Annotated in this window: 52 protein-coding genes (2 of these 52 running past the window's edge); 22 read left to right on the forward strand and 30 right to left on the reverse strand. The window is 64.6% G+C overall.

The genetic code is table 11. The annotated features are described in order from the left end of the window. On the forward strand, nt 1-1,435 hold the 3' portion of the coding sequence (locus F3N42_RS02930; protein WP_150862881.1) for an ABC transporter permease. Its footprint begins 1,064 nt before the window's first position; the window shows 1,435 of its 2,499 coding nt (coding positions 1,065-2,499); its start codon lies off the left edge, out of view; it ends in the stop codon at nt 1,433-1,435. 13 nt (nt 1,436-1,448) lie between these two features. Here the strand turns inward: F3N42_RS02930 and F3N42_RS02935 are convergent, their stop codons facing one another. Beyond that, nucleotides 1,449-2,273 (reverse strand): cytochrome c, encoded by an 825-nt coding sequence (locus tag F3N42_RS02935; RefSeq protein WP_191621201.1) that lies wholly within the window; start codon nt 2,271-2,273, stop codon nt 1,449-1,451. Nucleotides 2,274-2,475: 202 nt separating this feature from the next. Continuing rightward, on the reverse strand, nt 2,476-3,504 hold the full coding sequence (gene add / locus F3N42_RS02940; protein ID WP_150862883.1) for an adenosine deaminase: 1,029 nt from the start codon (nt 3,502-3,504) through the stop codon (nt 2,476-2,478). Between the two features lie 190 nt (nt 3,505-3,694). Here add and F3N42_RS02945 point away from each other — a divergent pair, with 190 nt between their 5' ends. Then, complete coding sequence (locus F3N42_RS02945) at nt 3,695-4,222, forward strand: peroxiredoxin (protein WP_150862884.1); 528 nt, start codon at nt 3,695-3,697, stop codon at nt 4,220-4,222. Between the two features lie 54 nt (nt 4,223-4,276). Here F3N42_RS02945 and F3N42_RS02950 read toward each other — a convergent pair whose 3' ends face one another. Genes F3N42_RS02950 through F3N42_RS02980 form a run of 7 tightly spaced genes read right to left on the reverse strand, consistent with a single transcriptional unit; the run spans nt 4,277 to nt 9,376 of the window. Continuing rightward, a complete protein-coding gene (locus F3N42_RS02950; RefSeq protein ID WP_150862885.1) occupies nt 4,277-4,840 on the reverse strand; it encodes a hypothetical protein in 564 nt (187 codons plus the stop codon). A 33-nt stretch (nt 4,841-4,873) separates the two neighbouring features. Further along, entirely contained in the window at nt 4,874-5,998 is a 1,125-nt protein-coding gene (locus F3N42_RS02955) for a PrsW family glutamic-type intramembrane protease (protein WP_150862886.1), read from the reverse strand. A 44-nt stretch (nt 5,999-6,042) separates the two neighbouring features. Beyond that, nucleotides 6,043-6,798 (reverse strand): anti-sigma factor family protein, encoded by a 756-nt coding sequence (locus F3N42_RS02960; RefSeq protein ID WP_150862887.1) that lies wholly within the window; start codon nt 6,796-6,798, stop codon nt 6,043-6,045. Next, nucleotides 6,795-7,337 carry an RNA polymerase sigma factor gene (locus tag F3N42_RS02965; protein WP_150862888.1) on the reverse strand — a complete coding sequence of 181 codons (543 nt, stop codon included), beginning with the start codon at nt 7,335-7,337 and terminating at the stop codon, nt 6,795-6,797. The genes F3N42_RS02960 and F3N42_RS02965 overlap by 4 nt, the downstream gene beginning before the upstream one ends. A 39-nt stretch (nt 7,338-7,376) precedes the next feature. Continuing rightward, nucleotides 7,377-7,676, reverse strand: coding sequence for an STAS domain-containing protein (locus F3N42_RS02970; RefSeq protein WP_150862889.1), 300 nt, complete (start codon nt 7,674-7,676; stop codon nt 7,377-7,379). Next, nucleotides 7,676-8,086, reverse strand: a complete 411-nt coding sequence (locus tag F3N42_RS02975; protein WP_150862890.1) for an ATP-binding protein — start codon at nt 8,084-8,086, stop codon at nt 7,676-7,678. The genes F3N42_RS02970 and F3N42_RS02975 overlap by 1 nt, the downstream gene beginning before the upstream one ends. Further along, nucleotides 8,087-9,376, reverse strand: coding sequence for a PP2C family protein-serine/threonine phosphatase (locus tag F3N42_RS02980; protein ID WP_150862891.1), 1,290 nt, complete (start codon nt 9,374-9,376; stop codon nt 8,087-8,089). Between the two features lie 71 nt (nt 9,377-9,447). Between F3N42_RS02980 and F3N42_RS02985 the strand changes: the two genes are divergently transcribed. Genes F3N42_RS02985 through F3N42_RS02995 form a run of 3 tightly spaced genes read left to right on the forward strand, consistent with a single transcriptional unit; the run spans nt 9,448 to nt 12,943 of the window. Continuing rightward, nucleotides 9,448-10,899, forward strand: a complete 1,452-nt coding sequence (locus F3N42_RS02985; protein WP_150862892.1) for a pyridoxal phosphate-dependent decarboxylase family protein — start codon at nt 9,448-9,450, stop codon at nt 10,897-10,899. 20 nt (nt 10,900-10,919) lie between these two features. Beyond that, complete coding sequence (locus F3N42_RS02990; RefSeq protein ID WP_150862893.1) at nt 10,920-11,198, forward strand: DUF4212 domain-containing protein; 279 nt, start codon at nt 10,920-10,922, stop codon at nt 11,196-11,198. Beyond that, complete coding sequence (locus F3N42_RS02995) at nt 11,195-12,943, forward strand: sodium:solute symporter family protein (protein WP_150862894.1); 1,749 nt, start codon at nt 11,195-11,197, stop codon at nt 12,941-12,943. Before F3N42_RS02990 ends, F3N42_RS02995 begins: the two co-directional genes overlap by 4 nt. Nucleotides 12,944-13,008: 65 nt before the next feature. Here the strand turns inward: F3N42_RS02995 and F3N42_RS03000 are convergent, their stop codons facing one another. The 5 genes from F3N42_RS03000 to F3N42_RS03020 all read right to left on the reverse strand — a co-directional run bounded on the left by F3N42_RS03000 (nt 13,009) and on the right by F3N42_RS03020 (nt 16,617). Continuing rightward, complete coding sequence (locus F3N42_RS03000; RefSeq protein ID WP_150862895.1) at nt 13,009-13,392, reverse strand: hypothetical protein; 384 nt, start codon at nt 13,390-13,392, stop codon at nt 13,009-13,011. Nucleotides 13,393-13,516: 124 nt separating this feature from the next. Further along, nucleotides 13,517-13,708 carry an HIG1 domain-containing protein gene (locus F3N42_RS03005; RefSeq protein WP_150862896.1) on the reverse strand — a complete coding sequence of 64 codons (192 nt, stop codon included), beginning with the start codon at nt 13,706-13,708 and terminating at the stop codon, nt 13,517-13,519. 4 nt (nt 13,709-13,712) lie between these two features. Then, entirely contained in the window at nt 13,713-14,894 is a 1,182-nt protein-coding gene (locus F3N42_RS03010; RefSeq protein WP_150863151.1) for a phosphoglycerate dehydrogenase, read from the reverse strand. A 5-nt stretch (nt 14,895-14,899) separates the two neighbouring features. Next, on the reverse strand, nt 14,900-16,015 hold the full coding sequence (locus F3N42_RS03015; RefSeq protein WP_150862897.1) for a phosphoserine transaminase: 1,116 nt from the start codon (nt 16,013-16,015) through the stop codon (nt 14,900-14,902). Between the two features lie 131 nt (nt 16,016-16,146). Next, nucleotides 16,147-16,617, reverse strand: coding sequence for an Lrp/AsnC family transcriptional regulator (locus F3N42_RS03020; protein ID WP_191621202.1), 471 nt, complete (start codon nt 16,615-16,617; stop codon nt 16,147-16,149). Nucleotides 16,618-16,740: 123 nt separating this feature from the next. Between F3N42_RS03020 and phhA the strand changes: the two genes are divergently transcribed. Together phhA and F3N42_RS03030 are read left to right on the forward strand one after the other, a co-directional pair. Beyond that, on the forward strand, nt 16,741-17,535 hold the full coding sequence (phhA, locus tag F3N42_RS03025) for a phenylalanine 4-monooxygenase (RefSeq protein ID WP_150862899.1): 795 nt from the start codon (nt 16,741-16,743) through the stop codon (nt 17,533-17,535). Between the two features lie 17 nt (nt 17,536-17,552). Further along, nucleotides 17,553-17,897, forward strand: a complete 345-nt coding sequence (locus F3N42_RS03030; RefSeq protein WP_150862900.1) for a 4a-hydroxytetrahydrobiopterin dehydratase — start codon at nt 17,553-17,555, stop codon at nt 17,895-17,897. Between the two features lie 78 nt (nt 17,898-17,975). Here F3N42_RS03030 and F3N42_RS03035 read toward each other — a convergent pair whose 3' ends face one another. Beyond that, entirely contained in the window at nt 17,976-18,206 is a 231-nt protein-coding gene (locus tag F3N42_RS03035; protein WP_150862901.1) for a hypothetical protein, read from the reverse strand. 502 nt (nt 18,207-18,708) lie between these two features. Continuing rightward, complete coding sequence (locus F3N42_RS03040; RefSeq protein ID WP_224784654.1) at nt 18,709-19,587, reverse strand: OmpA family protein; 879 nt, start codon at nt 19,585-19,587, stop codon at nt 18,709-18,711. Nucleotides 19,588-19,889: 302 nt separating this feature from the next. Here F3N42_RS03040 and ppc point away from each other — a divergent pair, with 302 nt between their 5' ends. The 4 genes from ppc to F3N42_RS03060 all read left to right on the forward strand — a co-directional run bounded on the left by ppc (nt 19,890) and on the right by F3N42_RS03060 (nt 27,926). After that, on the forward strand, nt 19,890-22,607 hold the full coding sequence (gene ppc, locus F3N42_RS03045) for a phosphoenolpyruvate carboxylase (RefSeq protein ID WP_150862903.1): 2,718 nt from the start codon (nt 19,890-19,892) through the stop codon (nt 22,605-22,607). Between the two features lie 18 nt (nt 22,608-22,625). Beyond that, nucleotides 22,626-23,510, forward strand: coding sequence for a DMT family transporter (locus tag F3N42_RS03050; RefSeq protein WP_150862904.1), 885 nt, complete (start codon nt 22,626-22,628; stop codon nt 23,508-23,510). Nucleotide 23,511: 1 nt separating this feature from the next. Continuing rightward, nucleotides 23,512-24,849 carry an MATE family efflux transporter gene (locus tag F3N42_RS03055; RefSeq protein WP_191621203.1) on the forward strand — a complete coding sequence of 446 codons (1,338 nt, stop codon included), beginning with the start codon at nt 23,512-23,514 and terminating at the stop codon, nt 24,847-24,849. 92 nt (nt 24,850-24,941) lie between these two features. Beyond that, a complete protein-coding gene (locus F3N42_RS03060; RefSeq protein ID WP_150862906.1) occupies nt 24,942-27,926 on the forward strand; it encodes a DUF748 domain-containing protein in 2,985 nt (994 codons plus the stop codon). Nucleotides 27,927-27,963: 37 nt separating this feature from the next. Here F3N42_RS03060 and F3N42_RS03065 read toward each other — a convergent pair whose 3' ends face one another. The 6 genes from F3N42_RS03065 to F3N42_RS03090 form a co-directional block, all read right to left on the reverse strand. Continuing rightward, nucleotides 27,964-30,135, reverse strand: a complete 2,172-nt coding sequence (locus F3N42_RS03065) for a PQQ-dependent sugar dehydrogenase (RefSeq protein ID WP_224784655.1) — start codon at nt 30,133-30,135, stop codon at nt 27,964-27,966. 3 nt (nt 30,136-30,138) lie between these two features. After that, nucleotides 30,139-31,104: a protein-methionine-sulfoxide reductase catalytic subunit MsrP gene (gene msrP, locus F3N42_RS03070; RefSeq protein WP_150862907.1), complete on the reverse strand. Its 966-nt coding sequence runs from the start codon at nt 31,102-31,104 to the stop codon at nt 30,139-30,141. 333 nt (nt 31,105-31,437) lie between these two features. After that, nucleotides 31,438-32,493: a CNNM domain-containing protein gene (locus F3N42_RS03075; protein ID WP_150862908.1), complete on the reverse strand. Its 1,056-nt coding sequence runs from the start codon at nt 32,491-32,493 to the stop codon at nt 31,438-31,440. Next, nucleotides 32,490-33,548: a ferrochelatase gene (gene hemH, locus F3N42_RS03080; protein WP_150862909.1), complete on the reverse strand. Its 1,059-nt coding sequence runs from the start codon at nt 33,546-33,548 to the stop codon at nt 32,490-32,492. The genes F3N42_RS03075 and hemH overlap by 4 nt, the downstream gene beginning before the upstream one ends. Nucleotides 33,549-33,552: 4 nt before the next feature. After that, the gene (locus tag F3N42_RS03085; protein ID WP_224784656.1) at nt 33,553-34,941 is read right to left on the reverse strand and encodes a YfcC family protein; all 1,389 of its coding nucleotides are present in this window, start codon (nt 34,939-34,941) and stop codon (nt 33,553-33,555) included. Then, complete coding sequence (locus tag F3N42_RS03090; protein WP_150862910.1) at nt 34,938-36,902, reverse strand: OPT family oligopeptide transporter; 1,965 nt, start codon at nt 36,900-36,902, stop codon at nt 34,938-34,940. Before F3N42_RS03090 ends, F3N42_RS03085 begins: the two co-directional genes overlap by 4 nt. A gap of 383 nt (nt 36,903-37,285) precedes the next feature. Here F3N42_RS03090 and F3N42_RS03095 point away from each other — a divergent pair, with 383 nt between their 5' ends. After that, entirely contained in the window at nt 37,286-37,651 is a 366-nt protein-coding gene (locus tag F3N42_RS03095) for a zf-TFIIB domain-containing protein (RefSeq protein WP_150862911.1), read from the forward strand. 103 nt (nt 37,652-37,754) lie between these two features. On the opposite strand, the gene F3N42_RS03100 is transcribed toward F3N42_RS03095, so the two are convergent. The 3 genes from F3N42_RS03100 to F3N42_RS03110 form a co-directional block, all read right to left on the reverse strand. Beyond that, a complete protein-coding gene (locus F3N42_RS03100; protein WP_191621204.1) occupies nt 37,755-37,964 on the reverse strand; it encodes a cold-shock protein in 210 nt (69 codons plus the stop codon). Nucleotides 37,965-38,087: 123 nt separating this feature from the next. After that, nucleotides 38,088-38,720: a hypothetical protein gene (locus F3N42_RS03105; RefSeq protein WP_150862912.1), complete on the reverse strand. Its 633-nt coding sequence runs from the start codon at nt 38,718-38,720 to the stop codon at nt 38,088-38,090. Between the two features lie 73 nt (nt 38,721-38,793). Then, entirely contained in the window at nt 38,794-39,366 is a 573-nt protein-coding gene (locus tag F3N42_RS03110; protein ID WP_224784657.1) for a bactofilin family protein, read from the reverse strand. Between the two features lie 165 nt (nt 39,367-39,531). On the opposite strand from F3N42_RS03110, the gene F3N42_RS03115 reads away from it, so the two are divergent. Beyond that, a complete protein-coding gene (locus F3N42_RS03115) occupies nt 39,532-40,143 on the forward strand; it encodes a sigma-70 family RNA polymerase sigma factor (protein WP_224784659.1) in 612 nt (203 codons plus the stop codon). A 16-nt stretch (nt 40,144-40,159) separates the two neighbouring features. Further along, the gene (locus F3N42_RS03120) at nt 40,160-43,009 is read left to right on the forward strand and encodes a tetratricopeptide repeat protein (protein ID WP_150862913.1); all 2,850 of its coding nucleotides are present in this window, start codon (nt 40,160-40,162) and stop codon (nt 43,007-43,009) included. Nucleotides 43,010-43,191: 182 nt separating this feature from the next. Here the strand turns inward: F3N42_RS03120 and F3N42_RS03125 are convergent, their stop codons facing one another. Then, nucleotides 43,192-43,641: a DUF6524 family protein gene (locus tag F3N42_RS03125; protein WP_150862914.1), complete on the reverse strand. Its 450-nt coding sequence runs from the start codon at nt 43,639-43,641 to the stop codon at nt 43,192-43,194. A 171-nt stretch (nt 43,642-43,812) separates the two neighbouring features. Here F3N42_RS03125 and F3N42_RS03130 point away from each other — a divergent pair, with 171 nt between their 5' ends. The 7 genes from F3N42_RS03130 (at nt 43,813) to F3N42_RS03160 (ending at nt 53,802) form a co-directional block, all read left to right on the forward strand. Next, entirely contained in the window at nt 43,813-44,283 is a 471-nt protein-coding gene (locus F3N42_RS03130; protein ID WP_224784661.1) for a (2Fe-2S)-binding protein, read from the forward strand. Next, nucleotides 44,280-46,448 (forward strand): xanthine dehydrogenase family protein molybdopterin-binding subunit, encoded by a 2,169-nt coding sequence (locus tag F3N42_RS03135; RefSeq protein ID WP_150862915.1) that lies wholly within the window; start codon nt 44,280-44,282, stop codon nt 46,446-46,448. The genes F3N42_RS03130 and F3N42_RS03135 overlap by 4 nt, the downstream gene beginning before the upstream one ends. Nucleotides 46,449-46,517: 69 nt before the next feature. Continuing rightward, nucleotides 46,518-48,728, forward strand: coding sequence for a M3 family metallopeptidase (locus F3N42_RS03140; RefSeq protein WP_150862916.1), 2,211 nt, complete (start codon nt 46,518-46,520; stop codon nt 48,726-48,728). A 148-nt stretch (nt 48,729-48,876) separates the two neighbouring features. Beyond that, a complete protein-coding gene (locus tag F3N42_RS03145) occupies nt 48,877-49,755 on the forward strand; it encodes a hypothetical protein (RefSeq protein WP_191621205.1) in 879 nt (292 codons plus the stop codon). A 132-nt stretch (nt 49,756-49,887) separates the two neighbouring features. After that, complete coding sequence (locus F3N42_RS03150; protein ID WP_150862918.1) at nt 49,888-50,943, forward strand: glycosyltransferase family 2 protein; 1,056 nt, start codon at nt 49,888-49,890, stop codon at nt 50,941-50,943. A 10-nt stretch (nt 50,944-50,953) separates the two neighbouring features. Then, a complete protein-coding gene (locus F3N42_RS03155) occupies nt 50,954-52,498 on the forward strand; it encodes a beta-1,6-N-acetylglucosaminyltransferase (RefSeq protein ID WP_150862919.1) in 1,545 nt (514 codons plus the stop codon). Beyond that, nucleotides 52,495-53,802 (forward strand): hypothetical protein, encoded by a 1,308-nt coding sequence (locus F3N42_RS03160; protein ID WP_150862920.1) that lies wholly within the window; start codon nt 52,495-52,497, stop codon nt 53,800-53,802. The genes F3N42_RS03155 and F3N42_RS03160 overlap by 4 nt, the downstream gene beginning before the upstream one ends. Nucleotides 53,803-53,809: 7 nt before the next feature. Here the strand turns inward: F3N42_RS03160 and F3N42_RS03165 are convergent, their stop codons facing one another. The 3 genes from F3N42_RS03165 to F3N42_RS03175 are packed head-to-tail and all read right to left on the reverse strand — an operon-like array spanning nt 53,810 to nt 56,185. Continuing rightward, nucleotides 53,810-54,643 (reverse strand): glycosyltransferase family 2 protein, encoded by an 834-nt coding sequence (locus F3N42_RS03165; protein WP_150862921.1) that lies wholly within the window; start codon nt 54,641-54,643, stop codon nt 53,810-53,812. 13 nt (nt 54,644-54,656) lie between these two features. Continuing rightward, the gene (locus F3N42_RS03170) at nt 54,657-55,409 is read right to left on the reverse strand and encodes an ABC transporter ATP-binding protein (protein ID WP_150862922.1); all 753 of its coding nucleotides are present in this window, start codon (nt 55,407-55,409) and stop codon (nt 54,657-54,659) included. Next, the gene (locus F3N42_RS03175) at nt 55,406-56,185 is read right to left on the reverse strand and encodes an ABC transporter permease (RefSeq protein WP_150862923.1); all 780 of its coding nucleotides are present in this window, start codon (nt 56,183-56,185) and stop codon (nt 55,406-55,408) included. Before F3N42_RS03175 ends, F3N42_RS03170 begins: the two co-directional genes overlap by 4 nt. Nucleotides 56,186-56,330: 145 nt before the next feature. Here F3N42_RS03175 and F3N42_RS03180 point away from each other — a divergent pair, with 145 nt between their 5' ends. Continuing rightward, nucleotides 56,331-57,443, forward strand: a complete 1,113-nt coding sequence (locus F3N42_RS03180; RefSeq protein WP_150862924.1) for a glycosyltransferase — start codon at nt 56,331-56,333, stop codon at nt 57,441-57,443. On the opposite strand, the gene F3N42_RS03185 is transcribed toward F3N42_RS03180, so the two are convergent. Next, nucleotides 57,440-57,671: the 3' portion of a hypothetical protein gene (locus F3N42_RS03185; RefSeq protein ID WP_150862925.1), read on the reverse strand. 2,372 nt of this gene lie beyond the right edge of the window; the window shows 232 of its 2,604 coding nt (coding positions 2,373-2,604); its start codon lies off the right edge, out of view; it ends in the stop codon at nt 57,440-57,442. The two genes, F3N42_RS03180 and F3N42_RS03185, sit on opposite strands and share 4 nt — an antisense overlap.

Here is a 57,671-nt window from a genome sequence, read left to right on the forward strand (position 1 = left end):
GCTGGGGCTGGTGACATCGGCCTGCATCCTGGGCGGGTTCGCGTTGCCGGACCTGGCGCGCATGGGCCGCACGCCGCCGCTGCGGGTGCTGCGCGCCGATGTCGAACCGGCGCCGTGGCGCCATGGCCTGGCTTACGTGGCCGCCGTGGCCGCACTGGTGGCGTTGCTGACCTGGCTGGTGCGCGACCTGGCCCTGGCCGGCGCCGTGCTGGCTGGCTTGCTGGCAACCTTCGCGGTCCTGGGCCTGGCCGGCTGGGCGCTGGTGCGCGTCACCCATCGGTTCCGCGGCACCGGCGGCGCCGCCTGGCGCTTCGGCCTGGCCAACCTGGCGCGGCGCGGCCCGGAAAGTATCGCGCAGGTGGTGGCCTTTGGCCTGGGCATCATGGTGCTGCTGGTGCTGAGCCTGGTGCGCGACGACCTGATGGACAGCTGGCGCGCCAGCCTGCCGGAGGACGCGCCCAACCGCTTCATGATCAACATCCAGGCCTACGAGGTCGAGCCCATCCGCGAACTGCTTTCGGCCAGGGGCATCGAGGTACCGCGCTTCGTGCCGATGGTGCGCGCGCGCCTGACCGCGATCAACGGCACCGACATCGGAGATATCACCTTCGATCATCCCGAGGGTGAGCGCTGGGCCCAGCGCGAGGCCAACCTGACCTGGGCCGAAGCGGTCCAGGACGGCAACCGACTGCTTCAGGGTGAGTTCTGGGATGCCGGAACGACCGCGCCGGAAGTGTCCGTGGAGGCCGAATTTGCCAGTGAACTGGGGGTCGGTGTGGGCGATACGCTGGCCTTCGACATCGCCGGCGAGCCCCTGCAGGCGCCCATCACCAGCATCCGCGAAGTGGCCTGGGACTCGTTCCGGCCGAACTTCTTCATGGTGCTCAACGCATCGGCGCTGGAGGGCTACCCGGGCACCTGGATCAACAGCATTCACCTGCCGCCGGGCACCGAGGACGCGACGCTGGATGTCATGCGCGCCTTCCCCTCGGTGTCGGTGATTGACCTGGACGCCATCCTGGCGCAGGTGCGCTCGGTCATGGACCGGGCCGCCTTCGCGGTGCAGGCCGTGTTTGCCTTCACGCTTCTGGCTGGCCTGGCCGTGCTGTGGGCCGCGGTGCACTCGACCCGTGACGCGCGTGAATTCGAAAGCGCCCTGCTGCGGTCACTGGGGGCCTCAAGGCGACGCGTGCTGGCCGGTGTGGTCGCGGAGTTCCTGGCCATCGGCCTGCTGGCCGGGGTACTGGCCACGGCCGGTGCCACGCTGGCGGGTTACCTGCTGGCGACGCGGGTTTATGACCTGGAGTACCGTTTCAACCTGGGCCTGACCCTGGCGGGGCCGCTGCTGGGCATGTTGTTTGTCGGCCTGGCGGGCTGGCTGGCCACGCGGCGGGTGGTGGCGACGCCGCCCATCCGGGTCCTGCGCTCCGCCTGAGCGGCGGCCCCCGCTACAGCGACGAGAGATAGGCGTAGATGGCCTCGATTTCCTTCTCGGTCAACGAACCGAAGCGCGACTTCATCATCTCGGTCTTGCGGCCGAGTACCTTGTCGCCCAGCGCCATGCCCGAGCGCACGAAGCCGACGAACTCCCAGCGGTCGTAGTCCTGCGCGCGTACCAGCGCGGTGACATCGCCGCGGTCACGCAGCGGGTCCAGTCCATGGCACTCGACGCAGGCGTTGCGGACCAGGTACTCACCCAGCCGCCTCGGCTCCGACTGGTAGCCGTCATGCCAGGGCGCGTCGCGCACCTGGGTGGCCTGCGGCCGCAGGTCCCCGGTCAGCAACGCCAGGCGGCTGGACAGGCCGAACTTGCCGGCCGGTTGCCGGTCGACCTGCAACGGATAGGCACGGATAAAACTGGTGATGGCGGTGAAGTCCTCATCGGTCATGACCGCGTAACCCGCCGACGGCATATGGAACAGGCTGGTGCCGTCCGGGCGCACGCCCTGGCGGACCATGGCCTCGATGGTGGTCAGGGAATGGTTGCGGATGGACGCGGTCAGGTTGGGGGCAACGATGCGCCCGACCAGCATGCCCTCTTCAACGACCGAGCCCTGCATGGCGGGGCCGTGACAGCCCCGGTAGCAGCCGTAGAGCATGGCGAGTTCCTCGCCGCGAGCCAGCACCTCGGGATTGGTGGACACCGGTAGCGAGCGCTCCAGTGCCGGGTACTGCCTGGAGAGGACTTCGCTGCTGCGCAGGTAACTGATCGCCACGGCGAGGTAGGCCGCGCCCAGCGCGACCAGCACGATCCATTTGATTTTCCCCCTCACGCGCGATATTCCAATGGTTTTTCTGTTCTTAAGTCCCCAATATGCCTCATTTTTCCCCATGACAGGGCTGTCTTCAAGACATTCCGTTCAGGCCGCGCATAAAAAAGCCGCCCGCAGTGGCTGCGGGCGGCCAAGGCTCAGAGAAAGCCGTGTCGGATATGGCTACACCATGCCGGTGAACACCATGCGGGCATGATGGCGCTCAAATGTGACCACAGCGTGACGCCAGGGCCCGGCGTTGTTCGGGTGCCAGGAAGGCCATCGCCAGCGCATCGGCCTGTGAACGCCATACCTGCTCACGGCTCAGGCCGATGGCCGGCGCGGCCACCGCGTATTCGTGTCCAAGGGTGATCGCGCTGATTCCCGGGTCATCGGTATTCAGGCAGAAATGCACGCCCCGCCCGGCCAGTCGGCGGATGGGGTGATCGGCATAGCGGGCCACGGCCTGGATATGCAGGTTGGATGTCGGGCAGCACTCCAGGCCGATTCCCCGCTCAACCAGCTCATCAATCAGTTCATCATCCTCTATGGAGCGGAAGCCGTGGCCGATTCGCTGCGCGCCCAGGTCGTCGATGGCCGAGCGCACACTGTCCGCCCCGGCAGCCTCGCCGGCATGGATCGTCACACCCAGCCCGGCCTCGCGGACGCGGTCGAAATGCGCCCGGAACAGTGCCGGCGGGTAGCCCGCCTCGTCGCCGGCCAGGTCAACTGCAACGAGATGCTCGCGGCGGGCCAGCAAGGCGTCCAGTTCGCGCGCGCAGGCCTCGACGCCATAGGTCCGGCTCATGATGCCGATCAGCCCAACCGAGGTGCCGGTGGCCGCGGCGCCTTCGGCGACACCTTCGGCGACGGCTTCCACCACGGCCTCGGGGTCCAGTCCATGACGCTCGGCCATGAACGCGGGGCTGAACCGCAGTTCCACGTGGTCAATGCCCTCGGCGGCCGCGTCCTCGACATTTTCGCGCGCAACGCGGCGGCAGGCGTCCAGGTCCGCCAGCACGGCCACCAGGTACTCGAACCGCGCCAGGAAGGCCATCAGCCCGGGTTCGCTGTCATCGATATGCACAAAGGGCGCCAGGCCAGTGACATCGCTGGCCGGCAAATCGATCCGGTGCTGGCGTGCCAGGTCCAGGATCGTGGCCAGGCGGACGTTGCCGTCCAGGTGCCGGTGGAGTTCACAAAGCGGCAGCGAGGGGTCGATCCAGTCGTTGTTCAGGCGGGCGTTTACCATCGCGACATTCTAGCAACCGTTCAGTGGCGACGGGATTTGCTAAGCTTGTCAGGTAGGCCGGGTTGAAATAGCGAATTACTATCACAATCATAATAACAATCGATTTTAATTATTTCCCGGCTTCTGTAACATGGCCGCATCACATCGAAGCGACAATGCTTTTTACTAACCCATACGGAGACTGAACCCAATGAGCAAGCAAGTCCCACAAGTCGTATTCAAGACCCGAGTCCGCGACGAATCCATCGAGGGCCCGAACCCGTTCCGCTGGCAGGACGTGTCCACCGACGACGTCTTCGCCGGCAAGAAAGTCGTGCTGTTCGCCCTGCCGGGTGCGTTCACGCCGACCTGCTCTTCCACCCACCTGCCGGGTTACGAAGAGCACTACGAAGAATTCAAGGCCGCCGGCGTTGATGAAATCTACTGCCTGAGCGTCAACGATGCCTTCACCATGTACCAGTGGGGCAAGCACCAGGGCGTGGAGAAGGTCAAACTGCTGCCGGACGGCTCTTTCGAGTTCACCAAGGGCATGGACATGCTGGTCGCCAAGGACAACCTGGGCTTCGGTCCGCGTTCATGGCGCTACTCCATGCTGGTCGACGACGGCGAGATCGTGAAGGTCTTCAGCGAGGCCGGCAAGGAAGACAACTGCCCGACCGACCCGTTCGAAGTCAGCGATTACAAGACCATGCTGGACTACATCAAGAACGAAGCCTGAAGCGGGGCAACCTGTCGATAGCCGGGCCGGGTGACGCGAGTCACCCGGCCTTTTTTATGGCGCGCCGCTGGCCGGACCGGTGGCGCCCCGCCGTTCGATCCTGCGGAACGGGTTCAGGAAGTGCCGGTCCACGGCCACGAACAGCGCCTCCGGGTGGCGGGCATTGAGCATCTGCCTGACCTCCCCTTCCATCTCCTTGCGGGCGTAGACCAGCACCAGGTACTGGCCGTCATCCAGGGCGCCGCGGAAGCGCCTGATCTTGCGGTTCTGGCTGTCGATCCCGGTCAGGCCGCCCACCCAGGCGCCGAACATCGTGAACACCACGACGACAAAGAAGACGACAACGCTGGGCACGCCGGGCCCGAAAGGCTCAACCAGCACCACCAGCGTGGCCGCGATGACCGCCGCGGCCAGGCCCCAAAGGGCACCGATCAGCCCGTCACGAACCAGGTCAGTGGTCTCCAGCATGTTGCCGGAGTGAATGTGCTCGCGCCTGAGCCCGGCCTCGTCGCGCGCGACGACATGCAGGAACCAGTCCTCCAGGCCCAGGTCATGCAGGTCACGGGCGATGCGGCGGGTATGTTCCAGGTCGGGGACGAGATAGTAGAGACATTTCATGCGCACCTCCACGAGGGTTGCCGGCAGGCCGCTTCAGTCGACCCGTTGTCTACCAGAATAGGCCTCGATGTCCGGTTTTTCATCCCGCCCGGCGCGTTTCACACCCGCCGCCAGCACCTTCAGCTGCCACAGGTCCTTGCGTTCCATGTGCAGGAATGGCCGGATGGCCAGCAGGCCGGTACGGCCGATGCTGCGGCGCAGGTAGTCCAGTTCGATGAACTTGTCGCGGGTGCGCTCACCCACCGGCATATCGAGACCGTTTTCACGCATCATCAGCACGCCTTTCGCGCGCATCGCCAGTTCCGTGTACAGCCGCAGGTAGCACAGCAGGTCGACCACCACCGGGCCGGGAAACTTGTCCCGCAAGTCACCCAGGAAGCGGCCGATATTGGAACTGGAAAACTCCCCGGATCCAATTTGGCGCAACAACTTGGCGTCGGCGTCGAAATCCAGCTGCAGCCAGTGATGCAGGTGGTTGGCACTGCGCCGGAACACCACCACCATGATCGGCGGCAGCACCAGCACGAAGAAAAACGCCATCATCACCGGCGGCAACAGGAAGTGGTTGAAAAACGAGTGCAGCAGCACGGCCGCGGCCAGCCCGGGCAGGTAGCGCGCCGGGTTGACCTTCATGTTGCGCTCGGTCATCGATTGCGAAATCACTGCGAAGATCGAGCAGACGCCACCGTGCATCAGCGCGGTGCCGAAACCGCGCACGACCCACACCGCCATGTTGGCATCGTAGGCACGGTAGAGGTTGTACAGGTTTTCCGCCAACGCGAAACCGGCGCCGACGGCGAAACCGAAGATGGCCGCGTCGACGAGGAAACCAATGCGGTGGGCGCGGAACAGCCCGATGACTACCAGGGCTTTCAGGCACTCCTCCACGGGAGGAGACACGTACCGGGTGTAGAAGTATAAGTCGCCCGGCACGCGTGCCATCAGCCAGCCATTCACCCACCAGGCCACGATGGCCGTCATCACGCCGGCGAGAATGGTCAGCAGCACCGCGCGGACGGTCACGAGCTTATAGCTGTCCATCCAGACCAGGACGACCAGGAAGATAAGCACCGGCAGCAGGCCGACCGGCGCGCGCAGCAGGAAGTCTTGCGAATGGACGATGGGGGCGCTCCCGCAAAGGAAACGCCTATCTTGCACGAGTCACGCGCCGGTTCACAGGGACCGGCGCGGTTTTAGCCCGTTCAGTCGGCGGTCAGCCCCCCGCGATGCACGGTTGTCCCGTCGGCGCTGAGCACCCAGCCCACCCGGGCGATATTGACGGCATCTGCGGACGGGTCCGCCTGCAGCGCGGCCGACAGGCGAACGGTGGTGTCGTCTTCGCCCAGGATGCGCCCCTGGGGCCAGTCGACGCGCCCCGGCTGGCCTTGCAACGAGGTCAGCTCCGAGAGCACCAGGCCGCTGCCATCCAGGTCGATACGCCAGTCCAGTGACGAACTCGCGTCGACGGCGACATCCAGGCGGTAACCCCCGTCCTCCAGCCGGTACAGTTCCAGCGACCCGCGGCCGGCAGCCGCGTCAAAACGTTCCGCGCCCACCCGGGTCGCCGCGACCGGCGCAATGGTGCCGACCATGTCGCGGGTATCATCCGGCCCGAAAGGCGTGTCCACGACAGTCAGCGCCGCGAACGTGAAGATCGCACCGGCCACCGCGGCCAGGCCGTAGCCCAACGGGCCCGGCGCGCCGGCTTGGCCGAAGCTGAACCAGCGGCGCCGGGGTGCCGGCAGCTCAATGGAACCCATAATCCGGGCGTGCAGGTCCGCAGGCGGCTCCAGCGGCTCCGCCCGGCCGAGCACGGCCGCCACGCCGGCAAGCTGCGCGTGAAGTTCGCGCGCTTCGGCCGACGACTCCAGCAACTGCGCCAGTTCGTCCTGTTCGTCCGCAGCCAGTTCGCCGTCAATTCCGGCCTGCACCAGGTCGATCATCTGTTGTTCGTTCATGGATGGACCCCCTCGACTTCGAGCATGTCCTTGAGTCGCTGTCGCGCGGTGAACAGCCGCGACTTGACGGTCTTTTCCGGGATCTGCAGGATTTCCCCGATCTCCCGGTAACTGATTTCCACGAAGTGCCTCAACATGATCACGGCCCTCTGGTCCTCCGTCAGCCCCATCAGCGACGATTGCAACTGCCGGCTCAACTGCCGCTGCCCTTCGATGTCATCCGGCCCGGGGTCATTTGACGCCGGCGGCTCATCGAGTTCACGCAGCCTGGATCTGCCATTCAGGCGGTCAATCGATTCATTGACCGCGATCCGGTAAATCCAGCTGAAGAACCGGTACTTGGGGTTATAGCGGTCGAGGTGCTCAAAGGCCTTGAGAAAGGTCGTCTGCGCCACGTCAGCCGCTTCGTCCGCGTTGCCGAGCATTCGATAGGCCGCGTTGTACACGGGCCGCTCGTACCGGCGGACCAGTGAACCCAGCGCCTGTCGGTCTCCTTTCCGGCAATCCCGGATCAGCGCTTCGTCACCATCCCTGTTCATGAATACCGCCGTGGGGCAAAAAAGTTGATACGCGGTGAATTAACCATCCGTGGCCGCCTCGATGTCGAAGAGCCGGTCGAAACCGGAGTAGGTGAAAATATCCTGCAGGTGCGTGCCGACGCCGACCAGGCGAACCCCCTGGCCATCCACCAGCAAGCGCTTATGCGTGCGCAACAGCACCCCCAGGCCGGCGCTGGAAATGTACTCCAGCCCCTGCATGTCGATGACGCAGGGGCCGTCCACGCGGTCCAGGAACGTCTGTGCCTGCGGCGCTCGCGCCGCGTCCAGCCGCCCTGAAACCCTGACGTGACCCTTATCGTCGGTCTCTATTTCAAACATCAAGCCTGTTTCCCTTCGATGACGAAGGTGATTTTACTGGTGCGGGCGCGGTATTCGTAGTGCACGGAGTCCGCCATTTTGAAAACAAGGTAGAGACCCAGCCCACCGGGTTCGCGTTCCTCGATGGGCGCGTGGATGTCCACGGCGCTGATGCGCGCCGGATCGAAGCGCTCGACATCGTGGTCGGTCAGCGTGGCCGTGACGCCGCCATCGACCGCACGCAGCTCGATCTCGATGGGCCGGTCGGTCTCGGTGTTATACCTGACCATGTTCACGAACAGTTCCTCCAGGCACAGGTCCACGGCCTGGCGCAGTCCGGCCGGGATCGCATGGCGGCTGAAAAAATCGGCCGTCATGGCGACGATGCCGGCCAGTGACTCTACATCCCTTGCGAAAGCGGCCGTGGTCATTCAGCCATCCCTCCGTACCAGCACCAGGGTGATGTCATCGGCCTGCTCGACATCGCCACCAAACGCGAATGCGGCGTCGACCAGGGCCTGTCCCAGCTCCGCCACGGGCCGGCCCCGGTAGCGGCGTACGACGTCACCGACACCGGCTTCGCCGAATTGTTCGCCGTTGGCGTTGGCGAACTCGTAGATGCCGTCCGACACCAGCGCCAGGATATCGCCCGGCGCAAGTTGCAGCTGCTTCGCCCGCTGCGCGCCGGTTTCCAGCTCCATGACACCCAGGGGGAAACTCGTGGGCTTGTGCCACTCCAGCCGGTCTTCGGCGGCGTGATAATGAAGAATCGGCCCCTGGCCTGCAGAGTGGAACTGCACCTGGTGGCTGGCCGGGTCCAGGAAGCCCATGAAGGCGGTGATAAAGCGGTCGTCGGGCAGGTCCTCGGCCATCTGGTTGTTGACCTGCCGGTAGGCGTCATCCAGGCCCGCCCCCAGGCGGAACGCCACGCGCATCATGGCCTGCATCTGGGTGGCCGACAGCGCCGGCCCGAAACCGTGCCCGGTGGCGTCGCCAAGCAGCATGAACAGCTGGCCATCGAGCATCACCAGGTCGTACAGGTCACCACCGGTGTGGGAGGTGGGCAGGAAGTGCCCGTACAGCCCGTAGCCGTCCACTTCCGGTAATTCGCTTGGCAGGGTGCTGAGCTGGATCTCCCTGGCCACGGCCACCTCGCGCTCGAGGATCGCGTTGGCCAGCAGTTCATCGGTCATGTAGGCGTGCTGCACGGCCACTGCGGCCTGGGCCGCCAGCGCCGGCCCGACCCACTCGTCGTGATGGTCGAACTGGCCCGGCCGGGCGCCGAGCCACTGCATGACCCCCAGCAGTGAATCGTCCTGTCCGATGATGGGCACATTGAACAGCGAGCGGGTTTCGAATCCCGGCAGGTTCAGCGGGTCGGCCTGGAACCGGTCGTCGTCACGGCACTCATGGATGTTACTCATCTCGCGGACTTGCGCGCACACACCGACCCAGCCATCGCCGAGCCGACGGCGCAGCGGCGCATCACTGGATGGCGACACCATGACCAGCTCATCCGCATCGCGGTCCAGCAGCCAGAGCACGCCAGCCTCGGCGACGATGGCCAGCTTGCCGACCTCGATAATCTCGCGCAGCAGTTCCGGCATGGCCTCGGGCGCGGCCAGTCGGTGCATGATCTCGAGGATCTTCATCAGCGACTCGCGACTGATCTCCTCGCACCCCAGCTGTTCCGGTGCCAATCCATGTGTCAGCGTATTCATCTGCGAGAGAATATCACCCGCGCAGGCTCCGCGCGTGACATCGACCGGCGGATTCGGCAAGCTTGCCAGTCATGCCGAATCAAACTGCCCATCAAGCCGCGCCGCTGGCCGACCAGCTCAGGCGCGAGGCGTCCACGCTGGTCCATGACCTGGCCGACGCGCTGGCCGTGGCCATCGCCCAGGCCGATGAACGCCCTGCCTTGCCCCCGGGCGCCGACGCCGCGCTCGCGGTGCTGGACGAGCCCCTACCCGACCGCGGCGAAGGCGCGCGCCAGGCGCTGGAGCAACTCCTGGACCTGCAGGCCCGGGCCGGCACCAACACCGCCGGGCCACGCTGCTACCACTTCGTCATAGGCGGCAACACGCCCGCCGCGCACGGTGCGGACCTGGTGGCCGCCGCCTTCGATGTACTCACCTACACCTGGGTCACGTCACCGGTGGGCGTGCGCATGGAACTGCAGGCACTGGAGTGGCTGAAGCAACTGCTGGGCATTCCCGCCGGCATGCACGGCCTGATGGTGACCGGCGCGACCATGGCCAATTTTGTCGGCATGGCGGCCGCGCGGCAGTGGTGGGGCGAAGAACTGGGCTTCGATGTCTCCGAGACGGGCCTGGCGGGACAACCGCCGATGCCGGTAATCTCCACCGGGTTCCTGCACGCCGCCAGCCGCAAGGTCCTGTCGCTGCTGGGCGTGGGCCGTGCGAACATCACCCAGGTGCCCGATGGCCCGGATGGCGGCGTCGACCTGGACGCGTTCACGCGCGCCCTGGAACAACTGGGCGGCGCACCGGCGCTGGTGGTCGTCAACGCCGGCGAAGTGAACGCCGGCCACTTCGACCCTGTCGCGGCCATGATCGACATCGCCCGCAGGCATCGCTGCTGGGTGCACGTCGACGGCGCCTTCGGGCTGTTCGCGGCGCTGTCACCGCGCACCGCGCACCTGGTCGCGGGCTTTGAGGGCGCGGACTCCATCACCGTTGATGGCCACAAATGGCTGAATGTCCCCTATGACTCAGGATACGCGTTTGTCCGCGACCATGGCCTGATGGCCCGGGCGTTCCGCTACTCCGCCGATTACCTGCCCGACGAGGACGACCCGCGGCCGACGCTGGGCGCGATCGGCCCCGAGAGCTCGCGGCGGGGTCGCGGCTTTGCGGTCTGGGCGACCCTGAAGGCCTACGGCCGTGACGGCCACCGCCAGATCGTCGAGCATTGCCTGGACATCGCGCAGCATTTCGCCCGGGTCGTGGATCACACGCCCGGGCTTGAGCGCATGGCCGACGTGCCGCTGAACATCGTCGCCTTCCGCTACAACCCGGGCGGCCTGGACGAGGCCGAGCTCGACGCGCTGAACCAGCGCCTGGGCGAGGCCGTGATCGAGGCCGGCGAATTCCTGGTCGGCACATCGAAACTGGGCGAACGAACCATATTCAGGCCTGCATTCTCCAACTGGCGGACACGCCGGGAGGATGTCGAGGCGCTTGCCGGGCATATTGTCCGGCTTGGACAAGGGCTCAATTAAAAAAAGAGGGAGAACAACCCATGAAAGAAGATCTGTCCCGCCAGGCTTACTGGCGTGCCAACATCAGGCTGGTGCTGGGCTGCCTGGTGGCCTGGTTCGTGGTCTCGTTCGGCTTTGGCATCCTGCTGGCCGAGCCGCTTAATGCCATCCACCTGGGCGGGTTCAAGCTGGGGTTCTGGTTCGCCCAGCAAGGCTCGATCATGGCCTTCCTGCTGATCATCTTCTTCTACGCCTGGCGGATGAACCGCCTGGACCACCGGTTTGGTGTCGACGACGATGAGCCGGGGGTGGGTTCATGAGCCTGCAGGCGCTGACCTACCTGGCGGTAGGGCTGAGCTTTGTCGTCTATATCACCATTGCCTTCTGGTCGCGGGCGCGCAGCACCGGGGACTTCTACGTCGCCGGCGGGCACGTGCACCCGGTGGCCAACGGCATGGCCACGGCGGCCGACTGGATGTCGGCGGCGTCGTTCATCTCCATGGCCGGGCTGATCGCCTTCCTGGGCTACGGCGGCTCCGTCTACCTGATGGGCTGGACCGGCGGCTATGTGCTGCTGGCGCTGCTTCTGGCCCCGTACCTGCGCAAATACGGCCGTTTCACGGTGCCGGAATTTATCGGCGACCGTTACTACTCGAACGCGGCCCGCCTGGTGGCGGTCATCTGCCTGATCTTCATCTCCTTCACTTACGTGGCCGGGCAGATGCGCGGCGTCGGCATCGTCTTCTCGCGCTTCCTGGAGGTACCCATCCACGTGGGCCTGATGATCGGCATGGCCGTGGTGTTTATCTACGCGGTGCTGGGCGGCATGAAGGGCATCACCTATACCCAGGTGGCCCAGTACGTGGTGCTGATCTTTGCCTACACCGTGCCGGCCGTGTTCATTTCGCTGCAACTGACCGGGAACCCGTTGCCGCAGCTGGGCCTGGGCGGCACCGTGGCCGGCACCGACGTCCACCTGCTGGACCGGCTGGACGCCATTGTCACGGACCTGGGGTTCCGCGCCTTTACCGAGGGCAACAAGAGCACGATCGATGTCTTCGCGATCACCATGGCGCTGATGGTGGGCACCGCCGGGCTGCCACACGTGATCGTGCGCTTCTTCACCGTGCCGAAGGTCTCGGACGCGCGCAGGTCGGCCGGCTGGGCGCTGCTGTTCATTGCCATCCTCTACACCACCGCACCGGCCGTGGGGGCCATGGCGCGCTTCAACCTGACCAATACCATCCAGGCCGGCGAAGTGGGCGCCGCGGACGCCAACCTGGTGTATGCCGAGCGCCCACAGTGGTTCCGGACCTGGGAAGACACCGGCCTGCTCCGCTTCGAGGACCACAACGGCGATGGCCGCATCCAGTACTACGACGATGCCAACGAGGACTTCGCCCGGCAGGCCGAGTCCTTCGGCTGGAAAGGCAACGAGCTGACTGTCGACCGCGACATCATGGTGCTGGCCAACCCGGAGATCGCGCAGTTGCCCGACTGGGTGATCGCGCTGGTGGCCGCCGGCGGCATCGCCGCGGCGCTTTCAACGGCCGCCGGCCTGCTGCTGGTGATTTCGGCCGCGTTTTCCCACGACCTGCTGAAGAGCGTGATCGCGCCCAATATCAGCGAGAAGCAGGAACTGGCGGCAGGGAGGGTCGCGGCGGCTGTGGCCATTGTCGTCGCCGGTTACCTGGGCTGGAATCCGCCCGGCTTCGTCGCCCAGGTGGTTGCATTCGCCTTTGGCCTGGCCGCGGCGTCACTGTTCCCCGCCATCCTGATGGGGATTTTCAGCACCCGCGTGAACAAACAGGGCGCCATTGCAGGCATGGTGACGGGCCTGGTGTTTACCTTCGCCTACATCCTGGCCTTCAAGGGTGTGTTCTTCGAACCGCTGTTTGAAAACACCGTCGACAACTGGCTCTTCGGTATCTCGCCCGAGGGCATTGGCGTGGTCGGCATGGTGCTGAATTTCGCCGTGGCCTGGGCCGTCAGCCTGGCGGGTGAACCGCCACCGGAGAAGGTGCGGCAACTGGTCGAGGACATCCGCGTACCGCGCGCGGCCTGATCGGAGACTGGAAACGAAAACGGCGGCCCGCAGGCCGCCGTTTTCAGTTCAAACCAGCAAAAGGTTTACCCTTCGGCGGCCTTCCGCTCCTTGTAGGAACGCACGGCCTCGTTGAACTGTTCCGCGACGCGCTCTTCCATTTCTACCGAGTAGTTGTGCGCCTGGCCCAGGGCAATCTCGTTGCCATCGGTCAGGTCACCTGACTCTGCTGAGCTGTCCAGGCACTCACGGTAGCTGGTGAGCTCTGCCTGGAAGGTGCCGATATTACCCTTGGCCTTCTTCAGGTCGTCGTAGGTGGCCTCGTCGGGAATACGCGCCGGCGCGGCAGGCAGGCTGCAGGTCTGCGCTTCCAGCGGCAGGATAACTTCGGAACCGTCGTCCTGGGCCGTGGCGGCCGAGGTGATCGTTGCGCCAAGCGCGATGGTGAGCAGTGCACCCTTCAATTTCATGTGCTGTCCTTTTGTGTCGTCGTGGCGGTGATCACCGCCCTGTCATGCAAAGAGGAAACGAGAATACCACGCGGTGAACAACTGCCTCAAACCGGGCCGTTGCACCCGCCCAGGGCGCCCCAGACTAGGAACGAAGGGCCAGCGCCACGAGCAAAAGCAAAACTGCGCCGGCCTGGAAGCCGACCCGGGCCCACATGAACCCGGTGCCGTACTTTTTGTCGAACCGGCCGCCCTGCCCCATCGACACCAGCCCGAACAGCAGCGAGGCGACCACGGCCAGCAGGGCGAAGATAATGATGAAGGTCAGGACGTCCATGGGGTCAGGCCTTGGGTGGCAGCACGCGCAGGCGAATCACGCCTTCGGCGGCGGCAATGGCCTCGAGTGCGCCCGGACCCGGCTCGGATTCGACGTCGATGATGTTGTAGGCGATCTCGCCGCGGCTCTTGTTGACCATGTCGATGACGTTGATGTCACGGTCGGCGAGCACGGACAGCACGCTGCCCAGCACCTTCGGCACGTTGCGGTTGGCAAACGTGATGCGCCAGCCACCGTTGCGGCCCATGCGCGTCTGCGGGAAGTTCACCGAGTTGGTGATGTTGCCGTTTTCCAGGTAGTCCATCAGCTGGCGCGTGGCCATGACCGCGCAGTTCTGCTCGGCTTCCGCCGTGCTGGCGCCGATGTGCGGCATCAGGATGGCCTCCGGGCGACCCAGCAGTTCCGGGCGCGGGAAATCGGCCACGTAGCGATGCAACCGGCCCTCGTCCAGCGCCTTGACCAGCGCCTCGGGGTCGACGATTTCCTCGCGGGCGAAGTTGATCAGGCAGCCGCCGGGTTTCATGGCCGCGAAGGCCTCGTCGTCCACCAGGCCGCGGGTGTGCTCGTTGGCCGGGATATGCAGCGAGACGAAGTCACAGATTTTCAGCAACGCGTGCAGGTTATCGACCTTCTGCACCCGGCTGGACAGGCGCCAGGCCGCTTCCACCGACAGCGCCGGGTCGAAACCGGCCACCGACATACCCAGTTCCAGGCCCATGTTGGCGACCATGGAACCGATGGCGCCCAGGCCGACGATACCCAGGGTCTTGCCGGCGATTTCGCCACCGGCGAAGCGCTTCTTCTCCGCTTCCAGGCGCTTGGCCATTTCCCCGGCGTCGTCCATGTCGGTCAGCGACTGGACGAAGTTCATGCCGCCGTAGACATCACGCGAGGCCAGCAGCATGCCGGCCACGACCAGTTCCTTCACGGCGTTGGCGTTGGCGCCAGGCGTGTTGAATACGACCACGCCCTTCTCGGTGCAGTCCGGAATCGGGATGTTGTTGACGCCGGCACCGGCACGGGCAATCGCCAGCAGCGAGTCCGGAAAAGCCTCGTCATGCAGTTTCTGGCTGCGCAGGATAAACGCATCGGGCGACTCCAGGCCTTCGCCGATGTTGTAGCGCTCGCTGTCGAACAGGCCCAGGCCCTTCTCGGAAATCTTGTTGTAGGTACGGACTTTGTACATCGTCATCACTCTCTAATTTCGTTGTAGGCCCAGGTGAGCCATGGCATGAGGGTTTCCAGGTCCGCGGCCTCGACCGTGGCGCCACACCAGATTCGCAGGCCCGGGGGCGCGTCTCGATAGGCGCCGATATCGTAGGCCACGCCTTCATCCGCCAGCAACGCGACCATGGCCTTCACGCCTTCCGGCGGCAGGTCCACGGACAGGCAGACGCTGGTGTTGGACCGGGTGTCACCGGATTCTGCCAGGAACGAGACCCAGTCGTTGGCGGCCACGAAGCGATCGATGACGGCCAGGTTGGCGTCACAACGCGCGATGGTGGCGCTGACCCCGCCTTCGGCGCGGACCCAGTCCAGCGCGTCCAGGTAATCGGCCACGCAGAGCATGGACGGCGTGTTGATGGTCGCGCCGCTGAAGATGCCCTCGATCAGTGCGCCGCCCTTGGTCAGGCGGAAGATTTTCGGCATTGGCCACGGTGGCTCATAGCTTTCCAGCCGCTCAACCGCGCGCGGCGACAGGATCAGCATGCCATGCGCGGCCTCACCGCCCAGGACCTTCTGCCAGCTGTAGGTCACCACGTCAAGTTTGTCCCAGTCCATCGGCTGGGCGAACACGGCGGAAGTGGCGTCACACAGCGTCAGGCCCTCGCGATCGGCGGCGATCCAGTCGGCGTCGGGAACGCGCACACCGGAGGTCGTACCGTTCCAGGTAAAGACAATGTCATGTGCCGGGTTGGCCTGCGACAGGTCCGGCAGTTCGCCGTAGCCGGCCTCGAAGAAGCGCGCGCCATCGACCTTCAGTTGCTGCTCGATATCCGCCCGCCAGCCCTTGCCGAAGGACTCCCAGTAGAAGACGTCGACGGGCCGCTGACCCAGCAGCGACCACATGGCCATTTCCATGGCGCCGGTGTCGGACGCCGGCACCACGCCCACCCGGTAACCTTCCGGAAGGCCCAGCAGTTCCGCGGTGTCTTCGCAGGCGCGCTTGAGGGTCGCCTTGCCCAGCGCGGAGCGATGCGACCGGCCCAGGGTATCCAGGCTCAGTTGACTGACATTGTATCCGGGGCGCTTGCTGCAGGGCCCCGATGAAAAATTCGGGTTAACGGGCTTTTCTGAAGGCTTCAAGGCAGTGTACGAGGTGGCATGGACAAGCAATCATTGTATCGCCTTCATTCATGACAATGGGGTGAAATGGCAAGGCGTTTCGTCATGAATTCGTATCCATCCGTGGCATGGCCGATAGCGCCTGCCAGGCCTTAACCCGGGAGCGGCAATGCCGTGGTTTGCTTGGTACTGCGCAGCACGAAACTGGTGTTAACCTGGTGCACTGCCTTGCAGCGCATGATGTGTCCGCTGAGCAATCGGTCATAGGCCGCGATATCGGCGCAGATGACCTTCAGCATGTAATCGTACTCACCGCTGGTGGCAAAGCACTCCTGAATCTCGTCGCGGGCCTTGACCATGCGGTCGAAGTCCGCCACCGAGTCCGGGTGGTGGTCCTCCAGCGATACATTGGCGATAGCGATGACATCCAGACCCAGCGCCGCGGCGTTAAGCAGGGTGACATCGCGCCCCAGTACACCTGCCTTTTCGAGCTTGCGCACACGCCGCCAGCATGGCGAGGTGGACAGGCCAACCCGTTCGGCCAGCGCCTGGCTGGAAATCCGCCCCTCCCGCTGGAAAATGTCGAGAATACGGATGTCGATCGCATCGAGTGAACTGTTCATTTCTATAATATAGATCAAACAGTACATTTATTTCACTTCTTGCCTCTATGATGAAATCATTGATAAATATATGACCGTATCGAAGGCATAGAATAATTACACGCGTACACACCGGAGCAGGACATGGGTCACTCAAGCCGCTATACCTCGAAGCAGGCCGACGCCAACGGCGTGATTGACTACTCGGAAGAAGAAAACCGGGTGTGGGGTGATTTGATGTCCCGGCAGCTGCCGGTGCTCCCCGGCCGCGTCTGTGACGAATACCAGCACGCGCTCGAACTGATGAACTTTCCCCGCGACCGCGTGCCCCAACTGGCGGAAATTTCCGCGGTACTGCAGGAGCAGACCGGCTGGTCGGTCGCGCCGGTCCCCGCCCTGATCGACTTCACCGCGTTCTTCAAGCTGCTGGCCAACCGGCAGTTTCCGGCAGCCACGTTTATCCGCCGGCGCGAAGATATGGATTACCTGCAGGAACCGGACATCTTTCACGAACTGTTCGGCCATACCCCACTGTTGACCGACTACCGTTTCGCCGCGTTTACCGAGGCCTACGGCAATGCCGGGCTGGCCGCCGACCGCCGCGACCACGCGATGCTCGCCAGGCTGTTCTGGTTCACGGTGGAGTTTGGCCTGATCAATACCGCCGATGGCCTGCGCTCCTATGGCGCCGGCCTGGTCTCGTCTCCGGGCGAGTTGACCTACTCGCTCGATAGCGAGGTTCCACAGCGTCGCCCGTTCGACCCGATCGACGCGCTGCGCACGCCGTACCGCATCGATATCTACCAGACCGTTTACTTTGTCATCGACAGCTTCGATACACTCTACGAACTGGCCCAGGCCGACCTGGCGGCCCTGGTCGCCGAAGCGCGGCGCCTGGGCATGCACGCACCCACTTTTCCACAGCGCGAAAGCGCCTGAACCGCAAGGAACCCCCGATGTCCAGCACCGTATGCAACCTGGAAGACCGCCACTGCGCGCCCTGCGAGGGCGGCGTCGACGCCTTTGATGAAGCCACGGCCAGGCAGATGCTCGCCGACGTCCCGGGCTGGGACATTGCAGACAGTGGCAAGGCGCTGGTACGCCGGTTCGAATTCAAGGGTTTTTACCGCACCATGGCCTTCATCAACGCGATGGCGTGGATTGCCAACCGGGAAAACCATCACCCGGATTTCTCCGCGGGCTACAACTACTGCGACGTGACGTTCACGACCCACGCGATTGGCGGGCTCTCGGAAAATGACTTTATCTGTGCCGCGAAAGTGTCGGCACTGATCGACTAGGCGGGACAATCTTCGACCCGGCGACCGCCGGGTCTACAGCGCCACGAGGCCCGTGGCGCGACATTCAGAACAGGGTGCTCACCAACCCCAGGGCTTGCGCGAATCGTTCGACAGCGAGTTGCTGGTCGAATCCGCGAAACGCAACTGGACGTTTCCGCGCTCGCGGCCAACATTCAGTGAGGACTCCTGCCCCTTGAGCTTGACCGAACGGTACATGGAACCGTGCCATGATCGACCGATGCGGTAGGCCCAGACGCAGAACATGGCCAGCAGGAACGAACCTGACGCCAACAGAATAATTTCCAGCATTACGATCTCCTTACGTTCTTCCGACCCCCTGCGGGGCCCCCTGGCCGCGACGCTTTCCCCTTCGTCGGCAGACCTGTTTCCGGAGACTGTCATGAGCATCCTGCTCACGGTTCCCTGTCAGTTTCCGTTCGTCAGTAGGAATACGGACGACCGGACAAAAAGTTGGTACGTGGCGCCAATCCGTGCGCGTTTCGCTTCTGTCCTGGGACAGACCGAAGGCCTGGGACCTGTAGGCTGGAGTATTTGCGAACAGCGGAGCAACATGCTGTGCGATGCATGCCTGGACACTGTTTGAACATTAAACACCGGCGTTGCGAAGCCGATGTTCCCCCTGCTCAAGGCCTTGAACTCAGACCAGTTAAGAGAATTGTACCCTTGTTAACCGGCATTTTAGCCTGTTTTCACCGCTTCTGCATAGTCCCGTTCAGCAAATTCCACGGCGAACGGGCAAAAAAAACCCGGCGGACCATACCGCCGGGTCTTTTTCAATCAGGCGTTCGCCTTAGTGCCGGAACTCAACCCGGCGGTTTTCGGCGCGGCCTTCCTTGGTGCCGTTATCGGCCTTCGGAGCGGACTCGCCGTAACCCTTGTAGCTCAGGCTGGCTGCCTTCGCGCCGTTGGCGGTCAGGTAGTCATAGACGGACTTGGCGCGACGCTCGGACAGGCCCTGGTTGTACTCGGCAGAACCGACAGAGTCGGTGTGGCCTGCAATCTCAACCTTCAGGTCCGGATGACGCTTCAGGATCTTCAGCGCTTCATCCAGCACGTGGGTTGAGTTCGAGGTCAGCTTGGCCGAATCAAACTCGAAGTTCACACCGTGCAGCGTGTACTCCTTCTCCAGGTCGCAACCGCTGTTGTCGACCGGCGTGCCTTTGGCCGTACCCGGGCAACGGTCACGGCTGTCGACGACGCCGTCGCCATCGCTGTCGAGTTCACAGCCCTTGGCATCAACCTTGGCGCCAGCCGGCGTGCCGGGGCACTGGTCCTTGCTGTTGCCAACGCCATCGCCGTCACTGTCGAGTTCGCAACCACGCGAGTCGACTTCCACGCCAGCCGGCGTGTCCGGGCAGCGGTCTTCGCTGTTGACCACGCCGTCGCCGTCGTCGTCGAATTCACAGCCACGTTCGTCAACCGGAGAGCCAGGCGGGGTGCCGGGGCACTCATCCTTGCTGTCCTTGACGCCGTCGCCATCGGTATCCTTGCCACCACAGAACAGTGCGCCGATACCCGCGCCGATAAGGGCGCCGGTCACGGCGGCATCGCTGTCATCGATGGCGCCAAAACCACCACCTGCGGCACCCAGAACGGCCGCGCATTTCCAGCGACTGTCGGTGAATGAGCCTCCACCCGTGCTGCTACAGCCGGCAACGACGACAAGCATCGAAACCAGTACCAGAATATTCCTTACGTTTTTCATCGGACTCCCCATCGATGTGCGGGCTCTAAATGCCCGTGTGGCAAATGAGTGATAGAAATTACTACCCTTGAAGCCGCCTGACAAGGAATTTAAAGGAATAAACCGGGGCTAAAAGCCCTGTAAACCATGGCCCGGCGTCCGATTCAGGCCTGCCCGGGAAATGAATTGGAATTCATGGCCTTGTACCGTGATGCCACGGCGACAGCGGGTGTTAAGATTCAAAATTACGCCCAAACTCCGCCCGCAAAGGAAAAGTAACGCAGCCCATGAGTGAAATCCGCCAAGTAGAATTTCCGGAAAAAGACCTGCCCCTTCGACGCGATGTCAGCCTGTTAGGCCGGCTACTGGGCGAGGCCCTGGTCGACCTGCATGGGCCGGAACTGCTGGAGCAGGTGGAAGCCGTTCGCAAAGCTGCGATCCTGGTTCGCGAAGGCGATGAGACGGCGGCGGAGCGCCTGGAGGCGGCCCTGGATGACATCAGCATTGATGACGTCCTTAATATCGTCAAAGCCTTCTCCACATACCTGCGCCTGGCCAACCTGGCGGAGAAGACTCATCGCATTCGCCGGCGGCGGGAATACGTAAAACTGGGCGCGGCGCCGCAACGCGGCAGCCTGGACGAAGTGGTGGGCGAACTGGCCCGGGCCGGTTGCCCCGCGGCCGAAGTCACGGCCGCGCTCGATGACCTGATGATCCGCCCTGTGTTCACGGCCCACCCCACCGAGGCCACGCGCCGGAGCTTCCTGGAAAAGGAGTACTCCATCGTTCACCGCCTGGTCGAACGCCTGAACCCGGACCGCACGCCGCAGGAAGAAGCCCAGACCCTGGACCGCATCCGCGACGCCATTCACTCCGCCTGGCAGACCAGCAGCGTACCCAGCGCCCGGCCGACGGTCGCCGACGAACTGGATAACGTCCTGTTCTACCTGACCGATATCCTCTACCGCATCGTGCCGCCCTATCACGAGTCCCTGCAGGCCGCGCTCGACCAGCACTACGGTGAAGGCACGATACAGGCCGAAACGGACGAACTGCTGCGCTTCGGCTCGTGGGTGGGCGGCGACATGGACGGCAACCCAAACGTCAATGCCGACACGCTGATGGAGTCCCTGTCCACGCAGCGCGCGGCCATCATCCAGAAGTACCTGCCCGAGGTGTACCAACTGGGTCGCTACCTGAGCCAGACGCGCTCGGTGGCCACCTTTACCCGTGATCTGGAGAGCCGCCTCGAGGCCTACTGGGAGCAGATGCCTAAAGTGGCCGCCGATATCCCGGTCCGACACCGTGAAATGCCCTATCGCTGCTTTTTGCAGTTCGTTCACCAGCGCTTGCGCGCGACCCTGGCCGGCCGCGAGGGCGGCTATGGCGACCCCGGCGAGTTCCTCGATGACATTCGCGCGGTGGGCGACAGCCTGGAGGCCAATCACGGCGGCCATGCGGGCCTGTTCAGCGTGCGTCGCCTGGAGCGGCGCATCCGCGCCTTCGGCTTTCACCTGGCCACGCTGGACGCGCGCCAGGACGCCCTGCTGCACCGACAGGTGCTGGGTGAACTGTTCGGCAAGCCTGACTGGATGGAGCTGGGCCGCGCCGAGCGCAGCGAACAGCTGGGCGCGTGGCTGGCGGCACCCATGGAGGGCCGGCCATCCCCGCGCTCGGACCAGGCCCGCAGCACACTGGACGTGTTCCGCGCCATTCGCCGCGCACGCTCGGACTTCGGCGAGCAGGCCACCGGGCTGTACATCATCAGCATGACCCAGGGTGCCGACGACGTGCTGACGACGATGGCGCTGGCGCGCATGTCGGGGCTGGAAAGGGACGGCCATGTGCCGCTCGACATTGCCCCGCTGCTGGAGACTGTTGACGACCTGAATGCCGGGCCGGCGATCCTGGAAGAACTGCTGGCCCTGGACGTTTACCGCGACCACCTCGCCAAGCGCGGCAACCGCCAGGTCATCATGATCGGCTACTCCGACAGCAGCAAGGACAGCGGCATCGTGTCGTCACGCTGGAGCCTGTACGAGGCCCAACGCAAACTGATCGACATTGGCCAGCGCAACGGCGTGCGCGTGCACTTTTTCCATGGCCGTGGCGGCACCGTCAGCCGTGGCGGCGGCAACCTGGTCAACGGCATCGAGGGTGCGCCGCCGGACAGCATCGATGGCTGCCTGCGCGTGACCGAGCAGGGCGAGGTCATCAACCAGAAGTATGGTGTCCGCCCGATTGCCCTGCGCAACCTTGAACTGATGACCGGCGCGGTGCTGCGACACCGCTTCCTGGATACCGCCGCCGGCGGCACGCCCGAGGCGCTGGATCTGATGGCGGAACTGGCCGGCAACGCCCGCAAGCGCTACCGCGGCCTGGTCTTCGAGGACGAGCGTTTCGTGCCGTATTTCCGCGCCGCCACGCCCATTGACGTGATCGAGCGCCTGAACATCGGCTCGCGGCCAGCCTCGCGCCGCAGCGGCCTGGGCGTGGAGAACCTGCGCGCCATTCCCTGGGTGTTTTCCTGGGCGCAGGTGCGGGTGGGCTTCCCCGGCGTGTTTGGTATCGGCACCGCGCTGGAGGCGGCCGCCAACACCCATGGCATCGACCGCCTGCGCGCACTCCACGACCAGTGGCGTTTCTTCCGCGGCATGATCTCGGATGTGGAGATGGTACTGGCCAAGTCGACGCTGGAAACCGGCCGCCGCTACGCGCAGCTGGCCGACAAGGAGGCCCGCACGGTGTTTGGCCTGATCGAGGAAGAGTTCGCGCTGGCGCGCAAGCACATTCTCGCAATCAAGCGCCAGAACGACCTGCTCGAGGACCAGTACACGCTGGCCCGCAACATCCGCCTGCGTAACCCCTACACGGACCCGATGCATTTGCTGCAGATCGACCTGCTGCGGCGCTGGCGCGACGGTGGCCGCGAGGACGAGACCCTGCTGCGGGCGCTGAAATCCACCGTCAACGGCATCGCGCTGGCGATCCAGAACACGGGCTGATCCCGTGCGGCACAGGCGTTGAGCACCCGCGACCTGCTCCTGGTGCTGGGCGTCAGCCTGGTCTGGGGTTTCAATTTCGTCGCCGGGGCCAAGGGCATGCAGGCCTTTACCCCGCTACAGTTCGTGACCCTGCGGTTCGCCTGCGTGCTGCTGATCACCCTGCCCTTCCTGCGCCGCCCCGCGCCCGGCCACTGGCTGCAGCTGGCGGGCGCCGGGATCTTCCTGGGCGCGCTGCATTTCACCTTCCTGCAATGGGCCCTGCAGCTGTCCGCCGATGTCACCTCGGTGACCATCCTGCAAAACATGAGTATTCCGTTCGCGGTGCTGCTGGCCATGCTGTTCCTGGGTGAACGCGCCGGCTGGCGTACGCTGACGGCCACCGGCGTGGCCTTTACCGGCGTGCTCATCATCGGCCTGGACCCACTGGTGCTGCAACAGTCGAAGGCGCTGATGATCGTGCTGTGCTCGGCGCTGTTCCAGGCGCTCGGTTCAGTGCTGATGCGCGGCCTGCGGGGCATCAGCACGTTCAGCTTCCAGGCCTGGTCGTCAGTGTTTTCGCTGCCCATCCTGGTCGGCGCAATGTGGGTGCTGGAACCTGAAGCGATGACCTCACTGGGCCCGGTGGGACCCTGGCACTGGGCGGCGCTGGCGTACAGCATCTTCATGGCGTCGCTGGTCGGCCATGGCGTGTTTTTCATCCTGGTGCAACGCAACCCGCTGCCGACGGTCATGCCCTACCTGCTGACCATGCCGGTGTTCGGCACGATCTTCGGCGTCCTTGTCTGGGGCGACCGGCCCGGCTGGCGCCTGTTGCTGGGGGGCACGATGGTGCTTTCCGGCATCCTGGTGATCACGCTACGCGGCCGTCGCAAGGCGATTGTTCCGGCCGCCGTTGGCGACTGAAGTGAGCGGCCCGGCGACCTGGCTCCGTGACCGTGACGGCCACCGCCGCGTGCTGGCCATCGCCTTCCCCGCCATTCTTGCCAACTCGTCCGCGCCGCTGGTGGGCCTGGTCGACACCTGGGCCGTGGGCCACCTGCCGGGGGCCGTGCACCTGGCCGCAGTGGGCCTGGGCGGCGTCATCTTCAATTACATCCTCTGGGCGTTCGGCTTCCTGCGCATGGGCACCACCGGCATGGTCGCGCAGGCGCATGGCCGCGATGATGCCGATGCTGTCGCGCGTGTACTGGTGCGCTCCGCGGTGCTGGCGCTGCTGCTGGGGCTCGCCCTGTTGGTCTTCCAGGGGCCCATCCTGGCGCTGTCGCTGCAAGTGATGGCGCCACCCGGCGATGTCGCCGCCATCACGGCCGAGTACTTTGACATCCGCATCTGGGCCGCGCCCGCCGCCCTGCTGGTCTACGCCGTTACCGGCGCGCTGTTCGGCCAGGGCCGGACCGTGGCCGTGCTGGTGCTGCAACTGGCGCTGAACCTGGGCAACGGCGCGCTGAACCTGCTGTTCGTGGTGGTGCTGGACATGGGCGTACCGGGCGTGGCCTGGGGCACCCTGCTGGCACAATGGGGGTCGGTGGTGGTGGGCCTGTGGCTGTTGACCAGCAACCCGGGGCTTGGCCGCCTGGCCCGGGCCCTGTTCGAGCGCGCCACGTGGACACTGGACCGCTTCCGCTCGCTGGTCGCGCTGAACGGCTTTATCTTTATCCGCACCATCCTGTTGATGACGGCGCTGGCGATGATCATGCGCGAGTCCGCTGGCTTCGACGATGTCGGCATGGCCGCCAGCCACGTGGTCAACCAGTACATGATGCTGGTCGCCCTGGGCCTGGACGGTTTCGCCCACGCGGCCGAGGCCCTGGCCGGCGCGGCCTGGGGCGAACGCAGCCGCCAGGCGTTCCGGCGCTGGGTCTGGCTGGCCGGCCTCTGGGCGGTGGTGGCCAGCTTGGCCTATGCCGCCCTGTTCTGGCTATTCGGTGATGCCATTACCGCCACGCTGACGAACCTGGAGACCGTGCGCACGCTGGTAGCCCGCATCATGCCCATGGTGATCGCCCTACCCATCGTCGCGGTCGCATGCTTTCATTTCGATGGCGTCTTTATCGGCGCCACTGCCGGTGCCGCGATGATGGCGACCATGGCCGTCGCCTTCGCCATCTACCTGGCCGTACTGGGTCCGATGACCGCGGCCTGGGGGCTGGTCGGGCTCTGGGGCGCCGTGCTTGTGTTCATGGCCGCGCGTGGCCTGGCCCAGGCCGCCTGGTATCCGCGCCTGCTGGCCAGGCTGGACTGATCCACGTCATCGAGGCACAAAACGGCGACCACCCCGGCCAGTAATTTTCCTATACTGGAGACCACGCCCTGAAAACGTCCCTGGGGGGGAACGTGGCTGACACCGGAATCGAGACCGAGAACCGTTTCAACACGCTGGCCCGGCACTGGCTGCATTGGCGGCGCAAACGCACCTGGGCGCTGGCCGCGATCATCGTCTACACGCTGTTCGGGTTTTTTGGTGTGCCCTGGCTGGTTGAGCGGCAGCTCGTCAACACCCTGGCGGACACCGGCCGCGAGGCCAGCGTCGAGCGCATTCGCGCCAACCCCTATGTGCTCAGCATGGATGTCGAAGGCCTACGGATTAACGATACCGACGGGCTCGAGATCGTCTCCCTGGGGCGTCTGTTCGCCAACTTCCAGCTCAGTTCCCTGTTCCACTGGGCCGCGACCTTCAGGGATGTCCGGATCGAGTCCCCACACCTTACCGAGGAACGCTTTGGCCGGCTCGATACGCGCTTCACGCGGATGCTCGCGGACCTGGCGGGCGACGAGGTGGAAGAGCCCGGCGAGGAAAGTGCGCCGCCGCGGGTCATCGTCGGCCATTTCGTTCTCGCAGACGGGCGTGTTCACCTGGTTGACCGCAGCGCCGGCGATTTCGCCACCGACATCGGGCCGATCTCGGTTGACGTCTTCGACATCCGTACCCTGCCCGACAACGAAGGGCACCACGCCGTCACGGTCCGCTTTGGCGACCGAAACCGCGTAGAGTGGCAGGGCGACCTGAGCATCGTGCCGCTACGCTCAAGCGGCCGCCTGGCCCTGGTCGGCCATGGCATCGAGGACGCGCTGCGCTACACCGACCATTTCCTGCCGTTCAGCACCGAGGTCGGCGACATCGAAATCGGCCTCGACTATACCTTTGACCTTCAGTCCGAGGCCCTGCAGCTGGAAGTCAGCGCCCTGTCCGGCACGGTGGACGACATCCGGGTGACACCGGACGGCGGAAATGCCTCGGTGTTTGCGGCTTCACGCCTGGGGATCGTCAACGGCCACGCGCTGCTCCCGGACGCCACCATTGATGTCGAAAGAGTCGCCGTGGAGGGCATGGAGATCACCGCCGAGCTGCGCCCGGACGGCAGCATTAACCTGGTGGACCTGGTCCCCGGGTCGGACACCGCCACCGACACGCCGGACTGGGATGACGAGGACGATACGCCGTGGCAGATCACCGTCGCCGAGGTCCGGGTACCCGGTGCGCTGATCCATGCCACCGACCAGTCCATGTCGCCACCGGTATCAGTGGACCTGGTCGAACTCGACCTGCGACTGACCGGCCTCGACAGCCGGCCCGGCACCTCGATGCCGGTTGAACTGGCTACGTCGCTGTCATCTGGTGGGCGGGTCGCCTACAACGGTGAGCTCACGCTGCTGCCGGCGCTGCTGACCACGGGCCGGCTTGAGCTGCAGGCGGTCGCCCTGCCGGTCGTGCAGCCCTATATCGAGCCCATGCTCCGAATTGAAATGCAGTCGGGCACGGTCGATATGCAGGCCGACTTGACGCACAACCCGGACCAGTTGCTGGACCTGGCCGGCGCCTTGCGCGTCGAGCAGCTTGAAGTTGTCGACACGCACCAGGAAGAACGCCTGCTGGGCTGGTCGGCGATGACGCTTGACCGCTTCGAGCTGGATATGGCGGCGCAGCAGTTGCAGACGTCCGAGGTGCTGTTCGACCGTCTCTATGGCCGTGTTCATGTCGCCGAAGACCGCAGCACCAATATCAGCGACTTGCTGGTCGAGCCCATCGCGCCACCCGGTGAACCTGACACCGGGTCGGACGAAGCACCCGCCAGTGCCGCACCACTGGCGATCACTGTCGGCGGCATCCGGCTGGACGACGCCAGCCTGGACTTCTCCGATTTTTCACTGCCGTTGCCGTTCCAGGCCGCGATACGCAGCCTGGATGGCGATATTTCCACGCTGTCCACGGTCTCGGTCGAACCCGCCAATGTCGACCTTAAAGGCCAGGTCAACGAGTACGGCGAGGCGCGCATTGGCGGCACCATCGATGCCTGGGACCCGACCCGCAACACCGATATCGCCATGACCTTCCGCAACCTGGAGATGGCGCGCCTGACCCCCTACACAATCCAGTTCGCCGGTTATGCCATCGACGGTGGTCGCCTGGATATGGACCTGCAGTACCGCCTGGACCAGCGCCGCATGAACGGCGACAACAACATCGTGATCCGGGAAATCGAGCTGGGCGAGAAAGTCGAGACCGAGGATGGCGGCAGCCTGCCGCTGGGCCTGGCCATCGCGCTGTTGAAAGACACCGAGGGCGTGATCGACGTCGACGTGCCGGTTGAAGGCGACCTGGACGACCCGCAGTTTCGCATCGCGGGCGTTGTCTGGCGCGCCATCGGCAACCTGATCACGCGCGCGGTGACCGCGCCGTTCCGGCTGCTGGGCGCCCTGGTCGGCATCGAGGACGAAGATTTCGGCACCCTTCACTTCACGCCGGGGCAATCAGAGCTTTCGCCGCCCGACCGCGAAAAAATGGTCAAGCTGGGTGATGCCATGCTGCAACGCCCAGAGCTGGCCCTGTCCGTGGGCGGTGTACACGCCGACGCGGTGGACCGCCCGGCCCTGCAGCGCCAGTTCCTGGATGCCCGCATCGATGCCTGGCAGGCCGATCACCCGGGTGACGCCGATGAACTGTCCACCACCCGCCAGCGCCGGACACTCGAAGCCCTGTTCACGGAAACGTTTCCCGGCCAGCCGCTGGAAGCGGTCCAGGCCGAATTCACCGGCCCGCCACCCGCGGCAACGGGTGATGCCGCCGATGCCGGCGCGCCCGTCCTGGATGAACCGGCCTACGTCGCCGGCCTGGACAAACGCCTGGTGGACGCGCAAACGGTGACCCCGGCCGACCTGCAGTCGCTGGCCGAGGCGCGCGCCGCCGCCGTCATTACGGCCCTGCAGGATGCCCACCCCGAAGCCGGACTGACCGTTGCCACGGCCGCCGTCGAGGCGACCGAGGCCAGCGATGGTAACGAGGTTCCGCTGGAGCTGAGCGTGGAGGCCGGGGAAGACTGACCGACCCCGGCAAATGGACTACACGCGACCAACGCGCTCAGTCGGCGTCAACGGCGGAAAGGGTTTCGCACAACGGCACGTTTTCCCGGGTCACACGGCGCAGCGTGATCTGCCCGGAAAGCCCGGCTTCAGGGAGCGACCAGGTCAGCGATGCCGCGTCACAACCTGAAAAAACCAGCCGTCCTGTCCCCGCCGCCAGCCACTCCGGCACTGGGGTAGCCTGGTTCAGCCGCCCGCCGCGGGTCAGTGTGATCTCCAGCTCAGCTGCCGTGCCGTCAAATGACCCGAATGCCGTCAACCACCGGTGCCCCGCATCGCCAATCCCGTTCTCGGTCTGTTCAGGCGGTCGCTCGGCATCGAAGGTGAACCAGGCCAGGAAAACCTGCTCGACAGAGGGGTAAACGGCCACCAGGATGCCCTGCCCGGGCGTGGCCGGGTCGAACCATGCGTCGTTAAGCCCGGCATTGATCCTGAAGGGCGGCTCATCGACCGGTTCACCATCGCTGATCGCGAACACTCCCTCACCGACGGCGGCGAGCAGCAGGCGGCCATCCTCGGCCTGGCCGAAGGTGGTGATGTTCATGCCGGTCTGCGCCATGACGCGGTTGCGCCACGCGCCGTCCACGCGATCCAGCCCCCAGACGGTGCCGGAACAAAAGTCCGCGTAAAGGTAGACGCCCTGCAGCGCGGGATAGACGTTGCCCCTGTAGACTTCGCCGCCCGTTACCGAGCAGCCCAGGCCATGGTCATACTCCCAGTCCGGTAGCACCAGTCCGGTCGTGTCGCAGCTGTCGGCGTTGAAACAGGTCGACCCTTCCATGGTGTTCCAGCCGTAGTTCCTGCCTGCCGCCCCGGTCGCCGGCTGAACATTGATCTCCTCGCGCGCGCCCTGGCCAACATCGGCGATGTAGAGCTCGCCGGTCAACGTATCGAAGCTCATGCGCCACGGATTACGCAGCCCGGTCGCCCAGATTTCATCGGCGCCGGCCTGGCCGACAAACGGGTTGTCGCCTGGAATCGTGAATGACTCGCTGGCAGGGTCGACATCGATGCGAATGACGCTGCCCAGCAGGGTTCCGGAATTCTGGCCGTGCCCCATCGGGTCACCGCCACTGCCGCCATCACCAATGCTCAGGTACAGGTACCCATCGGGCCCAAACTGCAGGCGGCCGCCATTGTGATTCCTGAATGGCTGGGGAACCGACAGCAGGACGGTTTCGCTCGCCGGATCCAGCTGCCCCGGGTCACTGGCATCCCGGCGCAGGCGCGACAGGACCGCGGTGCCATCCACATCGGTGTACCAGGCATAGGCCAAGCCCGATACGCCGAAGTCCGGCGCAAACGCCAGGCTCAACAGGCCCTGTTCGTTGCCACCGCTGATCCGGTCGGACAGGTCGAGCAACCGGCCCAGGGGTTGCCCTTCGGCATCTAGCGTTTCCACCCGGCCGTTCTGCTGGACGATATACAGCCGGCCACTGCCATCACCGGCATGGCGGATATCGGTGACCCGGTCATGATCGCTGAAGGGCGTCAACACCAGGTCCTGCGCCAGCACGGCACCCGTTGGCAGCACCAGTGCCGCTGCCAGGATGGCGGCGCGCCGCTTCAGCCGCTGTGCCCGGCGCCACAGGCGCTCGCCCAGCAATACCGCCAGGATGGCGGCGTAAATCAGTGGCTCCAGCGTGTCCAGCTTCACCTGCCAGTAGAAATGCCAGACGGCCAGGACGGCCACCGCGTAGACCAGCCGGTGCAGTGACTGCCAGCGCCGGCCCAGCCGGCGCATCCACCCCCGGGTGCTGGTCACCGCCAGCGGCACCAGCAGCAACAGGGCCGTCAGGCCGATGGTGATGTAGGGTCGTTCAACCACGTCCTCGACGATACGGTGCACGGCCAGGCCCTGGTCCAGCACGGCATAGACCATGAAATGCGTCAGCGCGTAGGCGAAGGCGAACAGGCCAAGCATGCGCCGGTAACGAACCAGCCAGCGCCAGCCGGTGAACCGGGATGCCGGGGAGACGGCCAGGGTGATCAGCAAAAAGCGCAAGGCCCAGATGCCGCAGCTGTCGAGAATGGCTTCCACAGGGTTAGCGCCCAGGCGCACGCCCAGCAACGAAAACGCGCCCAATGCAAGGCGCACCAGGGGCCAGGCGCAGACCACGAAAAGCAGCGGTTTGGTCAGGTTGAACCAGCCTTGTGTGCCGGGTCGCATGCTTCAGTAGTTTCGTCGCAGGTCCAGGCCCGAGTACAGATCCGCGACCTGCTCGGCGTAACCGTTGAACATCAGCGTGGGTTGGCGCGAGGCGAACAGCCCCGCCCCAATGGGTCGCTCCGATGCCTGGCTCCAGCGTGGGTGATCGACCTCGGGGTTGACGTTGGCATAGAAGCCATACTCGCGCGGCGCCGATTGTGACCAACTGGTCTTCGGCTGCCGGCTCGTGAACTCGATGGCATTGATGGACTTGATGCTCTTGAAGCCATACTTCCAGGGCACGACCAGTCGCATGGGCGCGCCATTCTGGTTGGGCAGTTCGCGCCCATAGACACCGATGGCCATTAAGGTCAGCGGGTGCATGGCTTCTGCCATGGTCAGGCCTTCCTGGTAAGGCCAGTCGAGAATTGGACGGCGCAGGCCAGGCATCTGCTCGCGCCGCATGACCGTCTTGAAACGCACAAAGCGGGCATCGGCGTCGGGTTCGAAACGCTCCAGCAGGCGCGACAATGGCACACCCACCCAGGGAACCACCATCGACCACGCCTCGACGCAACGCAGTCGATAGATCCGCTCTTCCAGTTGCTGCGCGCCGAACAGGTCTTCGAAATGGTAATCACCCGGCTTGCCGCAGCGCCCGTCCACCCGAACCGTCCAGGGTCGGGGCTCGAAGTCACCGGATCGTTCGGCCGGATCTGCCTTTCCGGTGCCAAACTCGTAGAAGTTGTTGTAGGTGGTAATGTCCTGCCAGCTATTAGCCTGCAGGCCATCGCCCCAGGGCGTCGTCGCAATGCCCTCCAGTGGCGGGGTCTGCCCGCTTGGCGCCAGCATCTGCCCGACCGCCGCACCGGGCAACGCCAGGCCGGCCGTGGCCAGCCCGGCCCGCTTGAGCCAGCGGCGGCGGTCGTGCCAGACGGCTTCCGGGGTGATCTCGCTGGAGGGTATGTCGGCGGGCTTGCGAATCAGCATTGGGGCTCCTGGCCGGGTCGGCATCTGGGTTACGGATACACAGACCGGGTTTCACCCCATTATATTACGCCCGCTACCAGCCCCAGGGGCGGCGGACCTTCTCCAGGCGCCGCCAGCGACGCAGGCGGCGGGCCGGCAAGACCCGTGCAGGCCGGCGACGGCGGGCCGCCCGGTGCCTGCGAACATGTCGCCGGGTCCACCACACCGCCAGAGCTGCCCTGGTGTTCATACGCCCCCCATCGTCCGTCGTGCCAGTCGGGGGAGCGGCAGGATCAGCTTATATCGGGGCTACGAAGGATGAATTGGGAAAAAGACTGAAAAGGCCGTAAGAGATCAGCTCGTCTCGTCGATATCCAGGCCCATGTCACGTGCGCGGCGGCGCCACTTGCGGCGCGCCAGCGCCTGCATGTCGACGCTGTCGTCGGTCTCGTCAACGATTTCCAGGCCCAGCAGCGTCTCGATGATGTCTTCCAGCGTCAGCAGGCCCTGCATGTCGCCGTACTCATCCACCACCAGCAGCATATGCGCGCGCTCACGCTGGCAGACGTTAAACGCCCGGGCCAGGGTGATGTTCTCGGGGATGGACGGCATGTCTCGGCGATAACGGGCCAGCTTCTTGTGCGCGTTGCCGCGCGCCTGCGCGAGCAACAGGTCCGAACGCAGCACAAACCCGGTGACGTTGTCCTGGTCCTCGTTGAAGATGGGAATGCGCGAGAATGGCTCCTGCTCGTAGCGGTGGAAAAACTCCTCCACAGTGGTGGAATCCGGTAACAGGAACACCACGGTACGTGGCGTCATGGCCGCCTCGACCGGGGTCATGCGCAGCGCCAGCAGGTTCTTGACCACTTCGGATTCGCGCCGGCCCAGCTCGCCTTGCTCGGCGCTGAGCTCGACCATGGCGGCAAACTCCTGGCGGCTGAAGCCACTAAGCGTCGGCCCCTCGGTCATGCCGCCGGTCAGCCACTCGGACAGCTTCACGAACGGATACAGCACCCACACCAGCACGCGCAGAACATAGGCCGTGGCCGGCGCCAGCTGGCGCCAGTAATGAGCGCCGAGCGTCTTCGGGATGATCTCGGAGAACACCAGGATCAATAGCGTCAGCACCGCGGAAAAAATGCCCAGGTAGGCGCTGCCGAACACCTTGGTGGCCTGCGCACCGGCACCGGCAGCACCGGCGGTATGGGCGATAGTATTGAGCGTCAGGATGGCCGCCAGCGGCTGGCCGATTTTCTCGCTCATCCTGGCCAGTATGGCGCCGGCGGTACTGCCCTCTTCCAGCTTCAGCGCGACATAGGCCGGCGTAACGCTCAGCATCACCGCCTCGGCGATGGAGCACATGAAGGAAAAGCCCAGCGCAACCAGGACGTAAATAATCAGTAAGGTCATGATGAGAGTGTGTGCGAAGCGTCCGTGTGCGTCCAGCCGCAAAGCTCGCGGCGGACGATGGTCTCGATGACATCCATGCCCTCATCACTGGCGTTCAGGCACGGCACGTGGGCGAAGGCCCTGCCGCCCGCCGCGAAGAAGTCCTCGCGCAGGGCGATATCGATTTCTTCCAGCGTCTCGATGCAATCAGCGACGAAGCCCGGGTTGAAGATCGCGACCCTGTCAGTCCCATTGGCCGCCCAGCCCTTGACGGTCTCGTCCGTCGCAGGCGTCAGCCATTCTTCCGGGCCGAACGTTGACTGGAACGCGGTCACCAGCCGCCCCCCGGGCCAGCCCAGGCGCGCCTCCAGCAGGCGCGAAGTCTTCATGCAGTGACAGTAATAGGGGTCGCCGGCATCGAAGTAGCGTTTCGGAATGCCATGGTACGACGCCACCACCTTTTGCGGTTCGAAGTCCAGCGCCGCCAGGCCCGCCTCCAGCGAGCGCGCCAGCGCGTCGATATAGACCGGCGCATCGTGCCAGGGCGGCGCCACGCGCACGGCGGGCATCCAGCGCATCGCCGAAAGTACCCGGAACACCTCGTCACAGACGCTGGCCGTGGTCGTCGCGCTGTACTGCGGGTACAGGGGCACCACCACGACACGATCACAGCCCTTTTCGCGCAGGACCAGTAGCCGCGCCTCGATGGCCGGGTTGCCATAGCGCATGGCCCAGTCGACCTCGACCTCATCCAGGCCCGCCAGCCGTTCGCCCAGGCGCGCTGCCTGGTCACGGCTGTAGGTGCGCAGCGGTGATTCATCGCGCTCACGGTCCCAAACCTTGGCGTAGGCTTCGGCCGAGCGCTTCGGCCGGAACGTCAGGATGATGCCGTAGAGCACCGGGTACCAGAGCCAGCGCGGCCGTTCGACGACCCTGGGATCGCTGAGGAACTCGCGCAGGTAGCGGCGCACGCTGGCCGTGTCGCAACCGTCGGGCGTGCCCAGGTTGACCAGCAGCACACCGACCTTGCCATGACGAATGTCGGGATGCCCCGTGGGGCGTGGTTGATCGCTCATGCGCCTATGAATAGCCGAACTGGACCGCGATCACAATCGCCACGGCACCGGCAGCCACGTACATCGCCACCAACGGCCAGACAAAGCGGAACCAGCGCCCGTAGGGAATGCCACACAGGCCCAGCATGCCCATCAGCACCGCATTGGTGGGCACAATGATGTTCATGAAACCGTCGCCCATCTGGTAGGCCAGCACGGCCACCTGCCGGGTCACGCCCACCAGGTCGGCGATCGGCGCCATCAGCGGCATGGTTACGTAGGCCTGGCCGGAGCCCGACGGGATAAAGAAGTTCAGCGCGCTCTGGATCAGCAGCATACCCACGGCGGACAGCTCACCACCCACGGCCTCCAGCGGCACCGCCAGCGCGTTGACGATGGTGTACAGCACCTGGCCGTCGCTGAGCATCAGCTCGATGGCGCGGGCGAAGCCGATCAGCAGCGCGGTACCGGTCAACTCGGCGGCGCCGTCGACAAACCGGCGCGCCATGTCATCGAGACCCAGCCCACAGACCAGGCCCGCGACCAGCGCCAGGCCGATGAAGATCGCGCCCAGCTCCACCAGGTACCAGCCCTGCCACTTGATGCCCCAGACCAGGGCCACCAGCGTCGCCAGGATCAGGCCCAGCACAGCCCAGTGACGGCCGGTCAGCGCGGTCGATTCCGGTGACTCCGGCGGCTGCGCTTCGGGAATGTCGTACACCAGCGAAGCCGTCGGGTCGGCCTGGACCTTGCGCGCGTAGCGCAACACGTAGACAAAACCGATGGCCAGGAACGGGAAGAACAGCACCAGCCGGTAGCCCCAGCCGGAGGTCGGCGGCAGGCCGGCCACTTCCTGCGCCACCAGCACCGTGAACGGGTTGATGACGGCGGTACCGAAGCCGACCGCGTAGCCCGCGGTCATGATGCCCAGGGCCGCCACGGTATCCATGCGCATGGCCCGGCACAGCGTAATCAGGATGGCGATCAGGGCGATGTATTCCTCGGCCATGCCGATGGTTGACGAGCCGGCACCGAAGGCCAGCATGCCCATCGCGATCAGCAGTGCGGTCTGGCCACCGAATCGCTCCAGCAGCCGCGACATCGCCGCATCCAGCGCCCCGGTGGCCCGGATCACCCCCAGCGCACCGCCGATGATGAAGACGAAGAAAATGATGCCCTGCGCCGCGGCCAGGCCACGCGGAATCACCGTGAACAGCGACCAGAACGACGGCGCGCTGGCGTCCGCCAGTGTCGTGAACGTGCCGGGCACGACCACTTCGCGGCCATGATCGTTGGTCACCGTCTCGAACACACCGGCCGGCAACACAAGCGTCGCGAGCCACGCCAGCACGATCATCCCGTACAGCAGTACCAGCGTGTGCGGCACCTTCATGCCGATGGGCCGGGCGCTCAACCGCGCGCCCTCTTCACGAACCAGGCCGCGAAGACCATGAAGAAGATGAAGCCGGCCAGGTTGACCAGCCAGTCCGGCCCCAGCCAGCCTGTACCGATACCGGCCGGTCTTGCACCCTGCCAGAACGCCACGCCGGCAATCGCCACGCCCAACAAGCCTTCACCACCCACGAAACCCGAGCCCAGCAGCACGCCGCGGTCACGTCGCCCGGCGGCCTCTTCCTCGCTGGCGGCCTTCTTTTCCAGCCACAGCTTCAGCATGCCGCCCAGGAAGATCGGCGTCATCGTCGACACCGGCAGGTACACGCCCACCGCGAACGGCAGCGAGGGAATACGGCACAGCTCGGCGATGATGGCGATACCGGCGCCGATGGCCACCAGGCCCCACGGCAGGTTCTGTTCCAGCACGCCGTCGATGACCAGCTTCATCAGCGTTGCCTGCGGCGCGGGCAACTCCTCGCTGCCGAAACCGAAGGTTTCCGCCAGCAGTAACACGGACAGGCATACGAAAGTTGCGGAAGTCAGCACGCCCACCAGTTCACCGATCTGCTGGTTTCGCGGCGTGGCGCCCAGCAGGTAGCCGGTCTTCAGGTCCTGGGAGGTGTCGCCGGCGATACTCGCCGCAATCGCAACCACGCAGCCGACGGTCAGGGCCGCGGCCTTGCCGGTCATATCGGTCCAGCCCATCAGCAGGAAAATGCCCGACGTGCCCAGCAGAGCGGCGATGGTCATGCCGCTGGTGGGGTTGCTGGTCACACCCACCAGGCCGACGATGCGCGAGGCCACGGTGACAAAGAAGAAGGCGAAAACGATCACGCAGATCGCCGCGACCCCGCGCTCCAGGCCGCTGTCCAGCGCACCAAACGGCGCGGGCACGAAAGCCAGCACCGCGCCGATCAACACCACACCGATGCCCACCGCCTTCAGCGGCAGTTCCCTGGCCGTGCGCGGCAGGTCCTCGGCGCCGTCTTCGTCGCCGACACGGTTACGCAGCTCACCGGCGCCAATGCGGAATGACTCGATCATCACCGGCAGGCTGCGCACCAGCGTGATGATACCCGCCGCGGCCACCGCGCCGGCGCCGATATAGCGCACGTAACGGGTCCAGATCTGGCTCGCCGACATCTCACTGATGGTCATGACCAGTTCCGGGTACATGGGCGGCCGCCCCTCGCCCCAGATGGCGATGCCGGGAATCAGCACCAGCGAGGACAGCAGCCCGCCGCCCACCATGACGGTGGCGATGCGAGGCCCCAGGATGTAGCCGACGCCGAACAACGCCGGTGACAGGTCCATGCCCAGTTCGCCCTTCTTCAGGAACGGCAGTTTCAGGTGCGCCTCGGCCGGCAACACCTTGAGCCAGCTGGTCAGGGCCTTCCATGCCGCGCCGGCGCCCAGGCCGATAAACACGTTGCGCGCGTGATGTCCGCCGGATTCGTTGGCCACCAGCACATGGGCGCAGGCCGTGCCTTCCGGGTAGGGCAGCCGGCCATGCTCGCGCTGGATCAGGAAACGCCGCAACGGAATCATGAACAGGATGCCGAGCAGGCCACCGGCCATCGCCAGCAGCGTCATCTGCAGTAGCGACGGGGACAGCCCCCACAGGAACAGCGCCGGCAACGTGAAGATCACCCCGCTGGCCACCGAACTGGACGCCGAACCCACGGTCTGTGACAGGTTGGCCTCGAGTATGCTGGCCTGGCCGCCAAAACGGCGCAGGGCTTGAAAGGCCGCGACGGTCATGACCGCGACAGGGATCGAAGTACTGATGGTCAGGCCGGCGCGAAGGCCCAGGTAGGCATTCGCGGCGCCGAACAGCACGCCGAAAAGGATGCCGAACAGCAGCGCCTTGATCGTGAACTCACCCGGCGACTGGTTCGCCGGGACATACGGGGTGTAGGTTTCGCCCTCGCGCAACTCTCGATGCGCGCTCTCGGGCAACTTGCGGGGTTCCTGCGCCATGGCCGGTTATCCTGTTGTGATGATGGCGGCAGTACAAAGCCTAACCTACCCTCACCCCTTAACCCAACAGTCTACCCGGCACACGGGCAGAAATATCGCCTCGAACGCTTCCCTTTGGTGAACGGACTCCATGTCCGCCAGCGTCGGGCGCCAGTCGTTCAAACGCGTCGAGACGTGGCAGGAGCATATGACAGTTAGTTCCTGTTTACAAGAACTTATTGTTTAATATTAAAGTAAATAAACATATTCACCGCACCACAACCTGCCCACTTGCACAGGGCACCGGCCTTTGACGGCCATCGATCGCCAGCCTAGAATGCAGAACGGCAGGCGGCCGCGCGGTGCGGTGCGCCCAGGGGAGCCCCCAGAGGAGTCAAAAAATAATGATCTGTCCGAAATGTTCCGCCGAGATGGAAATCGCAATTTATGATGAGGTCCGGGTGGATCGCTGCACCAACTGCAAGGGCCTGTGGTTCGATACCGGCGAACTCGAGCGACTGCGCAAAGACACCTGGATGGCCGATTACATTCTTGACACCGGCAGCGCGTCGGAAGGCAAGAAGTACAACCGCATCGACAAGATCAATTGCCCGCACTGCGGTGTCGCGATGAAGGAAGAGTTCGACGCCGACCAGCCGCACATCATGTACGAGACCTGCCCGGACGGGCACGGCACCTTCCTGGATGCCGGCGAGTTCACCGACCTGGTCAAGAAAACCTTCTGGGACCGGTTCAAGCGCGCGCGCTAAAACTTAGCCAATCACCCGCCGGCGACCACGGGAGCCGGCCACTAAAAAACCCGGCCTCGATACCGAGCGCCGGGTTTTTTTATCGGACCGGTTGATGACCCGATTACAGCGGAACGACGTTCTCCGCCTGCGGGCCCTTGCGCCCTTCACCGATGGTGAACTGCACTTCCTGGCCCTCTTTCAGGGACTTGAAGCCTTCAGACTGGATGGAACGGAAATGGACGAACACATCGTCCTGGCCTTCACGCTCGATAAACCCAAAGCCCTTCTCGTCGTTAAACCACTTGACCTTACCGGTAATCACTTCAGACATCACATGACTCGCTAGCTGCTAAGTTGACGGTGCCCCAGCCGGGACAGGCGAATGATACACAGCCACCATGGGCCGTGCCATTACAAAATCGTGGCGCTGGAGGGGGCCCAAACTGACCCGTTCTCAATCGATATTGGCGTTCATGGCCACCTCGAGGCGGCCGTCCGGCAGCAGCATGCCGCGCTCGACGCTGAAGCAGGTCAGCAGGTTGATGAGGATGGCCTGGGCATGCGGGTACAGCTTCGGCTGGGGGTCGCGCGGCGGACGCACCGTGAACAGGTGTGGCTGGTCGATGCCGTACCAGCGGTTGCTCAGCCGGGTGCCGGACGCGCGCACCGCGAAACCATGGCCAAGCGTCTTTTCGTGCAGGTACGGCGACAGTGCATCGCTGAATGCCCGCAACGCGGTGTCAGGCAGGTAGTTGGGAAAGTCCCAGAACATGACCAGGTCAAACCTGCGGCCCGGGTCACTGATCGCCAGCGCGTCCGAGAACGACTTTACCGTCTCTTCGTGGCTCATTTCACCGGCGCCTTCGCGCACCAGTGACTCGCTGAACAGGCTGGCGAAATGCAGGTGGCAACGATAGGCCGAGTAGAAGCGCAGCGTCTCCGGCGTGGCTGGGCCGATGTCCAGCACGCTAAAACGATCGCCCTTGCGCAGCTTTTCAAATACCGCCGGAAACAACAGGCTCTGCTGCCTGGGCAGGGTTCCGCCGGCAGCGGCGACGCCGCCTGCTGGATTCAAGACTTCACTCACAGGTGGATTCCGTGAAAACACGCCGTGGCCCCGGGACCGGGGCCACGGTCAGTACGTCGTCCTGGAAACCGATTCAATCGGCTTTCAGGGAGAGGCCTTCCTGGGCCGACTTGTCTTTTCCAGGCACGGGTGCCTGGCCGTTGGCCGATTTCGCCGTGTCCGCCGGCCGGCTGCCATTCGCGGAAGCCGCTTCTGCCGCAGGCTTGGCGGGCTGGGCGGCGGGCTTGCCCGGGTCCATGTCGATGCTGCCCTTGAACTTGGCGCCATCTTCCAGGCTCATGCGCGGTGCAACGATGTTGCCGCGAACATTGCCGCTGCTGGAGATGATGACCTTCTCGGAGCCGCTGATATCGCCATTGACCTCGCCATCAACCTTGACGATGCGGGCCTCGATGTCGGCGTTGACCTTGCCGGTGGTGCCGATATCGAGACGGTGCTGGCCAAGGCTGACCTTGCCATCGACCTGCCCTTCCACCAGCAGGTTCTCTTCACCGCTGACGTCACCATTGATCCGGATTTTCGGGCCGATCACCGCGCTGCGTCCGCTTGAGGGGTTGGCCGCACGAGTCGCTGCGGCATCGTTCAGGCCGGCGTCGAAATGCGCCTTCGGGGCCTGCTCATTGCTGTCTTTTCGCTTGTCGAACATGAATGAGTTCCAGGTACTTGTTCATAGGGGACGTCCAAGTCTAGCAGCAAAATGTCACCAAACCGGCAAAATAAATTGCGGCTAAAACCCTGCCCTGCCAGGCCATGCCGCCCTGTGCCACTGCGCCAGGATGCGACAATCCCCGGTTCGTCCATTACAATCCGGGTGGATGAAACCGGCAAGCCCCAGTGGCGTTTCAATTTCCGCATGACGGACAGCGAGATCACGCTGCTACTTGATCGTTGGAGCAAAGGCGACGAAGCCGCGCTCGAACAATTGCTACCACTGATCTACGCCGAACTGCACCGAACCGCCGGCGCCTACATGGCCGCGCAGCGCGCCGGCCACACCCTGCAACCCACCGCGCTGGTCAACGAGGCGTTCATGCGCCTGAGCAACCCGGCGGACTCACCGTTCCGCAACCGTTCCCATTTCCTCGCCGCCGCGGCCCAGGCCATGCGTCACCTGCTGATTGACCATGCCCGCCGCAAACAGGCCGAGAAGCGATTCGACCCGGTCAACCGGGTGACCCTGCTGGAAGGCGACTTTGCCGGCGAGAGCGACGAGGCCGATGTGCTGGCGCTGAACGAGGCGCTGGAACGGTTGCGCGAGGCCAACCCCAGGCAGGAGCAGGTCGTGGTGCTGCGCTACTTCGGCGGCATGTCGCAGGAGGAGGTCGCCGAGGTGCTCGACGTCTCGGTGCCCACGGTGGCCAGGGACTGGCGCATCGCCCGGTTGCTGCTGCACGAGTGGCTGAGCGCGGACGACGCGTCCTGAGCCCCGCCCCGCTGCCATGAATGACCGCGCCGAACGCGACCGCCGCATCGCCGAACTGCTTGAAGTCATTATTGACCTCGAGCCCGAGGAACAGGCCCGGGTGCTTGCGGCGCGCGAGGCTGATCCCGAACTGGCCCGCCATGTGCTGAAACTCGCGGCCGCCGAAGACGCACCCGGCCATCGCCTGGACCAGCCCTTACTCACGGGTGTCGATGTCGACCTGGACGCACTGGCGCGCGCGGCGCAAGAACCGGACACGCCGGAGGACCCGGAAACCATCGGGCCGTTCACGCGCATCCAGTTGCTGGGCGAGGGTGGCATGGGGCGTGTTTATCTCGCCCACCAGTCCGCCCCGGTCGAGCGCGACGTGGCCCTCAAGGTCATGCGCCATGGCCTGAGCCGGGATATCGACCGGCTGCGATTCGATACCGAGCGCCAGGCCCTGGCGCGACTGAATCACCCGAATATCGCGCAGATTTTCGAGGCCGGCACCACCGAGACCGGGCACCCCTGGTTCGCGATGGAATGGGTGCGGGGTGTATCGATCAGCCAGTTCAGTGACGAGCACCGGCTGGGCGTGGATGCGCGGCTGCGCCTGTTCATGGACGCCTTGCTGGCCATCCAGCATGCCCACCAGAACCAGCTGCTGCATCGCGACCTGAAGCCGTCGAACATCCTGGTTACAGCGGTCGATGACTTGCCGATGGTCAAGATCATCGACTTTGGCATCGCTGAGGGGCTCGATGACACCGACGCCGAGAGCCGGCACCGCGGCCAGCGCGCCGGCACACCCGGCTACGCACCACCCGAATCGCTTCCGACCGATGGCCAGCCCGTCCACCTCGATACCCGTTCGGATATATACACGCTGGGCGTCACGCTATACGAACTGCTCTGCGACCGCCGGCCGTTCGATCGCGCCGGCGACGCACCGACCGAGGTGTGGCGACGGATCCGCGAAGACACGCCGCCCACGCCGGCGGCCCAGGTGGCTGGCCTGCACCCGGAAGAAGCGCGGCATGTCGCAGGGAACCGCTCGGCCCGGCCCGACCAACTGGTCAGGACGCTGTCCGGCGACCTGGGCGCGATCGTCATGAAGGCCATGGCGCGCGACCGCGAACAGCGCTATGGCTCGATCAGCGCCTTTTACCAGGACCTGGTCCACTACCTGTCGCATGAGCCGGTCACCGCGCGGGCCAATGACTTTACCCATGTCGCCGCGCTGTTTTTCCGTCGCCGGGCCGGGGCCGTGATCGCCGCCGCGATGCTGCTGGTAGCCATGGGCGTCGGCCTGGTCGCCTGGTCCGAAGAGGCCCGGCGCGCCGCCCAGGAAGCCCAGCGCGCGCAACGCGAGGCACTGCAGGCCCGCGAAGCCCTGGCAGAGTCGCGACAGCTGTCCGACTTCGTCGTCGACCTGTTCGAACTGACCGGCACGCGCAGCGGCCAGCCACAGCGGATGACCACGAGGGAACTGCTGGACCTGGGTGCCGAACAGGTCGCTGGTCACCCTTCCCTGCCGCCACTGGAGCGGGCGCGGCTCATGCAACTGCTGGGCGAAATTTACACCCGCGTCTATGCGCTCGAACCGGCCCGGACCATGGCCATGGGGGCGCTGACGCTGCGCCGCGAGCACCTGCCGGCCACGCACACCGCCATCGCCGACAGCCTGGGCCTGCTGGGCGACATCCATCGCATCGAGATGCAGTACGAGCAGGCGGAGCCGCTGTTGCTGGAAGCGCTGGCCATTGCCGAGGCCGCGGAACCGCCCCACCCCGCCGCCCTGGCCGTCGCACTGGAACGTATGGCCTCGCTGTACTGGATCCAGGATCGCACCGATGATGCTATCGCCGCCCTCGAACGCGCCCTGGACATCCGCGAGGTCGAGCTGGGCGGGGCCGACGAACTCGCGCTGGCCGACGCCCTGTTTCACCTGGGCAACATGCTGCACACCCGCGGACGCGACGACGAAGCACAGCCCTACCTGGCCGAAGCCGCCCGGCTGTACCGGATCATCCACGGCGATGGTCACGTCAAGACCGCCACCACGCTGAACAACCTGGCGCAGTCGGAAGAAGCGCTGGGCCAACTCGACGCCGCCGAGAGCCACTACCGCGACGCCATCGCCGCGTGGCACGCCATCCACGGCCACTTTCATCCCCGCCCCATCCTGGCCAGCGAGTCACTGGCCCGGGCGCTGGGGCGCTGGGGGCGCCCCACTGACGGCATGGCGCTGGCACAGACCGCCCTGGATGACCGCATCGCGCTGCACGGCGGCGAAACGGCCGACGCCACACCCGCAATGATTGCGCTGGGCGTGAACCAGGCGCTCGCCGGTCACCTCACCGCGGCCGCCGCCAGCCTGGAGCGCGCCCGCCAGGTGGCCGCGGCCGAATTCGGCGAGCAACACGCCCGGACCCAGGCCGCCATGGACGCCATCGGTTGGTTGAACTGGTACGAGGGAGAGGCCGCGGTCGCAGAACGCATACACCGTAAACTCCTCGAGGCCCGCCAGGCCAGGCTGGGTGAGGATCACGCGCTGACCGCATTCAGCCACCTGAACCTTGGCCTTGCCCTGGGCAGCCTGGGCCGGTTTGACGAGGCGGTGGTGGAACTGACAACCGCGCTGGACGTATGGTCGGGCAGTCGGGGCAGTGGCCATCGCAGTACGGCCCTGGCCCAGCATTACCTGGGACTGGCGAAATGGCACCTGGGGGACCCACAGGGCGCCGAGGCGCTGTTCGAGCAGGCGCTCGCCACCCGTGGCCGCCTGTACCCACCCAGTCACCGGGATGTCGAGAGCAGCCGCAACGCGCTTGAGGCCATCCGCGCGAACAGCGCACCGCTTTCCTTCGACGCCAGGCACTGAATACACCCGGGCCAACAAAAAACCGGGGCCGCATTGCGACCCCGGTTTCGTTAATGCGTGGTGCCGAATCCGTGGCACCGTGTCCTTGAAGCCCCCTGGTCCGGGTGCCGTCAGGCGCCGGTTCCCTCCCTTACACGGTTAATACGCGATTGATGCGCCAACAATATCACTTTTAATTTATTTTAATCATTATCATCGACTTCCAGTTGGCCGCTGAGACGCCGCCAGACGTGCGACCAGGACAAACCAATGGCCAGCAGTATGGCCATCGCGGACAACACCAGCCAGGCCACCGCGTTTGCGGACCCGGCGCTGACCACACCGATATCAATCAGCAGCCAGATGCCGGTGCCGATAATCAGGGCACCAATCACCGACCCCAGCAGGCCCAGGCTGTTCTTGGTGGAGACCAGGAACACGGTCCAGCCGGCCAGCAGGATGGCGCCGACAAAGAAATGCACCGCACTGATGCCACCGGTGCCGTCTTCATTAGCCACGGCCCGTTTGACCCAGTGAAAGTACGACCAGCCGCTGGGATTGAAGGTCAGGAACACCAGGAAAAACGACGCCACCAGGCGCCAGAGGAAATCGATCGCCCCGAATTCATTCGAGGACTTTGAGCCGTCCGCCATGCCGCAAACACCTATTCACCTGAACGCCGGACATTATGCCCGATTCGCGCGCGTGCACAGCGGTGACACCGGCGGCGACAGGCCGCCCCTGGTTAGCGGCCGGAAGCATCCGGCGAAGGCAGAACCTGCGTTACACTTGCGTCATCCCTGTTCAGCCAGCCGGAGAATTTCGTGCCCGAAACCATCAACGTCAATGGCCAGCCGCAAACCTTCGATGGGGATGGCGACATGCCCCTGCTGTGGTACCTGCGGGAGAAACTCGACCTGACCGGCACCAAGTTCGGCTGCGGCATGGGCCTGTGCGGCGCCTGTACGGTGCACCTGGACGGCCAGGCCATTCGCTCCTGCCTGACGCCCGTCAGCACGGCGTTTGGCCGCGACATCACGACCATCGAGGGCCTGTCCGAGGATGGTTCACACCCCCTGCAGCTGGCCTGGATCCGGCATCGCGTGCCGCAATGCGGCTACTGCCAGGCGGGGCAGATCATGAATGCGGCCAGCTTCCTGGCCACCAACCCCAGCCCCGACCGCGACGCCGTCGACCAGGCCATGCAGGGCAACATCTGCCGTTGCGGCACCTATAACCGCATCAAGGCGGCCATCCTGGATGTCGCTGGCACGGAATCGGAGGACATGGCATGAGCGTATTTCACGTCACCCGCCGCGATTTCCTGCGCACCTCCGGCGTCGCCGCCGGCGGCCTGACCCTGGGCGTCGGCTTTACCGCATCAGCCCTTGGCAGCGCCCAGGCGCCCGACCCGACGGAGCTGAATGCCTTCGTCCACATCGCCCCGAATGGCGACACCGTGCTCTACTGCGGCCGCTGCGAAATGGGCCAGGGCATTTCCACCGCCCTGCCCGCGGCCGTCGCCGACGAGCTTGAGGCCGACTGGTCACGCGTGACCGTGCTGCAGGGTGACGGCGATGCCAAGTACGGCCCACAGAATACTGGCGGCTCGAAGAGCATCAACGTCATGTTCACCCCCATGCGCGAAGCCGGCGCCGCGGCCCAGGCCATGCTGGTCACCGCCGCCGCGCAACGCTGGAACCTGCCCGTCGACGACTGCTACGCGGACAACCACGTGGTCCGCAACCGCCAAGATGACCGCCAGCTGGGCTACGGCGAACTGGCAGCCGACGCGGCGAAACTGGATGTGCCCGACTCGCCGCGGCTGAAGCAACCCGACCAGTTCCGCTACATCGGCAAGCCGCTGCCGCGGCACGACATGGCCGACGTGGTCACCGGCCGGCGCACCTATGGTGCCGACACCCGCATTCCCGGCATGAAATACGCCGCCATCCGCCACGTCCCGGTCATGGGCGGGGCGGTGAAGTCTTTCGACGCCACGGCCGCCAGGGCCATGCCCGGCGTCGTCGACGTGATCGCCATCGATCGCTTCGAGAACGCCTACGGCAGCCTGGGCGGCATCGCCGTGGTCGCCGATACCACCTGGCAGGCACGCAAGGCGCTGGACGCCGTGCAGGTCGAGTTTGAGCCCGGGCCGCATGGCGGCTATGACTCGTCCGCCTACAAGGCCGAACTGGTCAGCCGCGTTGAGCAGCCCTGCGAGAAAACACATGAACGCGGCGACCTGGCCGGCGTGTTCGACGCGGCCCAGTCGCGGCACAAGGCCACCTACACGGGCGGACATTTGTCCCATTCGCCGATGGAACCCATGGCCAGCACGGTCTGGGTACGCGAAGACGATGTCGAAGTCTGGGCGTCGACCCAGGACCCGGCCGGCATCCAGCGCACCCTGGGCGCGTTCCTGGGACGCGAACCGGAGTCCATCACCGTGCACGTGATGATGGCCGGTGGTGCCTTCGGGCGGAAGTTCAAGTGTGACTACGTGCAGGAAGCCGCGGCGCTGTCGCGGGCCGTCGGCGCGCCGGTTCACCTGACCTGGTCGCGCGAGGAAGACACGCGCACCGGCTACTACCACTCGCTCAGCGCGCAGCATATCGAGGCATCGATGGACGCCGAGGGCAACGTCACCGGCTGGCTGCACCGGGCCGCGTTCCCGGCCATCCGCACGACCTTCGACCCCAGCGTCGACCGCCCGTCCGCCGACGACCTGTCGGCGGTCAGCGACCACCCGTACGGCATCGCCAACATGCAGGTCGAGTCCGGCCTGTCACCGGCGCATACCCGCATCGGCTGGTACCGGGCCGTGTATGCCATTTTCTACGGCTACGCCATCAACGTGTTCACTCACGAACTGGCGGAGAAGGCCGGCAAGGACCCGCTCGATTTCTACCGGCAGATCTACGCCAACAACACCAACCCGGAGCAGGCCGAGCAGGTGCAGCGTTCGCTGGGCGTGCTGAACCTGGCGGCCGAGAAGGCCGGCTGGGGCCGCGAACTGCCCGACGGCCAGGGCCTGGGCATCGCCGTGCACCACAGCTTCGAGTCCTACCTGGCCATGGTGGTCCATGCCGAGGTCGACGGTGACGACATCAAGGTGCACCGGGTGGACTGCGCGGTCGATTGCGGCCTGGTGCTGAATCCCGACCAGGCCACGGCGCAAATGGAAGGCGCGGTCATGATGGGCATGTCTTTGGCCCTGTACACGGAGGTCAGCTTCCGCGAGGGCGCGGTCGTCAATTCGAATTTCCATGACTACCCGGTCCTGCGCAGCAACGAGGCGCCACCGGAGATCAACGTGTATTTCACCAATACGGACGCCCGCCCCACCGGCCTGGGTGAGCCCGGTGTGCCGACCTTTGCCCCGGCGCTTGCCGGCGCGATCTACGCTGCCTCCGGTGTGCGCCACCGTGACCTGCCGATCAAGCCAATGACGGTCTGAGCGCAGCCGGGTGACCCGACTTTCCGGTATGCTAGCGGGCTGAAATCGCATAACAGAGGTTCCACCCGCATGAAAATCCGTACCCCGCTGGCCATGGCTGTCGCCATCGCCATCAGCGCGGCCGCCTGCTCGAAGCCCGAGCAGGAGCAGGCCGCGACCCCGGAGTCTGACACCGCCACCACGGCGGCCGCTGAAACCCCAACGACGACCGAAGCCGTGACCGAAACCGACGCCAACCCATTCCTGGCCGCCAGCCCGCTGTACCTGGGCTACCCGCAGTTCGACAAGATCGACGATGCCGACTACCTGCCCGCTTTCGAGCAGGGCATGAAAGAGCAGCTGGTCGAAATCCAGGCCATCGCTGACAACCCGGAAGCGCCGACTTTCGACAACACCTTCGTGGCCATGGAGCGCTCAGGCCAGACCCTGGACCGCGTTTCCCGCGTGTTCTTCGCCATGGTCTCCGCGCACACCAACGATGCCATCAACGAGGCCCGCGCCGAGCTGGCGCCGAAACTGTCAGCGCACGGTGACGCCATCCAGCTGAACGGCCCGCTGTTCGAACGCATCAAGACCGTGCATGACAACGTCGACGCGCTTGAGCTGGACCCCGAATCGAAGCGACTGGTCGAGGAAACCTACCGTGACTTCGTCCGTGCTGGTGCACAGCTCAATGACGAGCAGAAGGAACAGCTGAAAGCCCTGAACGCGGAGCTCGCCACCCTGACCACCGAGTTCAGCCAGAACGTGCTGAAGGAAGTTAACGGCAAGGCCATCGTCGTTGAAAGCGCGGAAGAACTGGCCGGCCTGACCGACACCGAGATCGCATCCGCGAAAGAGGCCGCCGAAGCCCGTGAAATGGGCGATAAGTGGGTCATTCCTCTGCTGAACACCTCGCAACAGCCTTCCCTGGCTTCGCTGGAGAACCGTGAACTGCGCCAGCGCATCATGGAAACCTCGCTGGGCCGTGGCAGCTCAGGTGGCGAGTTCGACAATCGCGAGGTGTTGACGAAGGTCGCCCGCCTGCGCGCCGAGCGCGCCGCGCTGCTGGGCTACGCCAATCACGCCGCCTACCAACTGGAAGACCAGACCGCGCGCACGGTTGAAGCCGTCAACGAACGGCTGGCCAGCCTGGCGCCGCCAGCCGTGGCCAACGCCAGGAAAGAAGCCGCCGACCTGCAGGCCGTGGTCGAGGCCGAAGGTGGTGACTTCGAAATCACCGCCGCCGACTGGGACTTCTACACCGAGAAGGTGCGGCAACAGAAATTCGACTTCGATGCCGGCGAGCTGAAGCCGTATCTCGAAATGAACAACGTGCTGGAAAACGGCGTGTTCTTCGCCGCCGGCCAGGTCTATGGCCTGACCTTCGAACCGCGCCCCGACCTGCCCGTCTACCACCCGGACGTAAAAGTCTGGGAAGTGTTCGACGCGGACGGCTCCACGCTAGGTCTGTTCATCGGCGATTTCTACGCCCGTGAATCGAAGCGCGGCGGCGCCTGGATGAACGCCTACGTGTCGCAGTCCGGCCTGATGGGCACGCAGCCGGTGGTCGCCAACCACCAGAACATCCCGAAGCCGCCGGAAGGCGAGCCGACGTTGATGACCTGGACCGAGGTCACCACCATGTTCCACGAATTCGGCCATGCCCTGCACGGCCTGTTCTCAAACGTGAAGTACCCGTCGTTCTCCGGCACCTCGGTGCCGCGTGACTTCGTCGAGTACCCCTCGCAGGTGAACGAAATGTGGGCCGACTGGCCGGAAGTTCTGGCCAACTATGCGGTGCACTACCAGACCGGCGAAGCGATTCCTCAGGAACTGCTGGACAAGGTACTGGCGTCGAGCAAATTCAACCAGGGCTACGCCACCACCGAGTACCTGGCCGCCGCCCTGCTTGACCAGGCCTGGCACCAGCGCACCGCGGACGAAATTCCGGACGCCGACGGCGCCCTCGCCTTTGAGGCGCAGGCCCTGGCCGACGCCGGCGTCGACTACGCCCCTGTGCCGCCGCGCTACCGCAGCACCTACTTCTCCCACATCATGGGCGGCTATTCCGCCGGCTACTACGCCTACATCTGGAGCGAGGTGCTGGACGCCGACACCGTGGAGTGGTTCAAGGAGAACGGTGGCATGAGCCGCGAAAACGGTGACCACTTCCGCGCGACGCTGCTGTCCCGCGGCGGCTCGGAAGACGCCATGGCCCTGTTCCAGGACTTCCGGGGCCGCGCGCCCGACGTCCAGCCGCTGCTGGTTCGTCGTGGCCTGGTCAACGAGGAAGACTAAGGGCGAAGGTCCCAAGGAAAAAGCCCGTCTCACGGCGGGCTTTTTTCGTACCGGGCTGGCGCTTTTTGCCGCTTAACCCTGTCTCGTCGCGATGACACAAGACCCAAACCACACGTCCGCAGCGGCCCGCCCACGGGCAGAAGGCCACGTGTTCCTCACCGGCGCCCCCCGCTGTGGTTCCTCGTGGGCGGGACAGGCCCTGAGCGCGGCCATCGGCGCGCGTTACATCTACGAGCCATTCAACCCGCAATGGGCACCCGCGCTGAAGGGCCGCTCGGGCCACTTCCGTTACCTGGGTGCCAACGCCAGCCCGCGCTCCGAGATTGTGACCGCGGCCGACCGGGCCTTCGCCGGCCAGCAGGGCCTCAAACAATGGGCACGTGCCGCCTACCGTGGCTACCTGGGCAACGCCATGACGGGCCGTGCGCGCGTGCTGGTCAAGGACCCGACCGCCTGCCTGATGGCCGAATGGCTGGCACGGCACTACCCCATCCGCGTAGGAATTATTTTCAGGCACCCGTGTGGTTTCGCGTCCAGCCTGTCGCAACTGGAATGGGACTTCAGGGTCGACCGGCTACTTTCGCAACCCGGGTTACTTCGCAAACACCTTTCCAGACACGAGCAGCTGCTGCGCCAGGCCGGAAAAGACCCGTGGTTGCGCAAGGGGGCGTTCTGGGGCGCGCTGCACCATGTTTTCCTTGCCCAGTCCATGGACCATCCGGACTGGGTCCTGTGGCCCTACGAAAGTCTCTGCGCCGAGCCCGAGGCACAGTTCCAGGCCCTGGCCCGGTCTTTGGACTTCGACGTTGACGATAATGCCTTGCGCCGTGCGCTTCCTTCCGTGCGTCACAACAGCCCCGACAGCGGCAGCACGCGCCGGCATAGCCAGTCTATGCCGGCCAGCTGGCGTAAACGCCTGTCGGCGGCCGCCATTGATGCCGTCGAGGGCATCGCCCGAGAGTTTGTGCCACGTGGCGCGCTGGCGGCCAGGTCGCCGACAACGGCGATACATTCAGACAGCTGGTAGTGTGTGTTTTCACTATAATGACACCCCGTCGAACCGGGGCCGACCGCGCCCGCCTTCTGCCTGTCAAACCATGATGATCTGTATCAAATCCGGAAACCTGGTTATTGGGCCCAAGGACGGCCGTTTCGTCGAATGATTGACGTTCTGAAACGCATTCTCCGGCTACCGCTGACGCTGCTCAACCTGGCCAGGCAACCCTTCAAGGTGCCCGGCTACATGGTGACGCGCACGCTGCAGGCCTGGCGCCACGGTTTCTCGCTGGAACGACGCCAGGATCACACCGCGAACATTCGCCGCGGCGACATCCTGCTGTTCGCCACACTGCGCAACGAACGCGTGCGCATGCCCTGGTTCCTGGACTATTACCGCAAGCTGGGTGTAAGCCATTTCCTGTTCGTCGACAACGGCTCTACCGATGGGTTCCGGGAGCTGGTCGCCGACATGGAGGATGTCTCGGTGTGGTACACGGAGGCCAGCTACGCGAAAGCGAACTTCGGCATGCACTGGCTTAACGGCCTGCTGCGCCGGTACGGCCGGGGTCACTGGTGTGTGACCTGCGACCCCGATGAATTCCTGGTCTTCCCCTACAGCGACCATCGAAACCTGGAGGACCTGGCCGGTTTTCTCGAAGCCGAACAGCGGCGGAGTTTCTGCTGCGTCATGCTCGACATGTACAGCGACGGCCCGATCAGCGACGCCCACTACCGCGAAGGCGACGACCCCCTGGCCATCACGCCGTTCTTTGATGGCGTCGGCTACGTACAGCAACCGGGCTGGCTGAGCGAGATCAAGGTCCAGGGCGGCGTTCGTCGGCGGGTGTTCTTCAACGATAATCCGGACTCGTCGCCGTCGATTCACAAGACCCCCTTCGTCAAGTGGCGCTGGTATGACAACTACTTCCTGTCGATGCACCAGCTGGTCCCGGCCTACCTCAACGTGCCGCACGCGGCCACGCATGATTCGCCGACCGGCGTGCTGCTGCACTTCAAGTACTTCTCCCTGCTGGGTGACAAGATCGAGGAGGAAATGACCCGTGGAGAGCACTGGGACAACTCCTTCGAGTATCGCAGCTACGACGCACGCTTCCGACAGGGGCCGCTGCAGCTGTACTACGAGCGATCGGTTCGCTACTCCGACTGGCAGCAACTGGTCTCGCTGGGCTTCATGAACACCGGCCGGTGGTTCTAGGGACACGCCGGTGAAGATCGCTTTCCTCGTTCTCGCCCACGACCAGCCGGCGCAGTGCTCGCGCCTGGCGGACCGCCTGCTCGCCCAGGGCGCGGACGTGTTCATCCACGCGGACGAACGCGCCGGCAGTGCTTTTATCGAGCGGTTCAACGCCCATCTCCAGGCCAATAAGACCCAGGTCACCTGGGCCCCGCGCACGACCGTCGAATGGGGCAAGTGGTCGATGGTGCGTGCCACGCTGAACGGCCTGCAGGCCATCGCCGACTCCGGCTCCCGCCCGGATTATGTTTACCTCATTTCCGGCGCCGACTACCCTGTCCGCCCCCTGGACGAGCTCAGGGCCTTCCTGCGCGAACATCACGGCCGCGAATTCATAGAGAGTGTGAATGCGCTGGAAAACCGCTGGGTCACCGATGGCCTGCAGGAAGAGCGCTGGCGCTACCGGCACTGGGTCAGCTGGCGGACTCATCCCTGGCTGTTTGACAAGCAGTGGCGACTACAGCGCCTGCTTGGCCTGCGGCGGGAAATGCCGGCCGGGCTGAAACCGCATATGGGCTCACAATGGTGGACACTGACCTGGCCAACCTGCGAAGCCATCCTGGAACTGGCCCGCGACACCGCCATCGAATCATTTTTCCGCACCACCTGGGTGCCGGACGAGCTGTTTTTCCAGACCGCGGTGCGCAAGGTCGTGGACCGGCAGGAGAATATCGATTCCCGCCACCTGACGCTGTACCGCTTCGATGTCACCGGCCAGCCGCTGGTGTTTCATGACGACCACGCCGAACTGCTGGCGTCGCAGCCCTACTTTTTCGCGCGCAAGCTATCAACCCGCGCCAACCAGCTTCGCGATCACCTGGATGCCGCGCCGGGACCGGATTTCCAACATGTGGCCGGGCATTACCGCACCGTCGCGCTTCCGCTGGAAGAATATGACGCGCATATCGAGCAGCGGGCCAGTGGCCTGCCGGGTGTCAGGCGAATGCTTCGCCCCGACCCCGGAAACTACGGCGACCTGGCCTGGAACCGGCGGCCTTACGTGGTCGTTATCGGCGAGTGCGCCAATTCACTGCGCGCCACGAGAGAACACCTCGACAACATTGACGGGCTGGTTTGCCACGGTGAACTGATGGCACCCGGGCCGCTTGACCTGGCCGATACCGATACCGGCCGCGCCGGTTACCAGCCCGGCGACAGCGGCCTGCGTGACCATTCGCCGGTCGACTTCCTGGCGGATCTCATCAACGACGCGCCCGACAGTCACGTGGCATGGTTGCTGCGGCCCGGCCAGGTGTCGATCGAACGGCACAAGCATGGCAAGCCCACCCGAACCGACCTCGCTCTCATGCATGCCGAAGACCCGAACGCGCGGCTGGTCTTTCCGGACACCGACGGCACTTCGACCCGGGATATCCTCCAGGCGGCTCGCAGCCATGCCACGCCGCACATTGTCCTGGACCTGTCGGCTGTTGGAGAGATTTCACCGGAGCAGGCCCTGTCACGTTTTATCAACGACCACCTGCCTGGTTGTCACACACCGGAATCGCCGCGATGAAGAAGCGGTTGATCCTGCATATCGGAGTTCACCGCACCGGCACCACCAGCATCCAGGGCTGGTTGCACGGCAATCGCAAGGCCCTGCTTGGGCAAGGCGTTCGTTATGCCTTCGACCAACGCATGCACACGGATATCGCCTGGCAACTCCACACCGGCAAGCTGAGCCCGGGCACACTGACGGAAAGGCTGCTGCGCGATGCGGCCGATGACCGGGTTCACACACTGATACTCAGTGGCGAGGACTTCTGTGTCCTGCGTGACCCATCGATCCTGTCCGGCCTGCGTGATCATTTCGAAGTGACCGTCGTGTGCTACCTGCGCCGCCAGGACAGCTGGCTGGAGAGCTGGTACAACCAGCACGTGAAATGGCCCTGGGACCGTGCGTTGAGCCAGGCCAGCGCCGGCGAGTTTATTGGTCAGGCCGAACAGTTCTACTGGATTGACTATGCCTGGTTGCTGGCAGGATGGCGCAACGCTTTTGGCGATGACAACCTGCGCATCCGGGTCTTCGAACGCGAACAGCTCACCGGCTCACTCGAAGAGGATTTCGCCGCCCTTTGTGGTATCGATGCCGGTCAATTGGGCGATCCGGTTGCCGGCAGCAATGACTCGGCACCACCCGAGGCCATCGAGTTCCTGCGCCACCTGAAACTCATCGACAAGCTCGGTGACGAAAGACTGGTCGTGGTGCGCACGGTCGTCAACATTTTCCGGCGTAATGGCCTGGCCCACGAGAAACACTTCTGGCCGGCGAAGGTACGCCGCGAATATGCCGCACAGTTCGCCGATTCGAACAAGGAAGTGGCGACCCGGTACCTGGGCCGGGCAGACGGCGCCCCCCTGTTCATGGCCCCCTTACCCGGTACCGATGAGACGCCACCCCGGTTCCAGCTTCCGGCCGTACCGGCCCTGTACGACACGATCGTCAACCCGGTGGTCCGGAGACTGCTGTGGAGAGTCCTGTCGCTCCAGGACCAGGCGGCCGAGCATCGCCGCCACGGCAGAGGCCGGCCTGTCACGCTCGTGCATCGGCTTAAAGCCCATGGACAGGAGTGGCTAAGCCGCCTGCGGGGGCTCACGGGGCGCTCGACCGATCTGCGGTTACGCTCCCTGATGGATCTCAGGGCCCTGCCACTACGCCAGCGACAATTGCTCAGGCAGGCGCTGAAGGCCGTAAACAATGACGAAATACCTAACCTTGATGATCCTGTGGACGTGACCCGGCGATGGGTCGAGCCCGTGATTTCAGACCTGGCCGCACGCTTCCACCAGGCCCGGCAGGCGAAACAAGGCCAAGCCTGAACCCGCGCTAGCCGTCGTTACCGCGTCGCAGGCTGAACGCCCGGGAAAACAGTTTCTGCATTCCACGGTGCATTGAGCCCCCGACCGGAAAGCAACGGAAAAAGCCGCGACTGCCCGCATGGTACAGGCGCGCCAGGGTGGCACGTGGATAGTCGCTGGCGTACCGTCCGGCAAAACCCGATGCCATGCCCAACTGGCGTTCGAAGTACTGCTCGGACAGCGTGGATTCACCCCGGTGCCTTGCCACCATGACATCCGGCTGGTTGGCCAAGTCCCAGTCCCGGCCGATACGCAGCCACAGGTCCCAGTCCTCGGCATAGGGCAATGACTCGTCGTAACCACCGGCCTGTTCAAACGCCGTCCGTCGCATCATCACCGAGGAGTGACAGAATGGGCAGCGAAACAACATCTGTGCGCGAATGGCGCCATCACTGAGCGGATTGGTTGCCCCCTCACCCTGCTCATCAACGTAAGCCGTGCCCACCAGGCCCAGCCTTGGCTGTTGCGAAAACAGGCCGACCTGCTGAGTCAGCTTGGTCGGATTAACCCAGGTATCATCATCATCGATACGGGCGATCAGGTCGCCATGGCCGGTTGCGATACCCCGGTTCAGCGAGGCCGGAAGACCCTGGTTCTTCTCATGCGTGACGACCCGGACGCGCGGGTCACCGGCCAGCCCGGAAAGCACCTCGGCGGTCGGGTCAGTCGAGCCGTCATTGACGATGACCAGTTCAAACGCGGGGTAATCCTGGGCCAACACACTGTCGACCGCGGTTCGGACGCGGGACGCCCGGTTCAGCGTCGCCATCACCACGGTGACCAGGGGCCGCGAAGTGTTCAAGGGTGCGGCAACCTTAACCGGCCTCGCGAGCAGCCTGCGCCGGGCGGTTGCCAACAGACTCCGAGTCTTCCATGGCCTCCATGTACTGGTCGACCACGTCCTCGGGGTCACCCATGGCCTTGATGGCCCCGTCTTCCAGCCAGATCACCCGGTCACACAGCGTTCTCAAGCGGTTCAGCGAATGTGACACCAGTACCACGGACTGGTCTGAATCGATCCGTTCACGCATCGCATTGACTGCCTTGCGCTTGAAGGATTCATCACCCACACCCAGGACCTCATCGATCAGCAGGACATCGACCTTCATGGTCAGTCCCACCGCGAAGCCCAGCCTGGCTTTCATGCCCGAAGAATAGGACTTGACCGGCTCGTCGATGAACTTGCCCAGACCGGAGAACTCGACGATCTCGTCATGGTGCCTGAGGGCATCCCTGCGGCTGTGCCCCAAGAACATGCAGGACAGGACCAGGTTCTGAGAGCCTGTCAAAAGCTGGTCAAAACCCACAGAGAGCGACAGCAGTGACACGCTCTTGCAGTGCCGCGTGATGGTGCCTTTCTCTGGGCGATAGATGCCCGACAACAGCTTCAGCAACGTGGATTTACCGCAACCGTTGCGCCCGACCACCCCCAGGGTTTCACCGTGACGCAGGGAAAACGTCACATCGGTCAGCGCCTCGATGCGATGCTGGCGACCGAAGTTGGCCCGCGTGTGGTATGAAAACCCCACATTCTCGATTTCCAGGACATTGCGATGTGAAGTACTCATTGCACCACCAGGCGTGCATAGGCCGTGTCAAAGCGGCGATAAACCGCGATCATTACGATCGAAAAAACCACCGAGCACCCCGAAATAACGGCCAGCGCTGTCCAGTCGGGCCACTGGTTATCAAGGATCACCTGGCGGTAGTTCTTGATCAGGTTGGCCATGGGGTTCATCAGGAAGATTTCCCGATGCTGCGGGAGCAGGACCTGCTCATAGCTGTAGAAAATGCCCGAACCCCACATCGTGACCATCAGCCCGGTACCGATCAGGAACTTGAAATCCGGTACCGGGGGAACGATGGCCGCCGCAAACAGGCCGCCCGCGATGATCAGCAGCAATTGTGTCGCAATGACCGGAAACACGCCCAACCAGGCCCACGTCACTTCGCGCCCCAGGAACAACATAAACAGGAACGCCATCAGGAACACCAGGCTCTGCTTGACCAGGTCCTGGCCGATGGTCAACAACGGAAAAAACGGCTTGGGAATCGCTACCTGGTTAATGATGCCGCGACCGGCCAGCAAGGCCCCTCCAGCATGCGAAATGCTCCTGGAAAACCAGGAAAACGCCACCTGGCCACAGATCAGGAACGCCAGGAAATCATCCGAGCGCAGGGCCAGGAAGATGCCAAACACCACGTACATTGTGGCTACAAACAGTGCCGGCTCCAGCACCCACCAGAGGTAGCCCAGGTAGGTCTTCGCCCCTTCCGACTTCAGGTTAAAACTCAGCTTGGTGAAAAAGATTTCCCAGAACTGGCGACTGGTAATGGTTAGCAAGCGTGATCTCCACACCCGGGACCGGAGCCCGGTTATTATTCCAACGACGAATTATCCAGCATTGGCGTCCCAAGTTCAGCCCCGGCTGTCGCTGTCCGGTATGATTCCGGCAGATGGACCAACCCGAGCCCCTGCCTGACGGCCAATGAAACGCCGAGACGCCTTTATCTATGACTTCCTGCTGGTCGAAGGCGGCGCGGAAGCCCTGTCCCTGGACGTCGCTCGCCGGTTCAACCAGTTTGACCTGCTGGTTGGATTCATCGACCCGCAACGCTTTCCGCCGCACATACTCGAGGGCGTCACCTGCAAGGCGCTGATCGGGCCCTCCCGCCTGCGTGGCTGGCAGGGGCTCAAGACCATGCACGCGTTCGAGCGCCGCGGGCAGTGCCTGGAAGCCTACGACACCGCGGTCTTTAGCGGTGTCTACGCACCCGTCGGTGTGCACCACCGCGCCGGCCAGCGAAACCTCTACTATTGCCACACGCCACCACGTTTCGCCTACGACCTGGAGGCGCATTACCTGGACCAGGCCCGGCCCTGGCAGCGCCCGGCATTGCGCTGGCTCGCCCGACATGTACGCCATCGCTACGAACGCGCCGTTGCCGCCATGGACCGGATCGCGGTCAATTCGGCCAACGTAGGACGCCGCCTGGAGCGCTACCTGGGCCTGGCCAATACCGAGATCATCCACCCCCCGGTGGATACCAAATCGTTCGCCTGGCGGTCCGGCCAGGGCTATTTCCTGTCCACGGCGCGACTCGAGCCCTACAAACGCATAGACCTGCTGATTGACGCATTCCGTGGCCTGCCGCGCCAGACGCTGGTCATCGCTTCTGGCGGGAGCCAGGCGCCTGCGCTGAAACGCATGGCCCGTGACTGTGACAACATCCATTTTACCGGCTGGCAGTCGCGAGACGATCTGCGGGAACGTATCGGAAATTGCCGGGCAACGCTGTACATTCCCACGGACGAGGATTTTGGCATGTCTCCCGTCGAGTCGATGGCGGCGGGCAAGCCCGTCATCGGCGTGGCCGAGGGGGGCTTGCTGGAGACCGTTGTTGATGGCGCTACGGGCACGCTGGTCCGCCCTGAACGACTCTCGACCGACCGGGCGACGGCCGTGGCGGCCCTGCGTGCGGCGATCAACGAAATGACCGCCGACCGCGCCAGGGCCATGCGGGCGGCTTGCGAGGTACGGGCCGAACGGTTCAGTGTCGCGGCGTTTGACTCGGCTTTTCGCGCATTTACAGCCCCCTAGCGATCCACCTCCGCGTTTTGGTTCACGGCAAACAGCATGCCGTCAGCGTCAATATTCACCAGGCTCAGGCTGCCGACAATCTCGGGTGGAATGGACAACGCTTCAACACGCCGGCGCAAATCAACCTGCTCCGCGGGCAGATCGACGAAATCACCAACCACCAGGATGTAATCGAGGCGACTGGCCTGGTCCGGCGTGGGCATCTGCCAGTAAACCGCCGCGTTATGG

Origin of the sequence: Marinihelvus fidelis (assembly GCF_008725655.1) — a bacterium.
In the GTDB taxonomy this organism is placed as follows: Bacteria; Pseudomonadota; Gammaproteobacteria; order Xanthomonadales; family SZUA-36; genus Marinihelvus; species Marinihelvus fidelis.

What these genes read in the sequence shown, in the direction of transcription:
- add (WP_150862883.1), bottom strand. Translation starts at nt 3,504, where the DNA reads ATGGTAAACGCCCGCCTGAACAACGACTGGATCGACCCCTCGCTGCCG.
- F3N42_RS02945 (WP_150862884.1), top strand. Translation starts at nt 3,695, where the DNA reads ATGAGCAAGCAAGTCCCACAAGTCGTATTCAAGACCCGAGTCCGCGAC.
- F3N42_RS02950 (WP_150862885.1), bottom strand. Translation starts at nt 4,840, where the DNA reads ATGAAATGTCTCTACTATCTCGTCCCCGACCTGGAACATACCCGCCGC.
- F3N42_RS02960 (WP_150862887.1), bottom strand. Translation starts at nt 6,798, where the DNA reads ATGAACGAACAACAGATGATCGACCTGGTGCAGGCCGGAATTGACGGC.
- F3N42_RS02965 (WP_150862888.1), bottom strand. Translation starts at nt 7,337, where the DNA reads ATGAACAGGGATGGTGACGAAGCGCTGATCCGGGATTGCCGGAAAGGA.
- F3N42_RS02970 (WP_150862889.1), bottom strand. Translation starts at nt 7,676, where the DNA reads ATGTTTGAAATAGAGACCGACGATAAGGGTCACGTCAGGGTTTCAGGG.
- F3N42_RS02975 (WP_150862890.1), bottom strand. Translation starts at nt 8,086, where the DNA reads ATGACCACGGCCGCTTTCGCAAGGGATGTAGAGTCACTGGCCGGCATC.
- F3N42_RS02980 (WP_150862891.1), bottom strand. Translation starts at nt 9,376, where the DNA reads ATGAATACGCTGACACATGGATTGGCACCGGAACAGCTGGGGTGCGAG.
- F3N42_RS02985 (WP_150862892.1), top strand. Translation starts at nt 9,448, where the DNA reads ATGCCGAATCAAACTGCCCATCAAGCCGCGCCGCTGGCCGACCAGCTC.
- F3N42_RS02990 (WP_150862893.1), top strand. Translation starts at nt 10,920, where the DNA reads ATGAAAGAAGATCTGTCCCGCCAGGCTTACTGGCGTGCCAACATCAGG.
- F3N42_RS02995 (WP_150862894.1), top strand. Translation starts at nt 11,195, where the DNA reads ATGAGCCTGCAGGCGCTGACCTACCTGGCGGTAGGGCTGAGCTTTGTC.
- F3N42_RS03000 (WP_150862895.1), bottom strand. Translation starts at nt 13,392, where the DNA reads ATGAAATTGAAGGGTGCACTGCTCACCATCGCGCTTGGCGCAACGATC.
- F3N42_RS03005 (WP_150862896.1), bottom strand. Translation starts at nt 13,708, where the DNA reads ATGGACGTCCTGACCTTCATCATTATCTTCGCCCTGCTGGCCGTGGTC.
- F3N42_RS03010 (WP_150863151.1), bottom strand. Translation starts at nt 14,894, where the DNA reads ATGTACAAAGTCCGTACCTACAACAAGATTTCCGAGAAGGGCCTGGGC.
- F3N42_RS03020 (WP_191621202.1), bottom strand. Translation starts at nt 16,617, where the DNA reads ATGAACAGTTCACTCGATGCGATCGACATCCGTATTCTCGACATTTTC.
- phhA (WP_150862899.1), top strand. Translation starts at nt 16,741, where the DNA reads ATGGGTCACTCAAGCCGCTATACCTCGAAGCAGGCCGACGCCAACGGC.
- F3N42_RS03030 (WP_150862900.1), top strand. Translation starts at nt 17,553, where the DNA reads ATGTCCAGCACCGTATGCAACCTGGAAGACCGCCACTGCGCGCCCTGC.
- F3N42_RS03035 (WP_150862901.1), bottom strand. Translation starts at nt 18,206, where the DNA reads ATGCTGGAAATTATTCTGTTGGCGTCAGGTTCGTTCCTGCTGGCCATG.
- F3N42_RS03040 (WP_224784654.1), bottom strand. Translation starts at nt 19,587, where the DNA reads ATGCTTGTCGTCGTTGCCGGCTGTAGCAGCACGGGTGGAGGCTCATTC.
- ppc (WP_150862903.1), top strand. Translation starts at nt 19,890, where the DNA reads ATGAGTGAAATCCGCCAAGTAGAATTTCCGGAAAAAGACCTGCCCCTT.
- F3N42_RS03065 (WP_224784655.1), bottom strand. Translation starts at nt 30,135, where the DNA reads ATGCGACCCGGCACACAAGGCTGGTTCAACCTGACCAAACCGCTGCTT.
- msrP (WP_150862907.1), bottom strand. Translation starts at nt 31,104, where the DNA reads ATGCTGATTCGCAAGCCCGCCGACATACCCTCCAGCGAGATCACCCCG.
- F3N42_RS03075 (WP_150862908.1), bottom strand. Translation starts at nt 32,493, where the DNA reads ATGACCTTACTGATTATTTACGTCCTGGTTGCGCTGGGCTTTTCCTTC.
- hemH (WP_150862909.1), bottom strand. Translation starts at nt 33,548, where the DNA reads ATGAGCGATCAACCACGCCCCACGGGGCATCCCGACATTCGTCATGGC.
- F3N42_RS03090 (WP_150862910.1), bottom strand. Translation starts at nt 36,902, where the DNA reads ATGGCGCAGGAACCCCGCAAGTTGCCCGAGAGCGCGCATCGAGAGTTG.
- F3N42_RS03095 (WP_150862911.1), top strand. Translation starts at nt 37,286, where the DNA reads ATGATCTGTCCGAAATGTTCCGCCGAGATGGAAATCGCAATTTATGAT.
- F3N42_RS03100 (WP_191621204.1), bottom strand. Translation starts at nt 37,964, where the DNA reads ATGTCTGAAGTGATTACCGGTAAGGTCAAGTGGTTTAACGACGAGAAG.
- F3N42_RS03110 (WP_224784657.1), bottom strand. Translation starts at nt 39,366, where the DNA reads ATGTTCGACAAGCGAAAAGACAGCAATGAGCAGGCCCCGAAGGCGCAT.
- F3N42_RS03120 (WP_150862913.1), top strand. Translation starts at nt 40,160, where the DNA reads ATGAATGACCGCGCCGAACGCGACCGCCGCATCGCCGAACTGCTTGAA.
- F3N42_RS03125 (WP_150862914.1), bottom strand. Translation starts at nt 43,641, where the DNA reads ATGGCGGACGGCTCAAAGTCCTCGAATGAATTCGGGGCGATCGATTTC.
- F3N42_RS03135 (WP_150862915.1), top strand. Translation starts at nt 44,280, where the DNA reads ATGAGCGTATTTCACGTCACCCGCCGCGATTTCCTGCGCACCTCCGGC.
- F3N42_RS03140 (WP_150862916.1), top strand. Translation starts at nt 46,518, where the DNA reads ATGAAAATCCGTACCCCGCTGGCCATGGCTGTCGCCATCGCCATCAGC.
- F3N42_RS03150 (WP_150862918.1), top strand. Translation starts at nt 49,888, where the DNA reads ATGATTGACGTTCTGAAACGCATTCTCCGGCTACCGCTGACGCTGCTC.
- F3N42_RS03160 (WP_150862920.1), top strand. Translation starts at nt 52,495, where the DNA reads ATGAAGAAGCGGTTGATCCTGCATATCGGAGTTCACCGCACCGGCACC.
- F3N42_RS03170 (WP_150862922.1), bottom strand. Translation starts at nt 55,409, where the DNA reads ATGAGTACTTCACATCGCAATGTCCTGGAAATCGAGAATGTGGGGTTT.
- F3N42_RS03180 (WP_150862924.1), top strand. Translation starts at nt 56,331, where the DNA reads ATGAAACGCCGAGACGCCTTTATCTATGACTTCCTGCTGGTCGAAGGC.